Source organism: Rudaea sp., from assembly GCF_057139185.1.
The window spans coordinates 1-57671 of the sequence record NZ_DBNHDN010000028.1 but is presented as its reverse complement, the minus strand read 5'-3'; the positions used below and the strand labels follow the sequence as shown (position 1 = coordinate 57671).

Sequence of the window (57671 nt, the reverse complement as noted above, 5' to 3'; positions counted from 1 at the left end):
CTCGCCGCGAGCATGGTCTTGGAGTATTTCATCGGTGGCCCTCTCAATATGTGTTTTGGTCAGGAAGAATCGGCGTTTGCCGTGTCTCCAGTGTTTTACACTTATATACTTTTATAGTTATGCAAGCGTGCGTCCCGCACCGACTGCTGCTCCCGTGTTACGAGTTCTCCGTGAACTTTTCTCAGCTTCTTTTTCCTCCGTATTCGTGATCGAGAAACCAGTGCGCCGCGCCGGTCACGCCGAGTTGGCCGTGGTCGATCAGGTGTACCGGCACGCGCGCCAGCACCTCGTGCAGCGCGCCCTTGTCGCTGAGGCGCCGGGCGAAGCCGCTGGCGCGCAGCAGCGGTGCGATTCGCGGCAGCACGCCGCCCGCCAGATACACTCCGCCATAGGCGCCGAGCAACATGACCAGATCGCCGATCAGGCTGCCGAACCAGGCGCAGAAGAGTTCGACTGTTTCGATCGCGAGCGCGTCGCTGCGCGCAAGCGCCGCCGCGGTGACCTGCGCAGGCGATTCGAATTGCGCATGCATGGCGCGCAATTCGCCCAACGTGCGATAGAGCGCGAACAGGCCGGGGCCGGAAAAGACCTGCTCGTTCGGAACGTGGATGGAGCCGTGGCCGAGCCGGCGCACGATTTCGAACTCGAGATCCGTACGTGCCGCGAGTGCCGCGTGGCCTCCTTCGGTGGCGAGAATGCCGGGGCGCGCGCCGCCGGGGATCAACGCCGCGGCGCCGAGGCCGGTGCCCGGACCGACTACGAGCCGCGGCAGGGCGGGATTGATCGCGCCGCGCCCGGCGATCAGGGTCGAGTTGGTCACGCACTGGAAATGCGCGGCGTAGGCAACCGCGGTGAAATCGTTGACGAGGACGACGCGATCCAGGCCGAGTTCCTCGCGCAGGCGCGAAATCGAAACGCGCCAGGGCAGATTGGCGTTGATCAGGTCGTCGCCGCTGACCAGCCCGGCACAGGCGATGCAGGCGTGCGTGGCGATGCGGCCACCGACGCCATCGGCGAATTCGCGCAGGATGTCGTGCAGGTCCGTGTAGTCGGCGCAGTTGAACTTGCGATATTGCAGGATGTCGAGGTTCGCGCCGCTGGCGGAGTCCGCCGTCGGCTGGATCAGGCCGACGCGTGCGTGCGTTCCGCCCACGTCCGCGGCGATGAACGGCCCCGGCGCGGCAGGCGCCGCGGCTGTCTGCCGCGGCGACGGGTCGACGAATTGGGGACTCGCGCTTCGCATCGTGTGCAGCTTCCCCGCTTCTGGATCGAAACGTTCCGGATTGCACTTCCGGAATCCCTATGCCGGCGACACTCGCGGTCGCTCGGTCGTGGCGTAGTGTCCGGCATCATGACAACGTTGTCAACAATTCGTGGCAGAATTCCTCCCGCGGGTCGAAAGACGCAGATTCCGGCCAATTCATGCCGACGCGGGATAGGGGTGGTCGATGACAACGTTGATTGTGGGTGCGCCTTTTTCGATCCGGACCGCACTGTCGCCGCGGCGGACGCGCAGGCCGCAAGGGCGTGCCGCGCCGCCGCCGTCGTCGTGGCCCGGGCGAGGGCGCGGTGTCGCGGCCGGTGGGCGCGAAGTTCGACTGGCCGCACACTCGCTTTCGGGTGACAATAGCTGCGAGCTGCAACGCAGATGAGAGAGATGAAACCGGACACGACGACGCGCAGGCGCAGCGCCACGATCAAGGACGTCGCCAAGCGCGCGAAGGTGTCGCTGAAAACCGTGTCCCGCGTCGTCAACAGCGAACCCTCGGTGCTCGAGGCGACACGCAAGCGTGTCGAGCGCGCGATCGCCGAGCTCAACTACCAGCCCGACCTGTCCGCGCGCAGCCTGCGCAGCGCGAAGTCGTACACGATCGGCATGGTCTACGACAACCCGAACGCGTACTACGTGATCGCCATGCAGAACGGCGTGCTTTCGGTGTGTCGCGCGACCGGTTTCGATCTCAACATCCATCCCTGTGATTCGAATTCGCCGGGCCTGGCCGAGGAACTGTGCGAGCTCGTGCAGCGTTCGCGCCTGGCCGGCCTCGTGCTCGCGCCGCCGATGTCCGAGCGCATGGAGTTGATCGAGTTCCTCGCGGCGAACAAGATCAAGTTCGTGCGCATCATTTCCGCCGCGGCAGATCCGCGCGACGGTTTTCCCTGCGTCTTCGTCGACGATCGCGATGCGGCGTACGCGGTCACCGAGCATCTGATCCAGCTCGGCCACCAGCGCGTCGGTTTTCTCTGGGGCGGCAAGGCGCATCGTTCGAGTCCGGAACGCTATCAGGGTTACGAGGATGCGCTCAGGCACTACGGCATCACGCTCGACAAGGCGCTGATCGTCGAGGGCGACTACTCGTTCGACGACGGCTTCCGCGGCGCGCGCAAGCTGCTCGCGCTGAGGAATCCGCCGACTGCGATCTTCGGTTCCAACGACGAGATTGCCGCCGGCGTGCTCGCCGCGGCGAAGGCGGCGAACTTGAACGTGCCCTACGACCTGTCGATCGCCGGCTTCGAGGACAGTCCGTTCTCGCGCCAGTGCTGGCCGGCGCTGACCACGGCGGCGCAGGCCACCGGCGACATCGCGCGCCGTGCGACGGAACGGCTTATCGCCGAACTCAGGCACCACGGCCGCCATGCCGAGGACAGCGCCGAGAACGTCGGCTTCAGCCCGACGCTCGTGATCCGGGGATCGACCGGGCCGGTGAAACCGGGCGCCGCGCAGGGCAAGTAGTCGTCATCCACCTCGTTGCCGCGAACTCGCCGCAACCAGTATTGCCGCGGGGTTCGGCAAACGGGGTAGGCATCATGGGGCGAACGGCGGTTGTCGTTCTGGCGGGCGTTGCATCGGGATTGCGCGCGCTTGCTCGAAGTCGAACCTGGCCTACGAGGCGCAGGTGGTCACGTTCAATCAGCATCCTGCCGGCGGAGCGCTGAACTATTGCCGTTGCCGCCTTCGCGCGTGCTCGCATCGAACCTCGTCTCGATGAACGTCACGCCACGCGGATCCAATTTCAGTGGAAGCGTCGAAACCGAACATGGGTGGGCGCGGCTCGCGTTGGCAACCGGACAGCGCCTCACGCCATCGACCAACGGCAGGACACTGCTCGGCCAGCCGGTCACCGGATTCTGGGTCAATCAGCTCGTCAACGGCAACATGGGTGGTGCGCTCGCGAACTACACGGCGGCATATCGCCACAAATTGCACTTCCGTTGCGAAACCACGCCCAGCACGCCGTGCTCGTGACGACCCGGCCATGCCTCGTGCGGGGAGTCGTCGATCCCAATCCGCCCTTGGCGACTCGTCGATCCCGAGAGGCGAGGCTGTGCCGGGAGTGGTGCGAACACGCGATCACTCGGCTTTTTTTTTTTTTGAACTGGCATATCATCGCGTCAGTTCATGAAGATGGGGTGCGCGATGAAACCGATCGCAAGCGGGATTCTGTCGGCCGCGACACTCTGCCTGTCCGCACCATCCGCGCTGGCCATGTACCTCAACGCCGGCGGCAGCGGGCAGGTGCTGGTGTATCCGTATTACACGGTCAACGGCGGGTACAACAGCTTCGTCACCATCACCAACTCCACAAGCGGCGGCAAGGCGGTCAAGGTACGCCTGCTCGAAGGCTACGACGGTCGCGACGTGATGGACTTCAACCTCTATCTCTCGCCGCACGACTACTGGGCCGGCGTGATCGTGCCGACCGCGGGCGGCGCGGCGATTTTTTCCGGCGACAACAGCTGCACCGTGCCGGCGCTGCCGACCACGGCGGCGACGGCGTTGCCGTTCACCACGGCGAACTTCGACGGCACGGGCGAGCAAGGCAAGGACGGCGGCCCGACCGGCGTCGCGCGCACGCGCGAAGGCCATGTCGAAATCATCGAGATGGGTGCACTGACCGGGCCGAGCGATACCTTGAAGGCCATCACGCATGCCTTCGGTGTCCCGGCCAATTGCGCCAGCGTGGTGAGCGCCTGGGCCAACGGCGGCAAGTGGACGATCGATTCGACCCGGGACATCGGCGCGCCTTCGGGAGGTTTGTCCGGCAACGCGATGATTCTGGATGTGGCCAACGGTGTGGTGTTCTCCTACGCCGCGGACGCCATCGCGCAGTTCTACGTCAAGGGTGGTCTTGGCGAACACAGCCGGCCGGACGCGCTGACGCCGAATATTTCCAGCGCCACTTCCCATGTTGCCGACATCCATACCGACGACGCGCCGCTGTCGCTGACCTACACGCGTTCCATCGATGCCGTGTCGGCGTTGTTCATGGCCGACAACGTGCAGAACGAATACTGGACGTCACCGGGTATCGCCGGGAATTCCGAGTGGGTGCTGACCTATCCGACGAAACGGTTTTATGTCGATCCGTACTACGCCGTGGACGCGGTACAGCCGCCGTTCGATGCAAGGTTTTCCGCTGTCAACGGCGGCACGGCCTTCAGCCAGATGAAGGTCGACAGCTGGGACCGTGAAGAAAGGAGCCCGGTGATCTTCGCTCCCTTCGGGTCGCTGCAGTCAGTATTCGGGCTGTCATACGAAACGCAGGTGCTCGGCTTCAACCAGGCTCAGCCCGGCTCGGCGTTGCTCGCGTCCAAACTGGTTTCCGGCGACTTCGTCGCGGGTATCGACAATGGATGGTTCCAGATTGCATTGGGAACGCAGGCCGTGGCCGGGTCGAATCAGCAACTCGTCGCTGCGGCCAACGGCGACATTCTCGTCGGCCAACCCGTCACCGGGTTCTGGGCCTTCGGTTTTGCCAATGGCGACGTGAACGGGCAACACGTGCTCGCCAACTATTCCGCGCTGTATCGCCACAAGATGCACGTCGGGTGCAAGCGCGTGGACGGCGCGCCTTGCACGTAGTGATCCGCGGCGGTTCAGGTCGCGGCTTTCAGCGCCGCGGCAAGACGCGCGAGTTGTTCGATCTTGTTCCAGTCACCGGCCTGGAGCAGGTTGCTCGGCGACAGCCAGGTGCCGCCGACGCAGACGACATTCGGGCTGGCGAGGAAATCGGGCGCGGTGTTCTCGCGGATGCCGCCGGTCGGGCAGAAGGTGATGCCGGGCAACGGCGAAGCCCAGGCCTTGAGCAGGTTGACCCCGCCCGCAGGCACGGCCGGGAAGAATTTCTGGAAGCGGTAACCGCGCTCGAACAGTGCCATCGCTTCGCTCGCGGTCGCCGCGGCGGGCAGCCACGGCAGCAGGCTGGCGTCGGCGGCGTCGAGCAGGTTGCGCGTTGCGCCCGGCGACACGGCGAAACGTGCTCCGGCGCGTTCGGAAGCTTTCAAGTCGTTCGACGTCAGCACGGTGCCGGAGCCGACGACGGCGCCTTCGACTTCGCTCGCGATCGCGCGGATCGCATCGAGCGCCACCGGCGTGCGCAGCGTGATCTCGATCGCCGGAATACCGCCGGCGACGAGCGCCTTGGCGAGCGGCACGGCCGCGGCGAGATCTTCGATCACGACGACGGCGACAACGGGGGCGAGGCGCAGGGTCTTTTCGACCTCGGACTGTTTCTTTTCGATCGGGGTGGTCATGATGATTCCTGTTCGTCATTCCGACAGCGATGGTCGGGAACACATGCCGGGGTCACATCTCAAAAAACGCTGGCGCCCGCGTCGGACGGCCCGACGGTATCACGGAACAATGAAAACAATTCGCGGCCCAGACCGACGTGGTGCGCAGCGAGGTTGCTCGCGCTTGCTGGCGCGCGCGAGTTGAATTCGTTCGCGTCCACTTTCACTTCGAGCGTGCCCGCATTCGCATCGAGACGCACGATGTCGCCGTCGCGGATCTTCGCGATCGCGCCGCCCGCCGCTGCCTCGGGCGTGAGGTGGATCGCCGCGGGCACCTTGCCCGAGGCGCCGGACATGCGCCCGTCGGTGACGAGCGCGACCTTGAAGCCGCGGTCCTGCAGCACGCCCAGCGTCGGCGTCAGCTTGTGCAGCTCGGGCATGCCGTTCGCGTGCGGGCCCTGGAAGCGCACCACGGCAATGAAATCGCGATCGAGATCGCCGCGCTCGAACGCGGCTTTCACGTCGTCCTGTTCCTCGAACACGATCGCCGGTGCCTCGATCACGACGCGTTCCGGCGCGACCGCGGAAATCTTGATCACCGCGCGGCCGAGATTGCCATCGAGCGCCTTCAGGCCGCCGTCGGGACGGAAGGGATTCGAGGCGGGGCGCAACACCGTGTCATCGAGGCTTGCCGCGGCGACGGGCACATGAACCAACTTTTTCTCTGCATCGAGCAGCGCGTGCTTGCGATAGCCGTCGAGACCGGTGCCGTTCACGGTGTTGACATCGGCGTGGACGAGTCCCGCATCGAGCAGTTGCGCAATGAGAAAATTCAGGCCGCCGGCGGCATGCAACTGGTTCACGTCGGCCTTGCCGTTCGGGTACACGCGCGCGAGCAACGGCACGGCGCTCGCGATCGCGTCGAAGTCTTCGAGTGTGACGATGATGCCGGCGGCACGCGCGATCGCGACGATGTGCAGCAGCAGGTTGGTCGAACCGCCGGTCGCATGCAGGCCGGCAATGCCGTTGACCAGCGCGCGCTCGTCGACGATGCGGCCGAGCGGCATGTATTCGTCGCCTAGCGCGGTGATCGCGGCGGCGCGTTCGACCGCGGCGGCGGTCAGTGCTTCGCGCAGCGCCGAGTTCGGCGCAACGAAGCTCGCGCCCGGCAGATGCAGGCCCATCAGTTCCATCAGCATCTGGTTCGAGTTCGCCGTGCCGTAGAACGTGCAGGTGCCGGGCGCGTGGTACGAAGCGGCTTCGGCGTCGAGCAGTTCGTCGCGGCTGGCCTTGCCCTCGGCGTAGAGCTGGCGCACTTTCGATTTCTGATCGTTCGGAATGCCGCTCGGCATCGGCCCGGACGGCACGAAGATACCGGGCAGGTGGCCGAAGGTCAGTGCGCCGATCATCAGGCCGGGCACGATCTTGTCGCAGATGCCGAGGTACAGCGCCGCGTCGAACATGTCGTGCGACAGCGACACCGCCGTGGCGAGCGCGATCACGTCGCGCGAGAACAGACTCATCTCCATGCCGGGTTGGCCCTGGGTTACGCCGTCGCACATCGCCGGTACGCCGCCGGCGACCTGCGCGGTCGCGCCGACCGCGCGCGCGGTGCGGCGGATCAACTCGGGGTAGGTTTCGTAGGGCTGGTGCGCCGAAAGCATGTCGTTGTAGGCGCTGACGATGCCGATGTTCGCGCGTGCGTTGGCGCGGATCGTCGCCTTGTCGTCGCTGCCGCAGGCGGCGAAGCCGTGCGCGAGGTTGCCGCAGGACAGGCGCTTGCGATGCGGGCCGTGGCCGCGTGCGCGGCCGATCTTGTCGAGGTAGGCCTCGCGCGTGGCGCGGCTGCGCTCGGCGATGCGTGCGGTGACTTTTGCGATGGTGGGGTTCAATGACATGACTTCACGCCTTCGTTTTTAAATCGTGACCTTCTGACTCGTGAAATGGATGAAGAGCATTGGTCACGGATCACACGGTTGAACACGAATGGATCGAAGCAATCCAAATATTCCCGATCCGTGTTCATCGGTGCAATCCGTGGCAAAAAACTCATTTCCTGTTGCATTCACGGGCACCAATACACCTTTACTGGCGCGCGAGCGTTGCGCAGCACAGTGCTGACCGGATACGTGCTGGCGGCGTGGCGTGCGGCTTCGAGCACCTTGCGTTTGCGTTCGCCTTCGATGTGCAGATAGATCGCGCGGCTGCGCAGGATCGCGGGCAGGGTCAGCGTGATGCGCGGCTCGCCGGCGCCTTGCGCGCGCATCGGCAGGACGATGGCATCGCTGCGCGGATCGGTCGCCGCGGCAAGATGGTCGCCGCCGGGGAAGAACGAAGCGGTGTGGCCGTCGTCGCCCATGCCGAGCACGAGCGCGTCGAACGGTGGGCGCAGGGCGGCGAGGGCGGCGGCGATCGCGGGCGCTCCCTGTTCCGGGGTCGCCGCATCAGCGGTGTAAAGCGGCACGAAGCGCGCGACGGCGGCGCGCCCCTGCAACAGGTTCGCGTGCACGAGGCCGGCGTTGGAGCGTGCGTCGTCGGGCGCCACCCAGCGTTCGTCGACGAGGGTGACGACGACGCTGCTCCAGTCGATCGCTTGCTGCGAAAGCGCCTGGAAAAAACGCGGCGGCGTCTTGCCGCCCGACACCGCAAGCAGCGCCGTACCGTTCGCGGCGATGCCTTGCGCGAGATCACCGGCCACTGCCGCGGCAAGCGCTGCGGCGAGCTGCGCGCCGTCCGCGTAGCGCTGGCAGTCGAGCGCGTTCATGCGTCGTTCGTGTCCGCGTCGTGCCAGGTACGGCCGTCGCGTTCGATCAGCGCGATGGCGGCGCTCGGACCCCAGGTGCCCGCGGTGTACGGCTTGGGCGCCTCGGGGTTGGCCTTCCATGCGGCGAGGATCGGATCGACCCAGCTCCATGCAGCCTCGACTTCGTCGCGGCGCATGAACAACGTCAGATTTCCGCGCACGACGTCGAGCAGCAGGCGCTCGTAGGCGTCGGGCTGCGACACGCCGAATGCTTCGGCGAAGCTCATGTCCAGCGGCACTTCCTGCAGGCGCAGCCCGCCGGGGCCGGGCGACTTGATCATCAGCCACAGTTTCACGCCTTCGTCGGGCTGCAGGCGCAGCACGAGCCTGTTCGGGGCGACCGGGCCCGCGCTCGGGGCGAAGATGGAATGCGGGATCTGGCGGAACTGGATGACGATTTCAGACACGCGCGCGGGCAGGCGCTTGCCGGTGCGCAGGTAGAACGGCACGCCGGCCCAGCGCCAGTTGTCGACCTCGGCCTTGATCGCGACGAAGGTGTCGGTATTCGAGCTCGGCTTGCCGAGATCCTCGAGATAACCCGGCACCGCGCCGCCGTTGCTCGCGCCTGCGCGGTACTGGCCGCGCACGGTGCTGATGATCGCGTTGTTCTGGTCGATGGGTTTAAGCGAGCGCAGCACCTTGAGTTTCTCGTCGCGCACCGCGTCGGCATCGAGCGAGGCAGGCGGCTCCATCGCGACCATGCAGAGCAGCTGCAGCAGATGGTTCTGCACCATGTCGCGCAAGGCGCCGGCGTTGTCGTAGTAGGCGCCGCGTTTTTCCAGGCCGACCGTCTCGGCGACGGTAATCTGCACGTGGTCGATGCGGCGGGCGTTCCACAGCGGCTCGAACAGCACGTTGCCGAAACGCAATGCGAGCAGATTCTGCACCGTCTCCTTGCCGAGATAGTGGTCGATGCGGAACACGTGCCGTTCGTCGAACGCGCTGGCGACGTCGTTGTTGATCACGGTCGCGCTGGCCAGATCGCTGCCGATCGGTTTCTCGATCACGACGCGCGCATCGTCGCCGTTGAGGCCGTGCGCGCGCAGGCGGTTGCAGATCGCCACGAACAGACTCGGGCTCGTCGACAGATAGAACACGCGCACCCGACCGGCGCGTGATTTGAGGTCGGCTTCGAATTCGTTCCAGCCGGTGTCCTGGGTCGCGTCGAGGCCGAAGTAGTGCACCATCGCGAGAAAGCGCTCGACCGTCGCCGCCTCGGCGTTCTTCACGTGCTGTGCGATCGCCGCACGCACGCCTTCGCGATACGACGGATCGTCGCCGTGGGTGCGCGCGACGCCGACGATGCGGCTGTCGGGCGGAATCTGTCCGTCTGCATAACGACGGTACATCGCCGGCAGCAGCTTGCGCATGGCGAGGTCGCCGGTGCCGCCGAAGATCACCAGATCAAACAGGTCGACCACTTTCATTTCTGCCACGGGTGCGCTCCGGATGCTCGATTTCGAGAATTGTAATTTGCGCCGTAATGATACCACTTTCATACCACTGATTGGCAATACCCGCGGATGACTCCGTCTTTGTTCGTCATTCCGGCGGCTCTCGGCGGCCGACCTCGCCGGCATCCTTTGTACCTGATCGTCCGCCGCCGCATTGCAATAGGGACCCGAGACGGCCAAAAGCAGGTGTATCGTGCGCGCATGCGCGAAACATGCATCGGGCTGAGTGGCAAAAGTGGTATTTCATTGGTATGATGATGGCATGCAACCGACCCTGTACGGTGAATATCGCAAGCTCGACCGCGGCGGTGAGGCGCGACGCTCGCTCGCCTATCTGCGCCTGCGCCGCGCGATCCAGAATGCGATCGAGTTCGGCGCATTTCCGCCCGGGCATGCGCTGCCCAGTGAACGCGACCTGGCGAAGAAGCTCGCATTGTCGCGCGTCACCGTGCGCAAGGCGATCGGTGGGCTCGTCGAGGACGGCCTGCTGACCCAGCGTCACGGTGCGGGCACGTTCGTCGCCGAGCGCATCGTCAAGTCGTTCTCGCGCCTGACCGGATTCACCGACGATTTGCGCGCGCGCGGCCTCAAGCCGCGGGTGAAGTTTCTCGAACGCGGCGTCGGTGAAGTCACGCCCGAGGAGGCGATGGCGCTGAACCTGTCGCCGGGCGCCGACGTGATCCGCCTGCGTCGCCTGCGCTTTGCCGACGACAAGCCGCTCGCGGTCGAAGCCACGGTCGTGCCGGCCGCGGTCATCGCCGATCCGAATGCGATCAAGCTTTCGCTTTACGATGCGCTTGGACAGATCGGCTGCCGGCCGACGCGTGCGCTGCAGCGCCTGCGTGCCATCGCGCTCGGTGCGGACGATGCGGAACTGCTCGAATGCGACACCGGCAGTCCGGCATTGGCGATCGAGCGCCGCGCCTTTCTGGACGATGGCCGCGTGGTCGAGTTCACCACTTCGCTGTACCGCGGCGACGCCTACGACTTCGTCGCCGAACTGCATGGCGGATAGGCAGCTTCCGATTTCCCCCGCAACGAATTCCCGCTACCATGCCGGACTTGGATGACAACGATGTCAAGCACATGCTGAAGCCAAATCAGACCAAGATGCACCACGAAGCCGGCGAGGCCGCCGACGCGATCCGGCGCCAACTCGCCGCCAACGACGCCATCGTCGCCGCGCTGGTGGAAAGACTGAGGGCCGCGCCGCCACGATTCATCGTCACCTGCGCGCGCGGCAGCTCGGATCACGCGGCCACGTTCGGCAAATACGTGTTCGAAACGCAGATCGGCCTGATGACCGCGTCGGCCTCGCCGTCGATCAGCTCGATCTATCAGGCACGGCAGCAATTGGCCGGCGCGCTTTACATCGCGATCTCGCAGTCAGGCGGCAGCCCCGATCTCGTGCGTGCGGCGAGCGGTGCGCGCGAGGCCGGTGCGCATGTGGTCGCACTCGTCAACATCGAGGATTCGCCGCTGGCCAAGGTGGCCGACACGGTGGTGCCGTTGCGCGCGGGGCCGGAACTCAGCGTCGCTGCGACCAAAAGCTATCTTTGCGCGTTGTCCGCGCTCGTGCACGTCGCCGCGCGCTGGAACGGCGATGAGGCGTTGTTCGCGGCATTGCAGGCGACGCCCGCGGCGATGCGCGCGACCTGGGCGATGGATTGGTCGCCGCTGGTCGACGGGCTGGCCGGGGCGAACAATCTGTTCGTCGTCGGCCGCGGCCTCGGTCTGGGCGCGGCACAGGAAGCCGCGCTCAAGCTCAAGGAAACCTGCGGTCTGCATGCCGAGGCGTTCAGTTCGGCCGAGGTCAAGCACGGGCCGATGGCGCTGGTCGGTCGCGATTTCCCGGTGTTGTTCCTGACCCAGCAGGACGAGTCCTTCGCCGGCACGCGCGAGGTGGCCGACGAGTTCGCCGCGCGCGGCGCGAAGGTGTGGCTGACCTCGCCCGACGCTGCGCAGCCGCAGCGCTTGCCGGTCGCGGCCGCGCCGCATCCGGTCTGCGCGCCGCTGATTGCGGTGCAGGGCTTCTACAAGGCGGCGAATGCGCTTTCGATTGCGCGCGGGCACAATCCCGACATGCCGCCGCACTTGAACAAAGTCACGAGGACCGTCTGATGGCCACAACTGCACTGGTCAACGCCAGGGTGCTCGTCGAGGAAGGTTTCCGCGAAGGGTTGGCCGTGTTGCTCGAAGACGGGCGCATCGCCGACGTCGCCGAGGAGGCGCGCGTGCGCGCGCGTGCGCAACGCGTGCACGACCTGCAAGGCGCAAGCCTCGCTCCGGGCTTCATCGACACCCAGGTCAATGGCGGTGGCGGCGTGCTGTTCAACGACGACACCAGCGTCGAGGCGGTACGTCGCATCGCGCAGGCGCATCGCCGCTATGGCACGACCGGCATGTTGCCGACCCTGATCAGCGACGATGCCGAAGTCATGCGGCGCGCAATCGCCGCGGTCGATGCCGCGATCGAACAACGCGTGCCGGGCGTGCTCGGCATCCATCTCGAAGGCCCGTATCTGGCGCCGGCGCGCAAGGGCGTGCACGATCCGGGCAAGTTCCGCGTGCCCGCTGCGGACGAGATCGCGATGGCGGCCTCGCTGCGTCACGGCAGAACCTTGCTGACGCTGGCGCCGGACCGCGTTCCGGCCGAGACGATCCGTGCCTTCGTCGCGCGCGGCGTCGTCGTCGCCGCCGGCCACACGGCGGCAAGCTACGAGCAGACGCGCGCCGCGCTCGATCTTGGCGTGCGTGGCTTCACCCATCTCTACAACGCGATGACGCCGCTCAGCGGACGCGAGCCTGGCGTCGTCGGTGCTGCGCTCGACGATGCCGCGAGCTGGTGCGGCGTGATCGTCGACGGCCACCACGTGCATGCGGCTTCACTGCGCGTCGCGCTGGCGGCGAAGCCGCGCGGCAAGATCGTCCTCGTCACCGATGCGATGTCGCCGGTCGGCTCGGACAATCCCTCGTTCCGCATCAACGGTCAGATCGCGACCGCGCGCGACGGCTTGCTCACCGTGCCCGACGGCACGCTGGCCGGCTCCGTGCTCGACATGGCGCAGGCGGTACGCAACACCGTCGCCTGGCTCGATGTGCCGCTGGACGAGGCGCTGCGCATGGCGTCGACGTACCCCGCGGAATTCATCGGCCTCGGCGCCACGCACGGGCGCATCGCGCCGGGCTATGCGGCGGATCTGGTCGCGCTCGGCGATCGGGCGCAGGTTGTTGCAACCTGGATCGGCGGCGATCTCGAAGAACACCAGTGACGCAATCGCCCCGGCATGCGCCGGGCGCGGCGACCACGCCCGTGGCGCCTAGTGCGCGACCGGCATGGTGAACTGCGCGCCCTTGGCGATCGAGTCGGGCCAGCGCTGCATCACGCTCTTGTAGCGCGTGTAGAAGCGCACGCCTTCCTCGCCGTAGATGTGCGCGTCGCCGAACAGCGAACGCTTCCAGCCGCCGAACGAATGCCAGGCCATCGGCACGGGAATCGGCACGTTGATGCCGACCATGCCGCACTGGATCTGGCGCGCGAACGCGCGCGCCACGCCGCCGTCCGAGGTGTAGCAAGACACGCCGTTGCCGAATTCGTGCGCGTTGATCAGCTCGACCGCGCTGGCGAAATCCGGCACGCGCACGATGCCGAGCACCGGGCCGAAAATTTCCTCGCGATGGATCTTCATGCCGGGCTGGACGTGGTCGAACAGCGTACCGCCGAGGAAGAACCCGCTTTCGTGTCCGGCGACGACATGGCCGCGGCCGTCGACGACGAGCTTCGCGCCTTCGGCGACTCCAGCCTCGATATAACCGACGACTTTCTCGCGATGTGTCGCCGTGACCAGCGGGCCCATCTCGACGCCGGCATCGAGGCCGCTGCCGATCTTCAGCGCGTTGATGCGCGGCACGAGCCGCTCGATGAGCTTGTCTGCCACGTCGCCGACCGCGACCGCGACCGAGATCGCCATGCAACGTTCGCCGGCCGAGCCGTAGGCGGCGCCGATCAGCGCGTCGACCGCCTGATCAAGGTCAGCGTCCGGCATCACGATGAGATGGTTCTTCGCTCCGCCGAGTGCCTGCACGCGCTTGCCGCGCGCGGTGCCTTGCGTGTAGATGTATTCGGCGATCGGCGTCGAGCCGACGAAGGACAGCGCAGCCACATCCGCGTGTTCAATCAACGCATCGACCGCGGCCTTGTCGCCGTGCACGACGTTGAACACGCCGTCGGGCAGGCCGGCCTGCTTGAGCAATTTCGCGACCAGCAGTGACGGTGAGGGATCTCGCTCCGACGGTTTCAGCACGAACGTGTTGCCGCAGGCCAGCGCGATCGGAATCATCCACATCGGCACCATGAACGGAAAGTTGAACGGCGTGATCCCGGCGACGACGCCGAGCGGCTGGCGCAGGCTGTAATTGTCGATGCCGCCGCCGATCTGGTCGGTGAACTGGCCCTTGAGCAGATGCGGCGCGGCGCAGGCGAACTCGACGACTTCGATGCCGCGCGTGACCTCGCCCTTCGCATCGGAAAACACCTTGCCGTGTTCGCGCGTGATCAACCCGGCGAACTCGTCGGCATGCGCGTCGAGCAGCGCCTTGAACGCGAACAGGATGCGCGCGCGCTTGAGCGGCGCGGTTTCGCTCCAGGCGGGGAATGCGCGCCGCGCCGCGGCGACCGCGGTGCCGACTTCTTCCGTGTTCGCGAGCGCGACTTGGGCGGCGATGCTGCCCCGCGCGGGGTCGAACACGGGGGCGTGGCGACCGCTGGCACCCGCGACCTCGCGGCCGTCGATGTGATGGGCGATCTGGCGAACGGAAAGCTCGGGGGATTGGCGGTTCATGGGGCGCTTCGTGGATGTCCGAAAATGGCGTCTCCAATCCTACAACTTATCCGTGGCTGTCGCCGATTTCCGCGGCCGCTCCGGCGCGAACTTTGCATTCTTTGACACCCCCGCAGTGCCGGCGTAGCGTGTCGCGCACCGTTCGCGCAACGCGACGGCATTTTTTGGGGATTCGTCATGAAAGCAAGTTTGTTGCTAGCGGCAGCGTGCGCCTGCTTGTTCAGCGCACAAGCATTGGCCGACGACGCCCGTGCCTACAAGGAAGGCCCGGTAACGCAGGTTACCTACGTCAAGGTCAAGCCCGGACAGTTCGACAACTACATGAAATGGCTGGACGCCAACTACAAACCGCTCAACGAAGCATTGATGAAAGCCAAGGTCATCGTCAGTTTCAACGTGTACGGGCAGGATGCACGCGATCCTCACGATGCCGATCTGCTCCTTACTGTCACCTACGCCAACATGGCGGCGCTCGACAATCTCGACGAACGCACCGACCCGATCCTCGAGAAATTCCAGGGTGGCCGCGACAAGCAGAACCAGGGGTTCGCCGATCGCAGTTCGATGCGTGAAATCCTCGGCAGCAAGCTGATTCGCGAGCTCGTTCTCAAGTAGCATCGTCATCACGTCGACCGGCCCGGCGGCCGCCGGGCCGGTCGCGCCCGGCAGACAACAAGCGGTTGCTTCGCGAGCTTTGCTCTCGCAGCGGTTACCGGTATCGTGCCGGCATGATCGAAATCAAAACATTCAACGGCGCGCAGATCGCGTCCTGGCTCGATGCCGTGGCGGCCTTGCGCATCGCCGTGTTCCGCGACTGGCCCTACCTTTACGCCGGCGATCGCGACTACGAGAAACAGTATCTGGCGACCTACGCCAAATCGGCTGAAAGCCTGTTCGTGCTGGCGCTCGACGGCACGCGGGTGATCGGCGCTTCGACCGGAATTCCGCTCGCCGACGAAACCGCGGCATTCCAGAAACCGTTCCTCGACCGCGGCATCGCGCTCGGCGACGTGTTCTACTTCGGCGAATCGGTGCTGCTGCACGAATACCGCGGTTACCGCCTCGGTCATCGTTTCTTCGATGAGCGCGAAGGCTATGCGCGGCGCCTGGGGCGTTTCGCGCTCACCGCGTTCTGCGCGGTCGAGCGCAGCCCCGAGGATCCGCGCAAGCCGGACGGTTTCCGTGCGAACGATGCGTTCTGGAACAAGCGCGGCTACACGCGCCAGGACGACATGTTCTGCGCGATCCACTGGCAGGAAATCGGCGCGAGCGCGGCGACGCCGCATCGGTTGCGGTTCTGGTTGCGTCCGCTCAGTTGATGTCCGCCGCCGTCTTGCGCTTGTACTCGCACAAGCCGCGGATCACGCATTGCGGGCAATCGGGCTTGCGCGCCTTGCACACATAGCGGCCGTGCAGGATCAGCCAGTGATGCGCGTCGAGCTTGAATTCCTCGGGCACGGCTTTTTCCAGCTTGTCCTCGACCGCGCGCACGGTTTTCCCCGGCGCGAGCCCGGTGCGGTTGGCGACGCGGAAGATATGCGTGTCGACCGCGATCGTCGGCAGGCCGAACGCGGTATTGAGCACGACATTCGCGGTCTTGCGGCCGACGCCGGGCAGCGCTTGGAGTTCTTCGCGCGTGCGCGGCACCTCGCCGGCGTATCGTTCGACGAGGATGGCGCAGGTCGCGATCACGTTCTTCGCCTTGGCGTTGAACAGGCCGATCGTGGAAATGCAGCCGCGCAGCTTTTCCTCGCCGAGCGCGAGGATGGCCTGCGCGGTGCCGGCGATGGGGTACAGCTTGCGCGTGGCCTTGTTGACGCCGACGTCGGTGGCCTGTGCGGACAGGATCACCGAGACCAGCAACTGGAACGGCGACGCGTATTCGAGTTCGCTGCGCGGTTTCGGGTTGACCTCGCGCAGGCGGCGGAAGATTTCCGCGCGTTTTTCCGCATTCATGGATGGGGCATTTCCTTCTTCGCCCTGGCGCGCGCGATCGCTTCGAACACGGCGCTGCGCGTACCTGCATGCACCTCGGCCTTGCGCGCGGCGATCGCATGTTCGTGTTCGCCGCGCTCGCGCGCGAGCCGCGAATTGCGCGCATCGTAGCGTCGGCGATAGTGATCGGCACGCGCGTTGTGCGGGGCATCCGATTGCGCATCGTCGACGACCATCACGATGCAGTCGACGGGGCAGGCAGGAATGCACAACTCGCAGCCGTTGCATTCTTCGCGCAGCACGGTGTGCATCAGCTTGTTCGCGCCGACGATCGCATCGACCGGGCACACCTGGATGCACTTGGTGCAGCCGATGCAGGCCTGCTCGTCGATGACCGCGATCTCGGCCGGCTTGTCGATGCCGTTCGCCGGATTGAGCGGCTTCTCGCCGCGCCCGAGCAGGGCGGCAAGGTCGCGGATTCCTTGCGCGCCGCCGGGCGGGCACTGGTTGATGTCGGCGTCGCCCGCGGCAATCGCCTCGGCGTAGGCCAGGCAGGCAGGGTAGCCGCAGCGCGTGCACTGCGTCTGCGGCAGCAGGGCGTCGATGCGCGAGACGAGTTCTGACGTCACGGCGGCGGTTGCGGCTTGCGCTGCTTGTCCAGCCACACTTCCAGTCCCTGCGTGTTCAGTTCGATATCCATGGCCAGCAGTTCGTGCACCTGCGCGGCGTCGAACGTGCAGCCGTGCGCCTGCGCACGCGAGGTGTACAGCGCGGCGAGGTCGCCGGCAATGCGCGCGTGCCGGTCGGCGTCGCTCGCGTGCGCCGTCGCGATGGCGACCATCGCATCGATCTGCGTATGCAAATCCTGCGCGAGGCGTGGCACGTCGCCGACCCGGCTGTAATGGGTCAGGAACATCTGCTGCGGCTCGTGTTCGAGCATGCGCGCGATCGACGCCTTGAGCGCGTCCGGCTCGAACTGCACCGGCGTCGAGGTCGGCAGGATGAACGCGCCCTGCTCGGTATCGAACTCGCGGTACGACAAACCGAACGTGTCGCCGGTGAAGAACGCATGGCTGGCCGCATCCCGGATGCTGATGTGGTGGCGCGCGTGCCCCGGCGTGTCGAGGCAGCGCAGTTCGCGCCCGGCGAGATCGACGATATGGCCTTCGGGTGCTTCGACCACGCGCGCGGCGGGCACCGGCACCAGCGTGCCGTAGCTGCGCGCGATTTCCTCGGCGCCGTAGACCGCCGTTGCGCCGGCGATCAGTGCGGAGGGGTCGATCATGTGGCGCGCGCCACGCGGATGCACGACCAGCTTCGCGTTCGGCAGCGACTGCATCGCAAGGCCGGCGCCGCCGGCGTGGTCGAGATGCACATGAGTGAGGATTACCCAGTCGACCGCGTCGACGCCGAGGCCCCTGACGCGGAGCGCATCGAGCAAGCGCGCAATCGAATGGTTGCTGCCGACGTCGATGAACGCCGCGCGGCCGTTGTGGATGATCAAGTGGCTGGCGTCGAACTGCGGGCGGACGAAGCCGGTGTCGATCGCGCTGATGCCGTGGTCGAAATCGATCGTTTGCGCGCTCACTTCACCTGCGCTCCCGGGCGCGCGCCCTGATCGGCATCGAGCAGGAACAGGTCCGCATCGCCCGTGCCCGCGGACAGGATCATGCCTTCGGACACGCCGAAGCGCATCTTGCGCGGCGCGAGGTTGGCGATGAAGACGACGTTGCGGCCGACCAGGTTCGAAGGCTCGGCGTAGGCGGCGCGGATGCCCGAGAAGATCTGGCGCTTGCCGAGTTCGCCGGCATCGAGCTCGAAGCGCAGCAGCTTGTCCGAACCGTCGACGAAGGTGCAGGCGTGGACCTTGCCGATGCGCAGATCGAGCTTGGCGAAGTCGTCGATCGAGATGAAACCGCCGGATGCCGCCGCGGGATTGCCGCCCGCGGGTGCAGCCGCTGCCGCGGCCTTGACCGAGTTCTTCGTTGCTTGCGCCGCGGTTGCGGCGGCGCCGGACTGCAGCGACTCCTTCGACGCCTCGATCATCGCCTCGACCTTCTTCGCATCGATGCGCGCGGCGAGCACGGAGAATTCGTTGATGGCGATGCCGAGCAGGGGCTGGGTTGCCGCGTCGAAGCGTGTCGGCGTCTCGTGGAACAGCGCCAGTGCACGCGCGGCGGTGGCCGGCACGATCGGTGCGAGATGGACGCTGAGCAGGCGGAAGTAGTTCAGCGCGAGCGTGCACACCGCATGCAGGCGCTCGAACTTCGACTCGTCCTTGGCCAGGTTCCACGGCGCGTTCGCGGCGACGTAGGCGTTGGCGTCGTCGGCCACCGCCATGATGTCGCGCGTGGCTGCGGCGAACTCGCCCGCATCGAACAGCACGGCACAGTGCGCGAGCCGGCGTGCGGCGTCGGCATAGCGCGCCGCTTCGTCCGCCGGCAGCGTCGCGGCCAGTCTGCCGCCGAAATGCTTGTGCACGAACGCCGCCGTGCGGCTGGCGATGTTCACCCACTTGCCGACGAGATGCGAATTGACGCGCTCCTCGAACGCCTTGAGATCGAGATCGACGTCGACCGGCGCCGGCCCGAGGATCGTCGCGAAGTAGTAGCGCAGATGGTCGGCATCGAGACCCGCGTCGAGGTACGTGCGTGCCATGACGAAGGTGCCGCGCGACTTCGACATCTTCGCGCCGTTGACGGTGAGATAGCCGTTGACGTGCAGCGCGGTCGGCGTGCGCAGCTTCGCGCCGTGCAACATCGCCGGCCAGAACAGGCCATGGAAATTGACGATGTCCTTGCCAATGAAGTGATGCATCTCGGTCGCACTGTTCGGCGCGAGCCAGGCGTCGAAATCGGCACCGGTCTTCGCACACCAATTCTTGAAGCTGGCGAGATAGCCGACCGGGGCATCGAGCCAGACGTAGAAGAATTTGCCCGGCGCGCCGGGAATCGGGAAACCGAAGTAGGGCGCATCGCGCGAGATGTCCCAGTCGCGCACGCCGCCTTCGGCGTCGAGCCATTCCTTGAGCTTGGCCGCGACCGAGGAATGCACGACCGGCTTGCTGCCGGTCAGCTTGCCGGCGAGCCAGCCACGCAGCAGCGTGGTGAAATCGCCGACCTTGAAGAAGTAGTGCTCCGAGTCGCGCAGTTCCGGCGTCGCCCCCGAGACGACCGAATGCGGGTCGATCAGGTCGGTCGGCGCATACGTCGCGCCGCAATTCTCGCAATTGTCGCCGTACTGGTCGGGCGTGCCGCAGTTCGGGCAGGTGCCCTTGATGTAGCGGTCGGGCAGGAACATCTGCTTGACCGGATCGTAAAGCTGGCGGATCGCGCGCTTCTCGATGTGCTGCGCATCGCGCAGGCGCGTGTAGATCAGGCCCGCGAGTTCGCGGTTCTCGTCGGAATGCGTGGTGTAGTAGTTGTCGTAGACCACGCCGAAGTCGGCGAAGTCGCGCTCGTGCGAGGCCTGGATGCCCTGGATGAACTGCTCGGGCGCGAGGCCGGCTTTCTCGGCAGCGAGCATGATCGGCGTGCCGTGCGCGTCGTCCGCGCTGACGAACACGACCTTGTCGCCGGCCATGCGCCGCGCGCGCACCCAGATGTCGCACTGCAGATAGCCGAGCAGATGGCCGATATGCAGCGGGCCGTTCGCGTAGGGCAGGGCGTGGGTGACGAGGATTTCGCGCGAGGACATGGACGACGTTTCCGGAGAGATCGCCGCGGATTATCGCATGGCGGTTCCTGCAATCCCCAGAGGGTGGTACAAATCGCCGTGGCGATACGGTCGGACGCGAAGCGTTCGTGGAGCAACGATGACGGCACGACTCGAAACTGTGGTGGTGGGCTGCACGCGCGCGTTGGCCGCCGCAGGCATTGCTTTGCTCTTCGCCGCGCCGGCCATCGCGGCCTTGCCCACCGGCACGGACACATTTCGTTTCGGCAATCGCGATGCGAAAATCAGCGTCGAGGCCGGGGCCGCGTCGCCGCGCCTGCGCGCGCTGCATCCGGCGGCCGGGCGAGTGCTGGAAGGCGCCAGCGCAGCCGCATTGATCGATTCGGCGACGATCGACGGAAAGCCCGTGCGCTTGCATTGGCAGCTCGATCGCGAGGCCAGTCGCGTCGAGGAAAAATCCTTGTCGCTGGTCTATGTGGATCGCGGCTCGCAGCTGAAACTCGTCTGGGAGTGGCAAGCACGCGCGGCGCACGGTCCGCTCGAGCACACGACCCACATCGAGAATCGCGGCGGGCGCGAGGTCTGGATCCCGCTGCAGGACAGTTTCACGTTCCGCTGGAAAACCGACGTACAGGCGCTGCAGCAGCTTTGGGTCGACAAGGGTGCAGGTGAAGCGCCACCGGTCGGCACGCATCTCGTCGACGTCGCGGACGGTTACCACTGGCGCGGCGAGTCGAGCGCGTTCGCGCATCCGCGCAAGGACGAAGCGCGCGAAATAATCCCCTACTTTCTCGTGCGATCCAAAGGCGAGGCGGGCGACGGCTGGTATCTCGGCATTGAATTCAGCGGACGTACTGCGATGACGCTGAAACGTCGGGGCGACATGCTCGAAGGAGGCGCCGGATTGAATCCCGAGCCCGGCCCGTTTCGTACGCGGCTGGCGGCCGGCGGCGAGTTCGTCACGCCGACCGTGTTCCTTGGTGCGACGCGCGGCAGCATCGACGATGCGGGCAACGTGCTCAAGCGCTGGATTCGTGAGGCGATCAACGACTCGCGCACGCAGCGCGACCCGATCTATCCGTGGACGACGAACAACAGCTGGGGCAGCGCGATGGCGATCAGCGACGCGCAGGCGCGGCGCATGATCGACGATGCGGCCGGACTCGGTTTCGAGATGTTCCACCTCGATGCGGGCTGGTTCCGTGCGGTCGGCGACTGGCATCCCGATGCGAAGAAATTTCCGCACGGGCTCACGTCGGTGGCCGACTACGCGCACGCACGCGGCCTGAAGTTCGGTCTGTGGGTGGACTGGGCGCAGGCGGGAATCAGCAAAGAGAAGGGCGCGCTCGACGTCGCCGATCCGGCGATCCGCGACTGGCTCACGACCGATCCGCCGCCGGGCTGGAAGCCCGAGGAATTCAAGGGCCTGACCATCGACATCGGCGTGCCGGCGGCGAAGGCCTGGGTGGCGAAGGAAGTCGATCGCCTCGTGCGCGACTACCAGCTCGACATGCTCGAACACGACGGCTACGTCGTCGCCCAGGGTTGCGATCGCGTCGACCACGAGCACGCGACCTGCGACCCGAAACAGGTGAAAAAATATACGGATGATGGCTTCATCTGGATGGACGCCCCGAATTCGACCGACGTGAGCTACCACGCCGCACGCGCCTACTACGACATCCACGACGCGTTGCGGCAGGATCATCCCGGCCTGCTGCTCGAAGTCTGCAATGACGGCGGGCGCATGGTCGACTTCGGCAGCGCCGCGCACGCGGACTATTTCTCGATCGTCGATGCCTACGATCCGGTCTCGAATCGGCAGGCGTTCTACGATGCCAGCCACGTGCTGCCGCCGGCGATGCTCGAAACCTATGTGAAGGAGTGGCCGGCGAAGCGCATCGAGAATTTCCGCTACATGCTGCGCAGCGGGATGATGGGCTGGTTCACGCTGATGCTCGATACGACGACCTGGAGCAAGGAACGGCACGACGCGGCACGAGAGGAGATCGAATTGTACAAAGCGACTTTGCGTCCGCTGATCCGCGAAGCCGACCTGTATCACGTCGGTCCGCGCGCGGATGGCAACGGCTGGGACGGCATCGAGTACTTCGATGCGAAACGCGGCAAAGGCGTGCTGTATGCGTTCCACGGCAAGGACATGAGCGCGGGGACCCATACCTTTCCGCTGAGCGGCCTGAATGCTCGGCGCAACTATCGATTGAGTTTCCGCGATCGCAGTTCGGCGGATATCACGCGCAGCGGCCGCGAGTTGATGCAGGGTGGAGTGACCTTGAAGCTGGCTTTGCCGGAATCCTCGGAACTGGTGTTGATCGAGGCATTGTGACGACCATCCGCGTCGCGGACCAATCAACGGACTTCAGCGCGTCATGATCGGTGTGCGCGTCAATCGCGCCTTGCCGTCCACTCCCCGGTCCACGCGGATATCGTAGCGTTTGCCGCGGAACGCGACGTTCTTCAGTGTCATCGATCGCCACGTCGGCGGCAGCATGGGCGGATAGGCCGCGTTCAATCCGGATTCCTCGATCCGCAGCCCGGCAAACCCGAAAATCAGGTTCTGCAGAAAGCCGGCTGCAGCGGTGACGAAATAGCCGGTATTGTTCGTCGCGGTTTCCGTGCGCACGTCGAACGGTGACTTGACCACACCGCCGGTGAAATTCTTCTGCAGCCACGCGATGGCATGCGTTTCGTCGCCGACGGTTCCCGCAGCGATGGACAGCGGCGCAAGACCCATGCTGTTCGGATCGCGGCTCGACGCGAGGACAGGACCGATCGCCTCGTCGTAGTCGTTGCGCCGCACCTGCGGGCTCATCGGCAGGTCGAGCGCGGGCAGCGACAGCATCGGCAGCGAACTGCCGCCCCAGGTGTCGCGATCGTGCGGCACGCTTTCGTCGAAGTTGAGATGATGCTGCTTGGCCGTGTCGAACGGAACATGCAGTTTCGCCGCGACCTCGGCCCAGCGCGGATCGGCTTTTTCGCCGACGATGGCGGCGGCCTGCGCGGCGATGCGCAGCGCCTTCGCCGCCGCGACGTTGGTGTAAGTGTCGTTCGGCACGTCGTTGTAGTCCTCGTCGACCGAGGCGACGTGCAGGATGTCGTAACGCTGCTTGCCGGCATTCCAGGTCACGCGGCTCGTCCAGAACTCGGCAATGTCGCGGATCACCGGCCAGCCGTGCTGCTTCAGCCACGCGCGGTCCTGCGTGACGAGCCAGTATTGCCACTGCGCGATCGCGATATCGGCGTTGACATGGATTTCGCGCTCACCGAGCACGCCTGCAAAGCGCGGCGTCTGCTCGCTGCCATTTTCCGGATCGGCCTCCCATGGATACTTCGCGCCGGCAAAACCGGCCGCGCGCGCGCGCGCCTGCGCGGCCGCGAGCGTACGTGCGCGAAACATGACGAGCGACCCGGCGCGTTCCGGATGGAGCAGGAGCAGCGCCGGAAACACCCACGAATCCGAATCCCAGAAGATGTGGCCCGCGTAGCCCGGCGTCAGCGCGCAGGCGCCGACCGCCCAGGCGGTGTTTGCGGTCGACGACGAAAGCAGGTAGTACAGGTCCGCATGCACCGCGCGCTGTGCCTGCTTATCACCGTCGATGACGATGTCGGACTTCCACAGGTTCGCCCATGCGGCGCGATGTGCCGCGAGCAGCTTGTCGAAGCCGTCTGCGCGCGCGGCCGAGGCCAGCGCGAGGTTGGACTTCGCGTCGCCGCCCCAGCCTTCGCGCGACATTGCCACATACTTGACGAAAGTATAGGTTTTGCCTTTTTCCACTTTGACCGACAGGTTCAGCGCAAGCCGGTACGGGCTCTTGTAGACAAGGGCGCTCATTGCCGTCATGCCTTTGGGCAGCTCGATCGCCGCGGCCTGCGCCATCGCGAGTCCTTGCTCGGCCTTGCCGTCGAGCCACAGGGCCAGCGCTTTCGCATCGCCGTCGTGGGGGCCGACATGGACGTCGCCGTGGTACCAGAGCGGCGCGCGGTCCGGCGTCGCCGGCGGAATCGCGACGAGCTTCATCTGGTGTGCGGCAACGGCTTCCTGCATTTCGTCGCCACTCAACTTCGCCAGCGGCAGGCGCGGCTGATACGCGGCCCACAGGTCGAGCACGAATGACAGCTCCACGGCGCCGTCGAAGTCCGGGGTGAGCGAGAGTTGCGTCGCGGCGAGATGAGGCGAGGCCTGGCTCGCGAAGGTGGTCACCTTGACCGTCGTGGCCTTGCCGGCGTCGATGTAGCGGTAGTTCGTGGTCAGCGTCGCCGTGTGCAGGTCGAGCGTCTGGCTGTAGTCCTGGAAGTTGGCCGGCTTGAGATCGACCTGGTTCATCCAGAAATGGCCGGCGGCGGACCGACCGGTCGAATAGTCGATCTGCGTCCAGCCCGGGATCGCCGCAGGCCGCGAGATGTCGTCCTGCGCGTAGTCCATCAGGCCGACCATGTACGCAAGATTGCCTTCGGTGCCGCGCGGGCCGGTCAGCGTCGAAACGTAGCCGTTGGCAAGGTAGCCGGGAAAGTAGCTGCCGAAATCCTTCGAAGTGGCGGTCAGCGTGAAGCCCGCATCGGAGGCGAAGGCGGCGTCGCTTGCGCAGACGAGCAACGCGATGAGATGCAGAGGCTTCACGGCCATTCCTCGAGTCGCAGGTCGGTCAAAAGGCTTGCGATGGTGTGCATCGCTCGCACAATATGGCGCCTGTTCACGGCGCGGCGGAGCGGGGCATGGCGAGCAATTTCAAATTCACGATGCAGATGCCCGGCGGTTTTTCCCAACCCGCTTTCGGCGGCTCGGGCGAAGCGCAGGCGCCTGCCGCGCTGCGGCCCTACGATCTGTTCGTGACGCGCATCTGGCAGGCGCGCCTGCCGTTCGCGGCAACGCAACTGGCCGCGTGGGTCGATGAAGTGCAGGCGCTGCGCGCGGCGAGTCCCAGGCCGGCCGGCCGCACGAATCGCCAGGGTTGGAACAGCGAGGACATGAGCCTGCTCGAACGCCCGACCTTCGCGCCGTTGCGGCAGGCGGTCCGCACCGGCTGCGCCGCGGCGCTGCGCGAGATGGGGCAGGGCGAAAGTGCCTTCCGCCTGCAGGCGTGGGTCAATATGCACGATCGCGGCGGCTTCAATTTTCTGCATGTACACGAAGGCGCGTTGCTTTCGGGCAGCTTCTATCTCAAGGTGCCGCCCGGCTCGGGCAAGTTCGTTTTCCGCGACCCGCGTCCCGGCGTGGTGCACGGCTACGTGAAGGGTGCAGTCGCGAACGGCTACAGCGACATCCATCTGACGCCCGAAGACGGCCTGCTCGTGCTGTTTCCCTGCTGGATGGAGCACTACGTCGAGCCGCACGACGCCGACGAACCGCGCATCGCGATCGCGTTCAATGCGCTCGAAGGCGAGCGCTGAGACTGCCGACTTGCCGGAGGATTTCTGCGTGCGCGCGGCGGGCATCATTGCTCCGGCACGACATCGAAGGCCACGGTGAGTCGTGTCTTCGCGCTCGCGAACGGCACCGTGCCGTGCCAGAAATACGAAGGGAACAGCACGAGCATGCCGACCTCGGGACGTACGACATGCTCCGCCTGCAGCGCAGGTGTGGTGATCAGGCTCGGCTGGCCGAAAGTCAGGCAGCCCGCGTGCTCGCCCGCGTTGGCATCGACCTCGGGCAGTTCGATGTAGCAGGCCGACGAGATCCAGCCGCGCGGATGCACATGGTTCGTGTGGAAGCCCGCAGAGCGCAGGCGTACCGACCAGCTGCCATTGAAGCGATAGCCGCCACTGCTGCGCCGGCGCAGCGGTTCGGGCCCGTGAAGGATATGTTCGAGGTAACTTCGGATCGGCGCATCGAAGGTGGCGAACAGTGCGCGGATCGCAGGATCATCGCTGCGTGACAGATCGGCCGTGGTCTCGGTGCCGTGGCGCAGCGACTGGAACAGCAGCGGATGGCCGTGCGGGTTGTGCAGGCGCGCAAGGCTGCGTTCGAGATCGGCGAAGAAGCTGGCAAGGTTGGGCCACGCTGCAGGTGCGGTCAGGCGTTGCGGCAGCACCCATCGTGCATAGTCGCAATACTCGGCATGGCGCGGATCGCCGAGCAGGCGCCAGGCCACGGTTTGCAGCGCGATGAAGTATTGATCGTCCGCCGCCGCGGCGCGCAATGCTTCGCAATGCGGCAGCGCGGCGCGGGCGTCGCCGGTGCCGAGCAACGCGGCGGCGAGCAGGCTGCGTGCCGGGGTGCTGGCCGGCATGGCGCGCAGGGCGCGCTCGGCCAGCGGCAGGGCAAGTGCTGGATCGAACTCGAGCGCGGCCAGGCCGCAGCGCACGAGCAACGCTGGCGGTGCCTGCGCCTGCATCGCGCGTGGCGCAAGGCAGGCGTAGGCGCCGCGCGCATCGCCTGCGCCCTGCAATATGGCTGCTTTCGTGCCGCACAAGGCTGCGTCGCCGGGGAAGCGGCGCAATGCTTCGTCGAGCGCGGCGGTCGCCTGCGCCACCTCGCCGCTGCGCATCCAGACGAGGCGGGCGAGATGGTCGTGCGCCTCACTGCGCTGCGGATCGATGCGCAAACAATCGCGCAGCGCGGTTTCGGCGGGGCCGAATTCACCCAGCGCGATCAGGCTGCGCGCCTGAATCTGGTACAGCGTGGCGTTGCGATGGCCACCAGCCAGCATGCGCGCGGCGAGCGGCGCGACCTCCGCGGGCAGGTCGGCGGCGTCGAGCGCGATCGCCAGCGCCTGACCCGCGTCGGGATCGCCGGACCGCGCCTGCGCGATGCGGCGATAGTTCGCGACGACTTCGTCGAGGCGGCCGAGCGCTGCCGCCGCGGCGACGAACTGGGCGAGGAGGTCGGCGTCGGCCTGCGCGTCGGCGCACAGCGGCGCGGTCAGCGCAAAAGCCTCGCCCGCGCGCCGCGATGCGTTGTAGTGGCGTGCGAGCACGAGTGCGGCGCGCGGCAGGCGCCGGGCCGCGCGTTGCAGCAACGGCTCTGCTTCGGCTTCGCGTGCCGCGGCCAGCAGGAGCTCGCCGAGTGCAGCCAGGGTCGGCGTCCAGTTCGGATCGAGTCCGAGTGCCTTGCGTAGCCACTGCTCCGCGCCGTCGACATCGCCCAACGCCTGCTTGGTCGCGGCGTACAGGCGCAGGGCTTCGACGAAGTCGGGTTGTGCTTCGACGAGCACGGCCAGTTGCTCGTGCGCAGCGCGGAAATCGCCCGCGCGCAGCAGCGCGTCGATGGTGCGGACTGCTTCCGGGGGCGGGCGGGCGGTTGCGGACATCGGGCGATGATCACGCCCGGATCATTTTGCGGCAAGTCTTACCGCGATCGGCCCGTTTACGCCGGCACGGTCGGTTTCGCGCTTGAAGAAGTACAGAGCGATCAGCACCAGGGTCATCGGCACCAGCGAAAAATAGAACGCATGGATGCCGTCGAACGCGGAAAACACGATCGCGGTGATGCGCGATCCGAGAGTGCCGCCGAGCGCGGAGAAGATGACGATGAGGCCGGTCATCGCCGCATGCGAAGGTTTGGGCAGCGAGGACAACGCGACCGAGTTGATCACCGGGTAGATCGGTGCCATCAGCAGCCCGATCAGGGGAATCAGGTACGCCGCGATCGGCGCATTGAGCCAGCCGACATCGGGCCGCTCGACCACGCCGCGCGCGAGGGGCAGCACGAGCACGACGAGCACGCCCATGCCGATGACGCAGACATTGAGCAAGGTGTACCACGGCACGCGACGCAGCACCTGCCCGGCGGCGAGGCGGCCGAGCGCGGTGGTGCCGGCGAGGATGGTCGCGACCTGGATGCTCATCGCATGCGGCAGCTTGAGGATCTCGTTGTTGAACGTCGGCAGCCAGGTGCCGAAGCTCTGCTCGATCAGCACGTAGAGGAACGCCGAAATGAGGAACACGTAGACCAGCGGGCGCAGGAACAGACGCAGCATCTCGGCGAGCGAGCCCTTGATGCTGTTCGTGCGTTCGTTGTGCGCGGCGGATTCGTCCAACGTCGAGGTGGCAAGCAGGACGATGACCAGCGCGCAGATTGCGGCCAACAGCCAGTAGACGTTGAACCACACTGGATTGGCCGGGTTCGCGTCATCGATGAACGCACTGAACAGCCAGCCGCAGATCAGCACGCCGATCATGAACTGCGCCTCGATCGTGTTGGTCAGGCGCGAGTGTTCCGCGGGATCGCGCGTGAGCAGGCCGATCGACGAATACACCGAGACTTTCGCCAGGGCGAAACCGACGCCGGCGCACAGGAACAGCAATTCGGTGGTATGGAAAGTCGGATACAGGCGCATGACGACGCAGGCAGCGCCGACGATGGCGAGCGCGATCATCATCGCGCGCTTGTAGCCAAGCAGCGGCAGAAACGAGGCCACGAGCAGCGAGGTGACCGCAATCGGCAGATCCTTGAACAGTTCGAGGTTGCTCGCCTGCGGTTTGCCGATGCCGAACGTCGCGATGGATTGCAGGATCACCGTGCCGACACTGTTGAGCAGGATCGCGAAGATCACGTAGATCAACGCGAGGGCGAGGATCATGCGGAAACGGTTCGTCATGGGACGGCGGTTTGCTGGTGGGGGCGATCGAAAGTTGTCGCGCGGGCGGGAATGATCGTCGGCGCAGGGCGCGCGATCAAGGATGATCGCACAACGACGAAAAAAGACGGTCCGGATTGCGTTGGAGGATCAATCCGGACCGCTCGTCGGAGAGGACGAACAAACGCTAACTGCTCAGAACTGGTACTTCGCCTGCAAGTTGATCTCGCGGCCTTCGATCGAACGCGCCAGCAGGATGCCGCCCGGGCCGTTGGCAACGCCGGCGACGCGCGCATTGCCTTCGGTCAGGCCGATCTCGTTGGTCAGGTTGGTGCCCTGCAGACGGAACTGCCAGTTCTTGCCGTAGTTGGCGACAATGCCGAAGTCCCAGGTGTCGTATTTGCCGAGCGGCTGTTGCCCGGTCTGATCCTGGTAGCGCTGGCCGACATGGGTATAGGTGACGAACGGCATGATGTTGAAGTCGTCGTTGATCACGAACTTGTAGCTCGGCGTGATGAAATAACGCAGCTTCGGCTGACGCTGCAGCGGCTGGCCGTTGAAGCTGACCTGGAACGGCTTGTTGTTGATGTCGGTCAGCGTGGCATAGCCGTTCTGGTGCGAGTAGTGGCCATCCTGGTACGCCACGAGCGTGTCGACCTTGAAGTTCTCGAACGGGGTGAACACACCGTGGAAGTTCACGCCCTTGGTGTCCGCGCCGTAGATCGCCGTGCATTGCGCCTTGCCGCTGGTCGCGGTGGGCGTGCCCGAGCAGTCGAGCGGCACGTTGTTGTTGTCGGTGGCGCCGTAGGTCAGGCCGGTGAACTGGCGGTGGTAGCCGACGATATCGAGGTAGGCCCAGTCGGACTGGTACTTGAAGCCGTACTCGAAGTTGCGGATCTTCTGCATCGGCGAGAAATCGCCGTTCGAGCCGCGGATGCCATTGTCGAAGTCGTTGAAGTGGCCGCCGCTGGACACGCGCAGATAGGCGGACATGTTGTCGGCGATCTCGTAGTTCAGGCCTGCGGTGAACGACGGATGGGTCTTGTCGTAGTGCAGCGTCGTGTACGTGCCGTCGCAGATCTGCGCAGCATTGTCGTACAGCGTGTACTGATTGCCGTCCAGATTGACGTTCTTCTGATTGCAAGTGCGCTGGTTGACGCTGATGTTTTCCACGCGGCTACCCACATCCAGCAGCCAGCGATCCCACAGGCGCCAGGAGTCGGCCAGGTAGAACGCCTTGTTGTTGCCGGTGCCGTGCTCGACGATGTTGTAGCTGTAGCCGGGGCCGGAATTGTAGTAGATGCCCTGCGGGTTGGTCAGATAGTACGTGTTGCCGCCCTGCTGGTAGCTCAGCGGAATCGGTTGCGCGTTCGGCGTGTTGGTCATCAGCATCGGGTTGCCGAGCGACCAGTTGTCGTCGTCCGTGTAGTGGGCGAGGTACACGCCGGCGGTCAGCGTGTTGCCATCGAAAATTTCCTTGCTGACGCGGAAGTCGTTGTTGAGGTTGCGCAGGTCCTTCTGGATGAACCACCAGCCCTGCGTGATGATGCTTTGGCTTAGAGGGAAACCGCTGGTATTGACGTTGGTGCTCAGCGGCAGATTGAACGTGTTGCCGTCGGTAATCGAGCCGGTGCTGTCGCAGAAGCCCGACGCCGCGGCCCCCGACCAGTTGCAGCCATAGACGAAATCGCCCAGTGGCTTGGGGTTCGGCCCCGAGAACAGCGCATTGGTATTTAGATTGCCGCCGCTCCATACGAACTTGTCGGAAATCTGCCAGCCGTTCCACTCGGTGTCGAAGTTGCCGCCGAAGAAATTCATGTTGGCGCCACGGCCGTTGGCGAGATTGGCGCTTTCGTAGCCGCCGGCGGGATTGATCAGCTGCACATTCTGGATGGCGCGGCTGCCGTAGGTGTCGGTCAGTACGTCGAAGCCCGGGTATTTCGAGAAGTTTCCGTGTGCATCCTCGATCAGGGGTGTCGGCACCATGAACTGGTTCTTGTCCTGCAGGGTGCGTGCCCACAGCATGATCGAGCCGTTGTCGAGGTCGTGGGTCAGGGTGCCGGTCAACTGGTAGCCGTCGTCCGATTTGAATTGCGGGCTGCGCACGCCGTCGGACTGGCGCCAGAAGCCGCCGATGCTGCCGTACCAGCCTTCGGCGAGCTTGCCGCCGAAGAAGCCGTCGACCCGGTACATGCCCTCGTCGCCGTAGGTCACGGCGATCGAGCCGGAAGGTTCCGATGTGCCCTGCTTGAGGATGAAGTTTGCGGTCGCGCCCATCTGGCCCGCGCCGTACAACACGCCGGGGCCTGTCTGGATGATTTCCACGCGGTCCACGGTATCGTCGAGACGCACGAGCGAACTCGAATCCATGAACGACAGCGAGGACATGCCGTACAGCGGCGTGCCTTGCACCATCATGGTGAAGAACGGCGCGTCGCCGCCGCCCGGGAAGCCGGCGATTTCGATATTTGCGCCCGTCTGGCCGCCCGAGGATTCCGGCCAGATTCCGGGCGAGATCTTGAGCAGGTCGGCCGTGCTCTTCGGGTTGGCCTGCTTGATCTGCTCGGCATTGGCCGAGGTGATGATGAAACTCGCATCGAGCTTCTTCACGCCGCCGGCCGTCGCGGTGCCGGTGACGACGATACCTTCGAGGGACTGGGTATCCTTGGCTGCGGCGTTGGCGGCGTTCTTGCCTTGGTCGGGCGACGCGGCCTGTGGATCCGCCGCCGCTGCTGCGGGTGCGGCGTCGGCGGCCACGACCATGGGGCTGAGCGCGGCGAGAATGGCCGTGGTCAGGGTGAGCCTGAGGGTGTTCGGGCGGTGCGTTTTAGGGTGGCGTGTGCTTGTCTGTTTCATGGGTTCTCCCTCCAAGGTATGTACATGTAGTTGTTGTCGTCGACGATCCGTGTACTGCATGCGGAACCGCGACGGTCAGGTCTTTGCAGCTACAGCGTCTACAGGCTTTTTGTTCACAACGAACTTCCCTAGATCGAAATGAGTGAGGTCGGGCAACACCGCGTCGGCCGCACGCAACGCTTGCGCGTCACCGATGCCGAGCGCGGCCATGCCGGCGGCCTTGATCGCGGCCACGCCGGCCTGCGCGTCCTCGATGCCGAGGCAGTCGGCCGGCGCGACGCCGAGCGCCTGCGCGGCGCGCAGGAAGATTTCCGGGTCCGGCTTGGCGCGTGCGATCGTGGCCGAGTCGACGATGTGGTCGAACAGTCCGGCCACGCCCATGCGTTCGATGAGTTCGCGCGCGCTGCGGCTCGCCGAGGCGAGCGCGATCTTCAAACCCGCGGCGCGCGCGGCCAGCAGCGCGGCGCGTGCGCCCGGCAGCAGGTCCTGCGCCGAGAACGTCGCGATCGCGGCGCGGTAGTAGCCGTTTTTGCGTTCGGCCAGTTCCTGTTTCTGCGCGAAAGTATACTTTTTCGCCGCGTCGCCGAGCACGATGTCGAGCGAGGTCATGCGATCGACGCCCTTGAGCTTCTCGCCGATCGCATCGTTCCACGCCAGGCAGAGTTCGCCGGCGAGGCGCTTCCATGCCGCGTGGTGCAGATGCGCGGTGTCGGCAAGCACGCCGTCGAGATCGAAGATCAGTGCCTTGAACGGGCCGGGAATCGGAGCGGCAAACTCCTTCTGCGCCAACGGTTTTGTCGCCAGGAGAACAGGTTGCGCCGCGGGCGAAGGCTTGAAAGCCTGCGTGCGCGCTTGGGCGGGGCCGAGTTTCACGCGTTCCGCGCCGTGGACGATATCGAGCGGAGCACCGTCGGTCAGCGCGTAGGTCGCGCCGTTCGCGTCGACGGAAACCGTCAACTTGCGCCCCTGCCAGACCAGACCGAAGCGATAGCCGCGCCAGCCCGGCGGCAGGGCCGGAGCGAAATGCAGCACGCCGGCGCGCACGCGCAGGCCGCCGAAACCCCAGGCCAGACCGAGCCAGCTGCCGGCCATCGCCGCCATGTGCGCACCGTGGCTGGTGTTGCCGTGCAGATCGTCGAGGTCGATGCGCAGGTTCTCGTGGAAATACGCCTGCGCCTTGTCGAGAAGACCCAGATCGGCGGCAAGGATGGCGAACGTCGACGGCGACAGGGTCGAGTCGTGCGCGGTGATCGCTTCGTAGTAGTCGAAGCTGCGCCGCTTGACCGCGGCATCGATGTGCGCGGAGTCGGCAAGGACGAAGGCGAGCAGCGCGTCCGCCTGTTTGCACACCTGGTAGCGGTACAGATTCAGCGGATGGTTGTGCATCAGCAGCGGGAATTTTTCCGCCGGCGTTCCGGCGATGTCCCAGCGCGGCTTGTCGAGGAAAGCATCGTCCTGGGCGACGATGCCGAGCGCCTCGTCATAGGGCAGGTACATCGCTTGCGCGGCGCGCGACCACGCATCGATTTCGGATTCGTCCAGCGCGAGTTTGCGCGACAGCGCGGCGTAGACATCCGGTGATTCGGCGGCGAGCTGGCGCACCACCGCGGTGGCGAAGCGCAAATGCTCCTGCGCCATGCGGTTGGTGTAGTAGTTGTTGTCGACCAGCGCGGTGTATTCGTCCGGGCCGGTCACCGCGCAGATGCAGAATGCGCCGCCGCGGCGCGGGTTGAAGAAGCCGATCTCGAGCCAGATGCGGGCGGTTTCGATCAGCATCTCCGCGCCCATTTCGGCAAGGAACGCCGTATCGCCCGTCGCCTCGACGTAGAGGCGCACTGCAAGCGCGATCGCCGCGTTGATGTGGTATTGGGCCGAACCGGAAGGATAGTGCGCCGAGCACTCGTCGCCGGCGATCGTGCGCCACGGATACAGCGCGCCGCGCGCCTGGCCCATCTCGCGGGCGTGGATGCGCGCGCGTTCGAGCGTGCGGTAGCGCCAAACCAGACTCGGCTTCATCAGTCGCGGTGCGGTGAACGCCAGCACCGGCAGGACGAAGGTTTCCGAATCCCAGAACACGTGGCCTTCGTAGCCTTCGCCGGTCAGACCCTTGGCCGCGATGCCGCCGCGGCCGTCGCGGTTCGCCGCCTGGAACAGGTGGAACAGATTGAAGGCGAGGGCCTGCTCGTCGCCGTTGCCGGCGACGGAGTCGATCGCGGCGGCATCGATCGCGATCGCCGCGTCGTTCCAGAACGCGGCCAATTCGGCCGCCTGCGCGCGCGCGAGCGCATCGAAACCCTGCGCCATCGCCGCATCGAGTGTACTTTGCGCGGATTTATACAATGCTGCATCGGTTTCGCTGCCGCCGGGCTGGGTCCACGCATAGGCGGCGTATTTCTCGATCGCTATCTCGCTGCCGGGCGCGAGCCGCGCGGTGTAGCGCTGGCGCGCGCTGCCGGCATCGGTGGCGCCGCCGGAAAACGCGGCGCCGGTGACGCGTTGGCGTTGCACGCAGGCGACGCCGATCGCGCTGGCGCGTGTGTGCTGCGCGAGGCGTGCCTCGTGCGCATCGGCCGAGGTGTCGGCGATCTGCAAGGCGAGCCCGGCGCCCGTGCCGAAGCGCGGATCGTCGCCTTGCGCTGCGGCGGCGACGTTGCCGAGGATCGAGGATTCGATCGTGACCGCGCCCGTATAGTCGATCGAGCGCAGGGTCCAGTGGATGCAGAGCAAGCCCGGATGCGCGAACGGCACGATGCGCCGCGCCTGCACTTCCAACGTCGCGCCGCTGGCCGTGCGGAACGCGAGGCGACGCGACAACATGCCGGTGCGCAGGTCGAGCGTGCGCTCGAACGCGAGCACCTCGCCGTGCGCGGGATCGGCGGGTGCCTCGTCGATGAGAATGCGGATCGCGGTCGCGTCGGCTACCGGCACGCGCGTATCGGTCGTACGCGCGAAGCCGTGGTGGCGCTCGTGATAGTGGATCGCGTTGCGCTCCCAGACCCCGGCGATGAACGTGCCCTGGGTCGGGCTGGAAGACTCCTCGAATCCGCCGCGCACACCGAGCGCGCCGTCGGCAAGCGCGAACAGGGTTTCGTCCCGCGCCGCCTGTGCCGGCAGCCACTGCGCCTGCGCGATGCGCCATGCGCCCGCAGCGGGCAACGCGGCACCGCCGGCGGTTTGCCCCGGCGGAAGCGCAGGCCTGTGCGTGGCGGACTGGTGCTGTGGCATCCGATCTCCCTGGTGCGCCCGGCCGGTACGCTGCTGCGTGTCTGTCGCCGGACGGCTACTGGAGGCGCACGCTAGCATCGAATGTTACCGATATCAAGATACCGATACCTGTTGCTGCGGATGCACATGCGGCGCCCGTCACGCAATAGACGGCGCGACAGCGAAACGCGACACTAGGAATCCGGATTCGGCAACGCCGATCGCACGATTCGATTCACCGCATGCACAAATCCCGACGCAACGACAAAGCCGCCGCCGCGCCCGCGGGCGCGCTGACGATGGCCGATCTCGCCCGGCTGGCGGGGGTATCGAAGATCACCGTTTCGCGCGCGCTCAGCGAAAACGGCATCGTCGCCGCGGGCACGCGCGACAAGGTGCGTGCGCTCGCCGCCGAGCACGGCTACAAGCTCAACGTCAGCGCGCGCAACCTGCGCCTGCGGCAGAGCCACACGATCGCGGTGATCGTCGAGATGAAGCCGAGCGTCAACCGGCCGATGTCGGATCCGTATCCGCTCGAGCTGCTCGGCGGCATCGCCCAGGAATTGGCGACGGCCAACTACAGCGTACTGCTGACCACCACCCGCCAGGGCGCGCTGGCCCCGGCGGTGCAGGCCGCCGATGCGGTGATCCTGCTCGGCCAGGGCGCCAGGCAGCAGGCCGTGCATCTGTTCGACCGCCTGCGCTTGCCCATGGTGGTCTGGGGCGCGCCGGGGGCAGACGACGCGCATGTCGTCGTCGGCAGCGACAATCGTCAGGGGGGAGCAAGCGCGGCCGAACGCTTCGTCTCACTCGGCCGCCATCATCCGGTTTTTCTCGGCGACACCGACCACGCCGAAATGGCCGAGCGCCACGCCGGCTTCGTCACCCATCTGAAGGCGTACGGCATTGCGCCGCTGGTCGTCAACCACAAGGCGTTCACCGCCGAGTCCGGATTCGATGCGGTGCGCGTGCTGCTGCGCAGGAAGACGCACTTCGACGCCGTGTTCGCGATCAACGACCTGCTCGCAATGGGCGCCGTGCGCGCGCTGATCGAGGCCGGTCTGCGCGTGCCCGAGGACGTGACCGTGATCGGCTACGATGACATTCCCCTGGGAGCAGCCTTTATCCCGCCACTGACTTCGGTGCACCAGAACTGGCATGAGGGCGGCGTGCTGCTCGCGCGCAAGGCGCTGGCATTGTTTCGCGGCGAGAAGGTGGCGTCCGAGACGCTGCCGAGCCGGCTGGTCGTGCGCGCGACCTGAACGGCGGAAAATCCACACCCCCTTTTGATCACGGAGATTCCATGCCCGGCTTGCTTCCCGACGTAGATCCCGACGGCCTGCTCGAATTCTCGGTCGTCTACACCGATCGCGCGCTCAACCACATGTCCCGACGCTTCGTCGGCGCGATGCAGGATATCCTCGGCATGCTCAAGTCGGTCTACGCCGCGCACAGCGCGGTCATCGTGCCCGGCAGCGGCAGCTTCGGCATGGAAGCGGTCGCCCGCCAGTTCGGCAATCGCGAAAAAGTGCTGATCGTGCGCAACGGCTGGTTCAGCTATCGCTGGAGCCAGATTTTCGACGCCGGGGGCTTTGGCCGCAGCGCGATCGTCTGTCCGGCGCGCCCATCGTCCGACGCCGCGCAGGCGCCATGGGCGCCATGCCCCGCGGCCGAGGTCGCCGCCGCGATACGCGCGGAAAAGCCCGGGCTGGTTTTCGCGCCGCATGTGGAAACCGCCAGCGGCATCCTCCTCCCGGACGACTATCTGCAAACCGTATCCGCCGCCGCGCGTGAAGTCGGCGCCTTGTTCGTGCTCGACTGCATCGCCTCGGGTGCCGCCTGGGTCGACATGCGGGCCACCGGCGTCGACGTGCTGATCAGCGCGCCGCAAAAGGGCTGGAGCAGCACCCCCTGCTGCGCGATGGTGATGCTCGGCGAACGCGCGCGCGCGGCGATCGAAAACTCCACGAGCAACAGCTTCGCCTGCGATCTGAAGAAATGGATGCAGATCGCCGAGGGCTACGAGACGGGTCGGCATGCCTATCATGCGACCCTGCCGACCGATGGCCTCGTACGCCTGCGCGATGCGATGCGCGAAACGCTCGACTGGGGCCTCGCGCCCGCGCGCGTCGCGCAGTTCGAGCTCGGCGCGAAGGCGCGCGCCCTGCTCGCGGCGCGCGGTTTTCCGAGTGTTGCGGCGACCGGGTTCGAGGCGCCCGGCGTCGTCGTCAGCTACACCACCGACCCGGGCATCCAGAATGCGAAGAAGTTCATCGAAGCCGGCGTGCAGACCGCCGCGGGCGTGCCGCTGCAATGCGCTGAGCGCGCCGACTTCATGAGTTTCCGCATCGGCCTGTTCGGCCTCGACAAGCTGCGCCACGTCGATCGAACCGTGGGACACCTTGCTGCCGCGCTGGATCGGATAGCCGCCGCGTAGGTCGCTACACCACCCGCTGGCATCGGACGCAGGCCGGCGAGGTTTTGCCGCGACGGAGTGAGGGCTTGTCGCGCCGATCTTGCCGCCGCGTCTTCGGGTGTTGCCGACGATTCGCAGTGCCGCTCAGGGCGAAACGCGCTCCCACACCTGGGTGCGGCCGAGCAGCGAGAAGCCCTTGAAGCCGCGCACCTGCAGGGTCTTGCCGTCGGCGGCGGGCGTGAGTTTGCAGCCGTAGGTCTTGCCGTTCTTCGGGTCGAGGATGGTGCCGCCGTCCCAGACATCGCCGTCCTTCTTCATGCCCCAGATGATGGTCATGCCGATGACGGGCTGATTCTTGCGCTCGCCTTCGCACTCGTCGCAGACCGGATTCGGGCCTTTGTCCGATTGCAGGATTTCCCTGACCTTGCCGGTCACTTCGCCGTTGACTTCGCTGATCTCGACGATCGACTTCGGCTTGCCGGTCGCATCGTCGATGGTGCGCCACATGCCGACCGGGGACGCATCGAGGGCGAATGCCGCTTCGGCATGGAACGCGGCGACCGCGGTGGCGAGGAGGAAAATGTATGGACGCATGGCGACTCCCTTGGTTGATGTTTGGCCCCGGTCACGGCGCGGCCGATCGATACGGTCGCGCACGGTTGGTTACAATGGGCGATCCTATCCAGTTTTCGCGGGTTGTCCATGACGCATAGCATCAAGGAATCGGCCGAACGCCTGGTCGGCGCCATCGCAGATCCCCACACCGGCAAGACGCTGGCCGAGAGCGGGGCGCTGAAGGGCATCGGCGCCGACGGCGACAAGGTCGCGATCGACATCGTGCTCGGTTATCCGGCCGCGCGGTGGGAAGCCGGCCTTGCGCAGCAGGTGCGCGAGGCACTCAAGGCGAATCCGGCGATTGCATCGGTCGCGGTCAGCATTGCTTCGCGCGTGCATGCACACAAGGTGCAGAATGAACTGACGCCGCTGCCGAACGTGAAGAACATCCTCGCGGTGGCCTCCGGAAAAGGCGGAGTCGGCAAGTCGACGACCGCGGCCAACCTTGCGCTCGCGCTCGCCGCCGAAGGCGCCAAGGTCGGCCTGCTCGACGCGGACATCTACGGCCCGAGCATCCCGCGCATGATGGGCGTGTCGGGCAAGCCCGATTCCAAGGACGGCAAGACGATCGAGGCCAAGATGGCGCACGGCGTGGCGACGATGTCGATCGGCTTTCTGATCGAAGAAGACACGCCGATGATCTGGCGCGGGCCGATGGTGACCCAGGCGCTGACGCAACTGCTCAATGACACCAACTGGGTCGACCTCGACTACCTCGTCATCGACCTGCCGCCCGGCACGGGCGACATCCAGTTGACCCTGTGCCAGAAGGTGCCGGTGTCCGGCGCGCTGATCGTGACCACGCCGCAGGACATCGCGACGCTCGATGCAAGGAAGGCGTTGAAGATGTTCGAGAAGGTCAACGTGCCGGTGCTCGGCATCGTCGAAAACATGGCCCTGCACACCTGCACGAACTGCGGCCATACCGAGCACATCTTCGGCGCCGGCGGCGGTGCGGCGATGGCGCAGCAGTATGGCGTGCCGCTGCTCGGCTCGCTGCCGCTCGACATCCGCATCCGCGAGCAGGCCGACGGCGGCGCGCCGACGGTCGCCGCCGATCCGGACGGCGCGCTCGCGCAGGCCTACGCCGAGATCGCGCGCCGGACCGCGGCGCAGCTCAGCCTGCGCGCGCGCAGCAAGGCGATGAGTTTTCCGAAGATCGTCGTGCAGAACACGTGAGGGTGAAGAAGGTCCTCTGCCTCTCCGGCAGCTTGCGGCGTACGTCGGCGAATACGGCGGCGCTGCTTGCGGCGCAGCGGCTGGCGCCGGCGGGGCTGGATTTGGAGCTGTATCGCGGCATGGCGGAACTGCCCGCGTTCAATCCCGACACGGAGGCGCTTGCGTTGCCGGAGCCGGTTGCGCGATTGCGTGCTCGGGTCGCGACGGCGGACGCCTTGCTGATCGCCTGCCCGGAATATGCCCACGGTGTGCCGGGGGCGTTCAAGAACCTGCTCGACTGGCTCGTCGGCGGAGTCGAGTTCCCGCACAAGCCCGTGCTGACGCTGAATATCTCGGTGCGCGGATCCCACCACGCGCAGGATGCGCTGCTCGAAGTCCTGCGCACCATGTCCGCTTGCCTGCTCTCGCCCGAACCGTTGATCGTGGCGTTGCCCGCTTCCGGCTGCAGCGTGGCGGACGTGCTCGCCGATCCGCGTCGATGCGCCGAAATCGAGGCGGCGTTGAGCCTTCTCTCGCCAGCCGGATAGGCGCAGGCGCTACACAGCCGCTTCCAGGCTCAGCTCGCTGGTGCGGTCGAACACATGCACGCGAACCGGATCGAGCGCGAGTGTCACGCGTTCGCCGGCGCGCAGGCGCAGGTGGCCCTCGATGCGCGCGACGACACGCTCCTCGCCGATGCCGACTCCGAGTATCGTTTCCGCACCGAGCGGCTCGACGACTTCGGCGACGCCGCCGAGACGGCAGTGCGCGGAGGGCGTGCCCGCGTCGGCGAGGCTGAGCGATTCCGGGCGGATGCCGAGCCAGACTTCCTGCGCATCGGCGAGGCGCAGCGCTGTGCGCCGCGTGTCCGGCAGCTGCATGCGGAATCCCGGGCCGACAAACGCGCCGCCGCTCCATTGCGTGGCGAGGAAACTCATCGCCGGCGAGCCGATGAAGCCGCCGACGAATTTGTTGACCGGCCGCTCGTAGAGATCGATCGGTGTCGCCACTTGCTGGACCTCGCCGTCGCGCATGACCACGATGCGGTCGCCCATGGTCATCGCCTCGACCTGATCGTGGGTGACATAGACCGTGGTCACGCCCAGACGCCGGTGCAGGCGCGAGATCGACGCGCGCATCTCCGCGCGCAGCTTCGCATCGAGGTTGGACAGCGGCTCGTCCATCAGGAACACCTTCGGTTCGCGCACGAGCGCGCGGCCTAGCGCGACGCGCTGGCGCTCGCCACCGGAAAGTGCGGCGGGCTTGCGCGCGAGCAACGGTTCGAGCTGCAGCAGCCGTGCCGCTTCCTCGACCCGGCGCGTGATTTCGGCCGCCGGTTTGCCGGCCATGCGCAGGGCAAAGGCCATGTTCTCGCGCGCCGTCATGTGCGGGTAGAGCGCGTAGTTCTGGAACACCATGGCGATGTCGCGCTCATTTGGCGCGAGGTCGTTGGCCGGCCGGCCGCCGATTTCGAGCGTGCCGGAGGAAATCGTCTCGAGCCCGGCGATCATGCGCAGCATGGTCGACTTGCCGCAGCCGGAAGGGCCGACGAGGGCGACGAATTCGCCATCGTCCACGCGCAGGCAAAAATCGCGGACCGCAACCCGTCCGTCGGCGTAACGCTTGCTGATGTTGCGCAGATTGACGGCGGCCACGTCGCGATTCCGGGCAAGGCGAGTGAACGGCAGGGTACGACAGCGGGCGGGCTTCGACCAAGCCCTACAGTCCGGGCGCGGCAACGCGTATGATGACATCCCTTTCGTCGAGCCGAAGCCGGAGCGTTGGTGAGCATAAAATCCGATCGTTGGATCCGCCGCATGGCGGAAAAGCACGGCATGATCGAGCCGTTCGAAGCGGGGCAGGTGCGTGTCAATGCGTCGGGCGGCAAGCTGATTTCCTACGGCACCTCGAGCTACGGTTACGACGTGCGCTGCGCCGACGAATTCAAGGTGTTCACCAACATCAACTCGACCATCGTCGACCCCAAGCATTTCGACTCGCGCAGTTTCGTTGACGTCAAGGCGCCCGAATGCATCATTCCGCCGAACTCGTTCGCGTTGGCGCGCACGGTGGAGTACTTCCGCATTCCGCGCAGCGTGCTGACCGTGTGCCTGGGCAAGAGCACCTATGCGCGCTGCGGGATCATCGTCAACGTAACCCCGCTCGAACCGGAGTGGGAAGGCCACGTGACCCTCGAATTCTCCAATACCACGCCGCTGCCGGCGCGCATCTACGCCAACGAAGGCGTGGCGCAGATGCTGTTCTTCGAATCGGACGAGGTTTGTGAGGTAAGCTATGCCGATCGCGGCGGCAAGTATCAGGGTCAGCGCGGGGTCACCTTGCCGCAGGCATGATGCGGACAGGCTGGAGTCATTTTCGGCCGTCACGATCACGATCGATCCAACGAATCCGAGGCACGCAAGGCACATGCACAACATCATTTCCGCTCGTGGTCTGAAGCTCGTGGCGCTCGCGTTGTTGCTGGCCGCGCTCGCCGCCTGCGGACGCGACAACATCAAGGAAGGCACTTCCGAGCCGACCATATCGCCGACCCAGTACGACCTCGTCGTGCGCGCCGACAAGGACGGCCAGTTCGATCTCGACGGCGCCACGCTCGACGTGCAGACGCTGCGTGACCACATCCGCTACCGCAACGACACCGGCTCGCCGGTGCGCACGATCCTGCTCAAGCGCGGCGAGAAGCAGAAGGTCACCAATGCGCAGGTCGCCGGCCTCGCCGGCATCGCGCGCGACCTCAAGGCCGAGGCCTACGTGCTCGACAACGACGATCGGCTCAAGGTCATCCAGATTGCCGATGACGGCAAGAAGTAGTCACAGCGTTCAACCGGAGGAAGCATCATGCGTCGTACGATCACCATTCTCGCCGCGGCACTCTGCCTGGCCTTCGCAGGCACCAGCCTTGCGCGCGACATCGAAGACGGCAAGCTCATCATCAAGATCACCAAGGACGGCAAGTACCAGGTCGGCGATGCGCTGACGGTAGACAAGGTCGGCATGTACGGCGCCGTCGGCAGCTTCTACCAGGACGGCAAGGACAAGAACAAGCCACTCCAGGGCATCCTCGTGAAGAAGGCCGAGAAGGCCAACGACGAACAGCGGCACATGATCTACGTCACCGGCAAGCGCATGTCGCTGCCGGTCTATCTCGACGTGGACGGCAAGGAGCAGGTCTACACCGAGCCGGAGCCCGCACCGGCGCCGGCAGCGGCAGCGCCGGCCGCGGCGCCAGCAGCGGATGCGCAGGCCGCGCCTGCGGCGGCCCCGGCACCCGCGCCGGAATCCGATCCGAACAAGCACTGACCGCTTCGATCACGTGTTTCGAACGGCGCCCATCGTGGCGCCGTTCGTTTTTGCGTGCGCGACTGGCGCCGGACACGTCGTTCGCAACGCCGCCTCAGCGACGCGGATCGTGACGGCATTCGTTGTGCAGCGAAACGATTCGCCTGCGGGCGGAAGGTTTCAGTGCTTGAATCGAAAATGCCCTAATGCGTGGCGCCTTCGGCATAGTGCAGGTCATCGCCCGTGATCAGCGCGGTTTCCACGCACAGGCGCAGCGCCGCGATCATCGTTGCCAGCGGCAGGCTGGCCGCGCCGGGAAATTTCCGTGCCTGTTCGGGCAGGTACGGCACGTGCACGAAGCCGCCGCGCACGCGCCTGCGCGAGCGCGCGAGACGGTGCATCAGCCCGTAGAAAACCTGGTTGCAGACGAAACTGCCGGCGGTTTGCGACAGTTCCGCCGGGATGTGCGCGGCACGCAGCGCGGCGAGCATGGATTTGACCGGCAGCGTGGTGAAATGCGCGGCGGCGCCCGCGGCGGCGATGCGCACGTCGACCGGCTGATCGCCGGCATTGTCGGGGATGCGCGCGTCGATCAGGTTGATCGCGACGCGTTCCAGCGCAATGCCGCTGCGTCCGCCGGCTTGACCCAGCGCGATGACCAGAACGGGCCGGTGCTTGCGCAACAGCGCATCGAGCGCGGGCAGCGAGCGCGCGAACTCGGTCGGCAGTTCCGCGCCGACGATGCGATGGCCGGTGACGAGTTCGCCATCGAGTGCGCGCGCGATCTCGAACGAAGGGTTGACGGCCTCGCCGCCGAACGGATCGAATCCGGTCACCAGCACGGTCGGCGGTTTCTTTTGCGCGTGCTTCATCGGAATACCAACACCGCCATAAGAACCACGTTGACGACGAGCAGCGCGAGTGCGGTCGGCCACTGCGCGCGGATCACCGCGTACTGGTCGCGCAGTTCGAGCAGCACGGCGGGCACGATGTTGAAATTCGCCGCCATCGGCGTCAGCAGCGTGCCGCAGTAGCCGGTGAGCATGCCGAGCGAGCCGAGCACCGCGGGTGCGGCGCCGTGCCTGTGCACGAGCAGCGGCAGGCCGATCCCGGCCATCATCACCGGGAACGCGGCAAAGGCATTGCCCATGATCATCGTGAACAGCACCATGCCGAGCGCGAACGCGAGCAGACAGGCGATGCGGCTGTCGATCGGGACGAATGCCGACACGATCGAGGCAACGACATCGCCGACGCCGGTCGCCGCAAACACGCTGCCGAGCGTGGCCAGCACCATCGGCAGCAGCGCGAGGCTGCCGAGGATGTCGAGCAGGCGGCGCCCTTCGGCAAGGCCTTCAGTGGTGCGTGCGCCGGTCGTGCGCAGGCCGACGCCGAGCGCCACAACGCATGCCGTGCCGAGCGCGATCAGCGTCGTCTGCGTGCCATCGAGCAGCGTCATGCCGCGCCGGGCGAGGGAGGGAGCGGCCAGCACCAACGCAAGCGTAACGAACGGAATCGCCAGCGCTGGTACGAACAGCAGATTGCCCAGGCGCGCCGCCGCGGCCAGGCTCAGCGCACGATCTTCCGTGTGCGCCAGCGGTTTGCCCGCCGCCGCGAGTACGCCAAGCGCGATGACGCCGAGGCCCATCAGTTGCGCCGGCCAGCGCACATGCGCCTGGCTTGCCTGCTGAATCTGATCGCCGAACAGGAATGCGCAGCCGACGATGGCCCACAGCGCCGCCGCTGACCAGTGGCGTTCGCGCAGGTTGTACGCGGCAGCAACGAACAGGAATGCGCCGAGCAGCCAGTAGACATGGGTGAGGTGGATCACGCGAGGTCGCCCTTGCCGGTGGGCGTCGCGTTCGGATAGCGACGCGCCAGCGAGCGTTGCGTCCATGCAATGCGCAAGGCCTGCAACACGAACGCGCAGATCGCGGTCGGCAAAGCCCACAGCGCGATGTGCAAGGGTTCGAGCTCGATGCCGTTGCGCGCGTAGAAACCCTGGATCAGCAGCACCGCGCCGAAGGCGAGGAACACGTCTTCGCCGAAGAAGCGTCCGACATTGTCGGTCGCGGCGGCGAGCGCGCGCACTTCCTCGCGCGCGGCGTCGTCGAGTGGCGTGCCGCGCTCGGCCGCGGCCTCGCTCATCGGCGCGACCAGCGGGCGCACGGTCTGCGCATGCCCGGCAAGATCGATCATGCCGAGCATCGACAACACCTGGCGACCGGCGAGGTAGCTCACGAGCAGGCGCGTCAGCGACAGTTTGTGGAAACGCCCGATCCACGCCTGCGCGTGATCGCGCAGGCCGTAGCGTTCGAGCAGTCCGATGACCGGCAAGGTCAGCACGAACAGCAGCAGCGCGCGGTTGCTGACGAAGGCATCGCCGAGCAGGACGAGCAGGTCGCCGATGCTCATGCCCGCGCCGAGCGCGCTGGCGACACCCGCGGCGATCACGACCAGCACCGGGTTGCGCTTGAGCGCGAAGCCGACAACGACGACGGCGATGCCGATCAATGGCCAATAGTTCACGTTCTCCTCCTTCGTGTTTTCCGCAGGCCATTGCCGCGGGCAATCGCGCGTCGGGACGGTGGCAGCGAGTGTCCGCGCGCCTACGCGGCGATGCGGCCGATGCCGACGCCCGCCTTGTGCAATGCTTCGTTCAACCGGTGTGCGAATGCTGCCGCGTCGGGCCGGTCGCCATGCACGCAGAGGGTGTCTGCGCGAATGTCGACGAGTTTGCCGTCGCGGGTTCGTGCCCTGCCTTGCGTGGCGATCTGGATCGCCTGCGCGACTGCGGCGTCGACCTCGTGGATCACGGCGCCGTCCTCGTGCCGCGGTGTCAGCAGTCCGTCGGCACGGTAGCGGCGATCGGCGAACGCTTCGTGGGCGACGACGAGGCCGAGCTGCGCGCCGGCGTGCGGCAAGGCGCTGCCGGCCAGACCGACGAGGATCAATCGCGGATCGAGGTCGCGCACGGCGTGGGCGATCGCGTCGGCGAGCCGGGCATCCTTCGCCGCCATGTTGTACAGCGCGCCATGGGGCTTGACGTGATGCAGGCGCTGGCCTTGCGCGTGGGCGAAGGCGGCGAGCGCGCCGATCTGGTACAGCGTCGCCGCGTGCGCCTCGGCCGGCGAGAGGGCCATCTCGCGCCGGCCGAAACCCTGCAGGTCGGGCAGGGACACGTGCGCGCCGATCGCGACGCCGTGTTCGGCGGCGAGGATGACCGTGCGCTGGATCGTCATGAAATCGCCGGCGTGGAAGCCGCAGGCGATGTTGACCGAACTGACCCACGGCATCACGCCGGCGTCGTCGCCCATCTTCCAGACACCGAAGGATTCGCCCATGTCGCAGTTGAGGTCGATGACCATAGGATCAGAATCGGTTTGCTATGGATGGCGCGGACGGACGCGGATAAAAAAAAAACAGCGGGACAGGCTCCATTTTGGTTTCTTCATTTGCTCTACCAGGCCTCGCGCAAACGCCAACGCAGATGATGCTCCAAGGTCGCCAGCGCGCGTTCGCGTTCAAGATAGCGCATTTGCGCATCGGCGAGATCGGTTTGTACGAAGCGCACGGCGTCGCCGGGGCGGCGTTGCGCAAGATGGGGCAGGTCGACCGCAACGATCTGCGCGATGCGCGGATAGCCGCCGCTGGTCGGCGCTTCGGCAGTCAGTGCGATCGGCACGCCACCGGGCGGCAGTTGCACGGTACCGGGCACGACTCCCGCGGAAATCATTTCGATTGGCGCGGTCAGCCGCAGCGACGCACCTTCGAGGCGACAGCCGACGCGGTTGGAGTCGACGCCGACCCGAAATGTCGCGCCGAACAGAGCGCGTTGCGACGCGGAATCGAGATGGGCGAAATGGCTGCCGGCGAGCGCGCGGATCGGCCGCGCCGCGGTGGCATCGAACCACGCTGCGGCATCGAGCGACCAACGCGACGCGACGACATGCCGTTGCCCGGCCACGCCGGCGCATGGGTGCGTCGCGCATGCCCGCCACAGTTCGCTGCACAACGGATGTGTCGCCTCGGCGCAGTGCAGTTCATCGCCGGCGGCCAGCGGGCGTTGCAAGGGACCGAGCGCGGCGTTGACATCGGTGCTGCTGCTGCCGAGCACGGCGCGCAGATCGATGCCTGCGGCCACCGCCAGGTACGCGCGCGTGCCGCAGCGCATGCCGCCTAGGTTGAGTTCGCTGCCGGCACGCAGCAGCACGGGCCGCCAGTGCGGCACATGCTCATCGTTGCAGCGCGCGTCGACATCCGCGCCGGTGATGGCGATGAGCGCGTCGTGCGCGAAACGCAGGCGCGGGCCGCGCAGGGTGATTTCCAGCGCGGCGGCATCGCGCGCGTTGCCGACCAGCAGATTGGCCAGTTGCAACGACACTTCGTCCATCGCGCCCGCGCCACCGACACCGAGGGCGCCGAAGCCGTGGCGCGCGCCGCCTTGCACCGTGGTCAGCAAGCCCGGGGAAAGCACGGTGATGCGCGCCCGATCGTGTCGGGCACGCTGGCCGGTGGTGATCGAAGCTGGCGTTTTGTTTTCGGGGGCGGACGCCGGAATCTGCCGAAAGCGCACGCGCTGGCCGGGTGCGAGCAACGCCGGCGGCGCGCGCGCGGCGTCGAACAGCTCCAGCGGCGTGCGACCGATGATCTGCCAGCCGCCCGGCAACTCGCGCGGATAGATGCCGGTTTGCGCGCCGCCGATCGCGACCGAGCCCGCCGGTACGCGCGTGCGCGGATTGGCGCGACGCGGCGTGTGCAAGGCGGGATCGAGCCCGAGCAAGTACGGATAGCCCGGCGCGAAGCCGAGCATGGCGACGCGATATTCCGCGGCGGTGTGGCATTCGATCACCGCTTCGCGCGACATTCCGGCGTGCGCGGCCACCGCGTCGAGATCCGGGCCGGAGTCGCCGCCGTAGATCACGGGGATTTCCAGTGCGCGCTCGTCGTGCGTCGTGGTGGAAATTTGCTTGGAGGGACGCGACTCGGCGTGCGTGGCTTCGCCCGTCCATCGTGGCGCTTCGCCTTCACCCGAACCCGCTCCATCGGCGGAAACGAGGGACTGGACGATGGCATCCACTGCCGCGACAAGCCGTGCGCAGGGCGTGTCGACATCGCTCGCATCGGCCCACGCGCGCGGGTCGTAGCGCAGGCACACGCTGGCATAGGCCGGGGCGATGTCGAGGACGCCGGGTAGCCCGGCGCGCGTGACGGCGTGCGCGATCGCCAGCGCGCGTGCGTTGACCGCAATATCGATCGTGTCGCCGCATTGGATGAGCAGCGCGCGCTCGCCGAGCGGCTCGACCCGCGCCTCGCTCATCCCTGCGATGCGGCGTGCAGCAGGGCGAGCAGTTCGGCCTTTCGCCGGGTCAGGGCGCCGGCCCCGTAGGGCACGCGCGCGCCGACGCCCCAGACCGGTCCGGGCCAGGCGGCATCATCGACATGGCGTGCGATGACGTGCACATGCAGTTGCGCCACCATGTTGCCGAGCGAGGCGATGTTGAGCTTGTCGGGCCGAACCAGCGCGCGCAGGGCGTGCGAGCACAGTTCGACCTCGTCGAGCAGCTGGTGCTGCTGCGCATGCGGCAGGTCGATCCAGTCGCGCATGCCGGCGCGCATCGGCACGAGGATGAGCCAGGCGAAGCGTGCATCGTCCATGAGCAGCACGCGCGAAAGTCCGAGGGTGCCGACGAAATGCGTGTCCGCCGCGAGCTGGGGATGCAGTTCGAATGCCGTTTCGTTCATCCGCCGTCTCCGAGGTGGCGAGCGAAGAACGCGAGTGTGCGTTGCAGCGCGAGTGCGGCACTGGCCGCATCGTAGCTCGCCGCGGTCGCATCGCGATTGAAGGCGTGGTCGGCCGGGTAGGTGTAGATCTCGAGCTCGCGCTGTTCGCGCGGCACCGCATCGGCGAAATGCAGTTCGGCGCGGTGGCGGGCGACCGCTTCTGCTGGAATCGATTTGTCGCGGTCGCCGAAGTGGAAGATCGCTGGCGCGCGCAAAGGCTCGTGCAGGAAGTTCACGTTGCGCGCACCGTAGTAACTGACTGCGGGCAGGCCGAGGCGCATCGCTGCGAGCATCGCGACCGTGCCGCCCCAGCAATAACCGACCACTCCGATTTTTCCCGCCGAGGCGATCGATGCCGCGGCGCTGGCGACGTCCTCGACCACGCGCTCGAACGGGGTCTGCGCCACGAGCGCGCGCGCGCGGGTCCAGCTCGCCGGATCGTATTCGAGTTCGACGCGATGCTCGACGTGATCGAAGAACGCCGGAGCGATCGCGACGTAGCCGCACGCGGCGAAGCGGTCGGCGAGGTCGCGCATGTGCGCATTTACACCGAAGATTTCCTGGGCGATGACGAGGCCACCGCGCGGCTTGCCCGCGGGCCTTGCAACGTAGGCGCTGATGCATTGCGTGCGCGTGGTGCCGATCTGGATCGTGTCGCCCATGGCCGTCTTCCGAAGTACCGGCAGTCAGCGTAAATCCGTGGCCGGCGAAGTCAAGCGGACCGGAATCCGCCCACCCGGTTGCGCCCGGCCTGCTTCGCCGCGTAGAGCGCGCGGTCGGCGGCATCGATGAGCAGGTCGACCTGATTGACCGTCGGCATCTGGCGCAACATCGCCGCGCCAACGCTGATCGTTGCCGGCGGGTCGACGCCGGCCATGTTTTCGGCCACGGCATGGCGGATGCGTTCGGCGATCCGCCGGCTCTCCGTCTCGTCTCGATCGACGAATGCGACCATGAACTCCTCGCCGCCGAAACGTCCGAACAGGCAGTCGGCTTCGAGTGCGCCGCGGATGAAGTGCACCGCTTCGACCAGCACGCGGTCGCCGGCCAGGTGGCCGTAGCGATCGTTGACCAGCTTGAAGTTGTCGAAATCGATCAACAGCAGGGTCAGGTCCCGTTGCATCCTGCGGCAGTCGGCAAGCAGCCTGTCGAGTTCGCCAAGCATGTAGGAGCGGCTGTGCGCGCCGGTCAGCGGGTCGATAATCGTGGCCTGGTAGAGCGAACGTGCTTGCGATTCGAGTTTCTGATTCACATCGCTCAATGCCGTGCGCTGCCGGTCGACTTCCTGGTTGCGCCCGGCCAGGGCGAGATTGAGCCGGCGCAACCGTACCAGAAGGATGGCGAAGACAGCCAGGGTCGCGATCAATGCCGCGATCGCCGCCATGCCGTACCAGCGCTCGTTCCTGCCCCGCTCGATGCGCTCGGCCTGCAGCTCGTTGGTGCGCGTCGCGAGTTCGAGCTGTTGCCGGCTCTGCTCGCGCACCTGGCGGATCTCGATTGCGGCGAGCAAACGGGATGAGCGGACACCAATCAGCTCGTCGCGCAATCGCGCATGCCGATGGGTGAATTCGTGCGCCGTCGCCGGGTCGTTCTCCGCTTCGGCGAGGTGGTCGCGCAGGTCGTAGGCCTGGGCGAGATACGGACGCAATCCCGCGGCGTTGAGGCGCGGCGACACTTCATCGAGCAGGACATGGGCATGGGTCAGATCGCCGTGGGCGACGGCGATTTCGGCGAGCGCCAGTTCGCTGCGGGCGACCAGTTCGCGCTGGTCGATCTCGCGCCCGATCGCGAGCGCCGCGTTGAAATGCGGGGTGGCGTCGTTCGGCCGGCGCAGGCCGAGCAGGGCGCGCCCCACCTCGAGGTGCTCGAAGCCGATCGAAGGCCGGTTTGCGAGCGCCTCGCTGATCGCCAGCGCTTCGCTCGCCGCGGTCAACGCGGCGGCGTAGTCGCTTTTGTCATTGAGAAATCCGGCGTAGGCGCCTTGCACCGACGCGTAGTAGCCGGGCTGTGCATAGCGTGTCGCCGCCTCGACCGCGTTGACAAAATAGCGTTGCGTCGTCAGCGTGTCGTCGAGTTCGCGGTAGAGCAGGGCGACGTTTCGATAGGCGACATCGAGACGCGTGTCGATGCGCTCGCGGATTTCCAGCGCCTGCAGGAAGTAGTCGAGACAGCGCGCGAAATCGCCTTGATCGCGCGCGATCGTGCCGAGGTTGGTCAGCGCGGTGGCTTCGCCGGCCGCGTCGCCGAGCCTGCGGCGCAAGGCCAAGGCCACGGACTGGTGCGCGAGCGCGGCGTCGAGATCGCCGCGGCGCCGGTCGAACACGCCCTGGTATTCCTCGGCGGCGGCGGCGAGTCCGTCGCTCGCGCTTGTTCGGGCGAGCTGCATCAACTCGTCGGTCAAGGCATGGCCGTTGGCGTAGTCGCCCTTCGCGAGTACGGTCTGGATGCGTGCGATCAGGCCGATGCCGTGGATTTGGTCGTCTCCGGCGACCCGTGCGTCGTCGTCCATCGCCTGCCAGTACCGATCCGCGAGAACGTCGTCCGAAAACGCGGCGTAGAGCAAGGCGAGCGCATGCTCGGCATCGATGCGCGCGCGCAGACCGCCGAGCTGCCAGGCGATGCGCGGCAACAGGTGCAGGGCGGTATCGGCCTGCGCGCACAACCGTGTCGCCGTGGCCACGGCCCGGGCACGCACGGGTACGTCGTCGGCACGAGCGGGGGCGACGAGGCAGATCAGGGTGGCGAGTGCGAATGCGGTACAACGCGTGGCTGTGTTGCGCAAGGCCCGTTCCGGGTTGGCGAGCCGTGTCCGAATTGAATCCATTCGCGATTGCCCTGAGCCTGTGCAGGAGCGTATGCCACCGAACGCACGGAGAGGGCTCCTGCAGCCAATCCGGCCGGGTCGTCCCGGGCACCGCATGCCCACCGGGGCGAAATGTCGTCTGAAGTATAATTCCCGAGTTTCAGAATGTGATCAAGTTCATGCCTTCGAATACACAGAAAGTCGGTTTCGTCAGTTTGGGCTGCCCCAAGGCATTGGTCGATTCCGAGCGCATCCTCACCCAGCTGCGCGTGGAGGGCTACGAGATCGTGCCGAGTTACGACGCGGCGGACGTGGTCGTGGTCAACACCTGCGGCTTCATCGACGCCGCCGTGCGGGAATCGCTGGACGCGATCGGCGAGGCACTGGAAGAGAACGGCAAGGTCATCGTCACCGGTTGCCTGGGCAAGCGCGCCGAGGTGATCCGCGAGGCGCATCCCGACGTGCTCGCGATCAGCGGGCCGCAGGACTACGCCAGCGTGATGAACGCGGTGCACGCGCAGCTCCCGCCGAAGCACGATCCGCACCTCGACCTGCTGCCGGCCAGACGCAAGCGCGGCGCGACGAACGACGACGTCGGCGTGAAGCTGACGCCGAAGCACTACGCCTACCTGAAGATTTCCGAAGGCTGCAACCATAGATGCACCTTCTGCATCATCCCCTCGATGCGCGGCGATCTGGTCTCGCGCCCGGTCGACGAAGTGCTCCTCGAGGCCGAACGGCTCGTGAAGAACGGCGTGCGTGAGCTTCTCGTGATTTCGCAGGACACCAGCGCCTACGGGGTGGATCTCAAATACGCCGAACGCGAGTGGAAAAATGGGAAAGTGCGCACGCGCATGACCGAATTGTGCGCTGCGCTCGGCGAGCTCGGCGCCTGGGTGCGCCTGCACTACGTCTACCCGTATCCGCACGTGGACGAAGTGATCGAACTGATGACGGAACGGAAAATCCTGCCGTACCTCGATATTCCGTTCCAGCATTCCAGCGCGCGCATCCTCAAGCTGATGAAGCGCCCGGCGGCGAGCGCGAAGACGCTGGAGCGCGTACTGGCGTGGCGCAAGGCGTGTCCGCAGATCACCTTGCGCAGCACGTTCATCGTCGGCTTTCCCGGCGAGACCGAGGCCGAGTTCGAGGAACTGCTCGATTTCCTCGATGCCGCCCAGCTCGATCGCGTCGGCGCGTTCGCCTACTCGCCGGTCGACGGCGCCAAAGCCAACGCATTGCCCGGCGCGGTGCGCGAGGAGGTAAAGCAGGAGCGTCTCGAGCGCTTCATGGCCCGGCAGGCGCAAATCAGCGCGGCACGCTTGCAGCGCAAGATCGGCACGACGCTGAAGGCGCTGGTCGACCATGTCGGCAAGGACGGCGCGGTCGCACGCACTGCGGCCGATGCGCCCGAGATCGACGGCCTGCTGCATGTCCTGGATGGGCACAAGCTCAAGCCGGGGCAGTTCGTCGACGTTCTCGTCGAGGCGGCGGACGAGCACGATTTGAGCGGCCGCCTGGCGGCTTGACGGCGTCGTGCGTTTCGTTGCTCCGGCGCGCGCGGCGGTCGACGCGACCGTGTTCGACCGGCCGCCGTTGATGTTCTGGGAAGAATTCGGCGCGCTGCTGCGCTCGCCGTCGTGGCCCGCGGTCGCAGAGATCGACGCATTGCGTGGAAAACTGCACAATGTCCAAAAGAATACTTTGCCGCATTTCATCGAGCAAAGCGCCGAACTGCTGCGCGACGGCCTGCATTACGAGGAGCGCATCGGTACGCGCGGCGAAATCGCGACCCGGCCCGGGAACTGGCACGACCTGCTCAATGCGCTGATCTGGCTGCGCTATCCTACGATCAAGCAGGCGCTCAACGCGCGCCAGTTGGCCGGGATCGTGGCGGTCGGCCCGCGCCAGCGCACGCGCGCGCAGTGTGCGCTGACCCATTTCGACGAAGCCGGCGTGATCGTGCAGATCGACGACCCCGCGCTGCTCGCGTCGTGGAACGCGCACGACTGGCATGGCCTGTTCTGGCGCGAGCGGGCCGCGTGGAGCGACGGCCGCATCCGCGTCGACGTGTTCGGCCACGCACTGCTCGAGCATGCGCTGCAGCCAGCGCAACTGCTGGTCGGCAAAGCCATCGCGATCGCGCCGTGCGCGGACATGCCGGAGCGCCTGGCGCTCGCGATCGATGCCGGCAAGCTGCTCAACGATCCGCTGGAGCTGCGCCCGCTGCCGCTGTCCGGCATTCCGGGATGGCACGCCGGCAACGAAGATGAATCGTTTTATGCGGTCACCCCCTGTTTTCGTGCCTGTCGCGCCGGGCGATCCTATCCGCCAGCCATGCGCTGCGGTTGAACGCGCGATATCATGGTCGCGCCTCGCACGCGGATGCCCGCATGAGTTCGTACACCGACCATTTCGGCGAACCGGACAGTCCGCGCAAATTTGCGATGCTGCTCGGCGCAGCGCGCGCCTTGCCGGCGTCCGAACGGGAAAGCTTTCTCGTCGGGCGGTGTGCCGACCGCTCCGACTTGCTCGCGCGTTTGCGTGACGCACTGCAAGAGGATGAGCCGACGCGGTCGAGCGGCCTGTCAGCGCCCGATCCACCGTTTGCGGGCGTGCAGGCGTGGATCGCCGGCGAGGACGATGGCCGCGACGCAGGCATGCGCCGATTCGGCCCGTATCGCCTGCTTCTGCTGATCGCTCGCGGCGGCATGGGCGAGGTGCACCTGGCCGAACGCAGCGATGGCGAATTCGAGCAACTCGTCGCACTGAAGCTGGTGTCGTTGCCGACGCCGGGCCTGATCCGGCGATTTCGTCAGGAGCGGCAAATTCTCGCACGCCTGCAGCACCCCAACATCGCGCGCCTGCTCGATGGCGGAGTTGGCGAGGCCAATATCCCGTTCTACGTGATGGAGTACGTCGACGGCGTGCCGATCACCGATTACGTGGTGGAGAACCGGCTCGATGTTGCTGCGACGCTCGCGTTGTTCGCGCAGGTCTGCGACGCGGTGCAGTACGCGCATCGCAACCTCGTCGTGCACCGCGACATCAAGCCGTCGAATATCCTGGTCGATGACGACGGCATCCCCAAACTGCTCGATTTCGGCATTGCCAAAGTGCTCGAAGGGAGCAGCGGCGGCAACGCGACCGGTGCGGGCCTGCAATTTTTCACTCCGAACTACGCGGCGCCGGAGCAACTCCTCGGCGGCAACGTCACCACCGCCACCGACGTTTACGCGCTCGGCGTCGTTCTCTATGAATTGCTCACCGGTTGCAATCCGTACCGATTGCGCCGCAACGAGTCGCTGGAGCAAGCCATCCTGCACACCGAGCCGATGACCGCGAGTTCGTTGGCGGAACGGGCGGGGCCCGGCTCCGCCAGGCAGCGCAGGATGCGCGGCAGATCGTTGCGCGGCGATCTCGACCACGTGTTGCAAACCGCCATGGCCAAGGAACCCGAGCGCCGCTACGCGTCGGCTGAAGCGCTGAAGGCCGACCTCTGCAGCCATCTCGAAGGCCGGCCGGTCAAGGCGCGTGGCACCGGTACCGCATATCGTCTGCGCAAATTCCTGCAGCGTCACCGGATCGGCGTGGCTCTGGCTGCGACCGTCACGATCGCGCTCGTGGTGGCCACCGCGTTCAGCCTGTGGCAGGCCGGCATCGCCCGCCGGCAGGCAGCTCGCGCCGCGACTGAAGCGGCTACGGCCAGTGCGGTGCAGGAATTCATGATCCATGCGTTCACCCAGGCCGAGCCATGGCGCAATGGCGGCCATCCACCCAATGTTCTGGACCTTGCGGAGTCCGCGCTCGATCGTATCGACGTCGAACTGCAAGGCCAGCCCCCGGCCAAGGTCAAGATGTACCGTACGCTTGGGCGCTTGTTCCGCGTGGCCGGTGATGTGCGCGATTCCGCCAAGGCGGGGCAGAAGGCAGTGGCCGAGCTGGAAAAGATGCCTTCCGCGGCCCCCGCCGATCTGCACGATGCGCGCATGGAATGGTTCTTCAGCCTGATTTCCACCGGCGACTACGCCACGGCGCGGCGGGTGCTGGAGAATGCCTCCGCCGTTGTGCCGGGAGACGAAGCACGCCGCATAGCGATCGAGGATGCGCGCGCACTGCTCGCGCGCTCCGCCGGCGATCTGCTCGACTACGATCGTCTGGAGCAAGCGATACCCGCGCGCACCGCCGCGTTTTACGGCGAAGTTTCTGTGCGCACGGCGCAGGCGCGTTGGCACGCGTTCGAGGCGGCACTGCTGGTCGGGCACTACGCCGCGGCGCAGACCGCGCTCGAACATGTCTACGCGATCAACGTTGCGATGATGCCGGTGACCGCCCCGCTGCGCACGGAAATCCTTGCCGACCAGCTCGTCGTCGCTGCGAAACGCGGCAGGCCCGAAGCGGCCGTGAGTCTTGCCGAGCGTCTCGTCGCGCGTACGCGGCGCCTGTTCGGCGTCAGCGGCGATCTTGCCGACAGCCTGACCAAGCTCGGCAAGGTGCAGCGCGAGGCGCGCCAGGCCCACGCCGCGATCGCCACGCTGGCGCAGGCCGATGCCCTGCTCGCCGACCCCAGATTCGGCAACGCATTCCGGCGCGCTGCGAATGCCGCGGAGCTGGGCCGTGCCTATCTTGATGCGAAACAGCCCAAGGCGGCGCTGCCGGTATTTGCCGAGGCGCTGAAGGCCTACGTCGGCGCGGACGATCCGCGCGGCTTGGCCTTGCGTGCGGGCATGGCGCGCGCGGCCTGGTTGCGCGGCGATGCGAGCGCTGCCGCGCTGTTGCGCGACGCCGTCGAAAGTGCGCGAAAACACCAGCTCGCGGAGTTGCCGGAAATTCTGTCCTGGCTGGCCGAAGCCGAGCATGGCGACGCCAGCGAAACGCTCTGGCGCGAAGTACTCGCCACCCTGGAAACGCAGGGCCGGCCGTTGAGTTCGCTTGCGTTTGACAGCCATCGTGCGCTGGCGCGTCTGCTCGGTGCGCGGGCGAGCGCCGGGGACGCCGAAGCGCAATGGCGTCTCGCACTGGCGCAATCGATCACGCTGTACGGAGAAGGGAGCGCGATCGTTGCGGAAACACTGAAGGAGGCGGCGCAGGCGAATCGTGTCGAGGCCGCTACGCTGCTGCAGCGAGCGCTCGCCGATGTGGCGGCCACCGAACGGCCGGCGCAGCGGTTGATCGATCGCGTGCGCGAAGATCTCGCCGCGATCGAGGCCACACCGCCTCATGCCCCGGGCTGATTCGTCGCGAGCGGGCGCGTCCTGTCCGCGCAGACGCTATCCCGTGTAACTGATTTCGGTCACGACGAAACGTTTGCTGCCCGACGGCAGCGGCGCCTCGAATTCGTCGCTGACGCGCTTCTTCAGCGCCGCGCGCGCGAGCGGAGAGTCGATGCTGATCCAGCCTTTCGGTGCGTCGGTCTCGTCCGGGCCAACGATGCGCAGGCGTTGCGTGCCACCGTCCTCGTCCTCGATCGCGAACCAGGCGCCGAAGAAGACCGCGCCGCGGTCGGTGGACGGGGCGTCGGCAACCTTCAGTGCAGGCAGGCGTTTGGAAAGGTAGCGCACGCGCCGGTCGATCTCACCGAGCTGCTTCTTGCGATAGGTATATTCGGCGTTCTCCGAGCGATCGCCTTCGGCGGCGGCGGCGGCGAGCGCCTTGACCACTTCCGGCCGGCGCAGGCGCCAGAGTTCGTCGAGTTCGGCCTTGAGCCGCGCTTGTCCGTCCGCGGTGATGATCGCGGTCGAGGCCGCCTGCGGCGGGCGCCAGCGGCTCATGGGCGCGCCGTGGCCGATGCTGTGGCGCGCGCGTCAACGGCTGTTGCGGTCGTGGCTATTTCCATACGTATACGACCAATCGGCAATCCGCGGATGAAAAGATCGGACCACGAAGAACACGAAGCATGAAAAACATCGATCTGGAGCCTTTCTCCGCGTGCTTCGCGATCCAGGCTCTTGTGCTTTCGGCAACGGATCGGACAAGCACGGTCATTTCTTCAGTAGCGAGCCAAGCACGCCGCGCACGAGCACGGTACCGAGGCGGCCGCCGCCGCTGCGGATTGCCGACTTGGCCATGGTCTCGATCATGCCCTGACGACGCCCCGTGCCGAACATCGCATCGCTGATCGCCTTGCCCCAGCCGGACATCACGCCGGGTTGCGCGTCGCCTTTCGCGGCGTCGCCGTTGCCTGCCGGCTGCGCTGCCGGATTGCCGGCGCGCCGGGTGAGGATCTCGAATGCTGATTCGCGATCGACCGTGGTGTCGTACTTGCCGCCGACCGGCGAGCGCGAACGGATCGTCGCGCGTTCGGCATCGCTGATCGTGCCGATGCGGCAGGCCGGCGGCACGATCAGCGCGCGCTCGACCGGCAGCGGCACGCCGCCTTCCTGCAAGGTGGAAACGAGCGCTTCGCCGACGCCGAGTTGACCGATGACCTGGGTGATGTCGCCGAGCGCCGGATTCGGCGCGAACGTCTGCGCGGCGGCGGTGACTGCTTTCTGGTCGCGCGGCGTGAACGCGCGCAGCGCGTGCTGCACGCGGTTGCCGAGCTGGCCGAGGACGACGTCGGGAATGTCGAGCGGGTTCTGCGTGCAATAGTAGATGCCGACGCCTTTCGAACGGATCAGGCGCGTCACCTGCTCGATCTTCTCGAGCAGCGGCTTGGGCGCATCCAAGAAAAGCAGATGCGCCTCGTCGAAAAAGAACAGCAGCTTCGGCTTCTCCATATCGCCGACTTCCGGAAGCTGCTCCCACAATTCGGAGAGCAGCCACAGCAGCACGGT

Annotated in this window: 48 protein-coding genes (1 of these 48 running past the window's edge); 20 read left to right on the top strand and 28 right to left on the bottom strand. The window is 66.4% G+C overall.

The window, feature by feature from the left end; genetic code table 11:
• On the bottom strand, positions 1–32 hold the start of the coding sequence (locus AC16HO_RS09725) for a TonB-dependent receptor (RefSeq protein WP_395642342.1). Its footprint begins 2734 nt before the window's first position; 32 of the gene's 2766 nt are visible here — the first part of the coding sequence; the start codon lies at positions 30–32; its stop codon lies beyond the left edge, outside the window.
• Positions 33–181: 149 nt separating this feature from the next.
• Positions 182–1243, bottom strand: coding sequence for a glucokinase (locus AC16HO_RS09720; RefSeq protein ID WP_395642341.1), 1062 nt, complete (start codon positions 1241–1243; stop codon positions 182–184).
• Positions 1244–1657: 414 nt separating this feature from the next.
• On the opposite strand from AC16HO_RS09720, the gene AC16HO_RS09715 reads away from it, so the two are divergent.
• The 3 genes from AC16HO_RS09715 (at position 1658) to AC16HO_RS09705 (ending at position 4864) form a co-directional block, all read left to right on the top strand.
• Complete coding sequence (locus AC16HO_RS09715) at positions 1658–2734, top strand: LacI family DNA-binding transcriptional regulator (RefSeq protein ID WP_395642635.1); 1077 nt, start codon at positions 1658–1660, stop codon at positions 2732–2734.
• A gap of 228 nt (positions 2735–2962) precedes the next feature.
• Positions 2963–3247: a hypothetical protein gene (locus AC16HO_RS09710; protein ID WP_395642340.1), complete on the top strand. Its 285-nt coding sequence runs from the start codon at positions 2963–2965 to the stop codon at positions 3245–3247.
• A gap of 171 nt (positions 3248–3418) precedes the next feature.
• Positions 3419–4864: a hypothetical protein gene (locus tag AC16HO_RS09705; RefSeq protein WP_395642339.1), complete on the top strand. Its 1446-nt coding sequence runs from the start codon at positions 3419–3421 to the stop codon at positions 4862–4864.
• Between the two features lie 14 nt (positions 4865–4878).
• On the opposite strand, the gene eda is transcribed toward AC16HO_RS09705, so the two are convergent.
• From eda to zwf, 4 genes are all read right to left on the bottom strand, one after another.
• Positions 4879–5535 carry a bifunctional 4-hydroxy-2-oxoglutarate aldolase/2-dehydro-3-deoxy-phosphogluconate aldolase gene (gene eda, locus AC16HO_RS09700; protein WP_395642338.1) on the bottom strand — a complete coding sequence of 219 codons (657 nt, stop codon included), beginning with the start codon at positions 5533–5535 and terminating at the stop codon, positions 4879–4881.
• A 59-nt stretch (positions 5536–5594) separates the two neighbouring features.
• Positions 5595–7412, bottom strand: coding sequence for a phosphogluconate dehydratase (gene edd / locus AC16HO_RS09695; protein WP_484335400.1), 1818 nt, complete (start codon positions 7410–7412; stop codon positions 5595–5597).
• A 167-nt stretch (positions 7413–7579) separates the two neighbouring features.
• A complete protein-coding gene (gene pgl, locus AC16HO_RS09690; protein ID WP_395642337.1) occupies positions 7580–8278 on the bottom strand; it encodes a 6-phosphogluconolactonase in 699 nt (232 codons plus the stop codon).
• Positions 8275–9744, bottom strand: coding sequence for a glucose-6-phosphate dehydrogenase (gene zwf / locus AC16HO_RS09685; protein ID WP_395642633.1), 1470 nt, complete (start codon positions 9742–9744; stop codon positions 8275–8277). The genes pgl and zwf overlap by 4 nt, the downstream gene beginning before the upstream one ends.
• A gap of 289 nt (positions 9745–10033) precedes the next feature.
• On the opposite strand from zwf, the gene AC16HO_RS09680 reads away from it, so the two are divergent.
• The 3 genes from AC16HO_RS09680 to nagA all read left to right on the top strand — a co-directional run bounded on the left by AC16HO_RS09680 (position 10034) and on the right by nagA (position 13043).
• Positions 10034–10786, top strand: coding sequence for a GntR family transcriptional regulator (locus AC16HO_RS09680; protein ID WP_395642336.1), 753 nt, complete (start codon positions 10034–10036; stop codon positions 10784–10786).
• Between the two features lie 71 nt (positions 10787–10857).
• Positions 10858–11892: an SIS domain-containing protein gene (locus AC16HO_RS09675; protein WP_395642335.1), complete on the top strand. Its 1035-nt coding sequence runs from the start codon at positions 10858–10860 to the stop codon at positions 11890–11892.
• Positions 11892–13043: an N-acetylglucosamine-6-phosphate deacetylase gene (gene nagA / locus AC16HO_RS09670; protein WP_395642334.1), complete on the top strand. Its 1152-nt coding sequence runs from the start codon at positions 11892–11894 to the stop codon at positions 13041–13043. The genes AC16HO_RS09675 and nagA overlap by 1 nt, the downstream gene beginning before the upstream one ends.
• A 48-nt stretch (positions 13044–13091) precedes the next feature.
• Here the strand turns inward: nagA and AC16HO_RS09665 are convergent, their stop codons facing one another.
• Positions 13092–14612 carry a CoA-acylating methylmalonate-semialdehyde dehydrogenase gene (locus tag AC16HO_RS09665; protein WP_395642333.1) on the bottom strand — a complete coding sequence of 507 codons (1521 nt, stop codon included), beginning with the start codon at positions 14610–14612 and terminating at the stop codon, positions 13092–13094.
• Positions 14613–14789: 177 nt separating this feature from the next.
• On the opposite strand from AC16HO_RS09665, the gene AC16HO_RS09660 reads away from it, so the two are divergent.
• On the top strand, positions 14790–15227 hold the full coding sequence (locus AC16HO_RS09660) for a hypothetical protein (protein ID WP_395642332.1): 438 nt from the start codon (positions 14790–14792) through the stop codon (positions 15225–15227).
• A 113-nt stretch (positions 15228–15340) separates the two neighbouring features.
• A complete protein-coding gene (locus AC16HO_RS09655; protein ID WP_395642331.1) occupies positions 15341–15931 on the top strand; it encodes a GNAT family N-acetyltransferase in 591 nt (196 codons plus the stop codon).
• Here the strand turns inward: AC16HO_RS09655 and nth are convergent.
• From nth to metG, 4 genes are read right to left on the bottom strand one after another with little or no spacing between them, the layout of a single operon-like run.
• Complete coding sequence (gene nth, locus AC16HO_RS09650) at positions 15924–16568, bottom strand: endonuclease III (protein WP_395642330.1); 645 nt, start codon at positions 16566–16568, stop codon at positions 15924–15926. The genes AC16HO_RS09655 and nth overlap by 8 nt on opposite strands.
• Positions 16565–17176 carry an RnfABCDGE type electron transport complex subunit B gene (locus AC16HO_RS09645; RefSeq protein ID WP_395642329.1) on the bottom strand — a complete coding sequence of 204 codons (612 nt, stop codon included), beginning with the start codon at positions 17174–17176 and terminating at the stop codon, positions 16565–16567. The genes nth and AC16HO_RS09645 overlap by 4 nt, the downstream gene beginning before the upstream one ends.
• Positions 17173–18135, bottom strand: a complete 963-nt coding sequence (locus tag AC16HO_RS09640) for an MBL fold metallo-hydrolase (RefSeq protein WP_395642328.1) — start codon at positions 18133–18135, stop codon at positions 17173–17175. The genes AC16HO_RS09645 and AC16HO_RS09640 overlap by 4 nt, the downstream gene beginning before the upstream one ends.
• Complete coding sequence (gene metG, locus AC16HO_RS09635) at positions 18132–20243, bottom strand: methionine--tRNA ligase (protein ID WP_395642327.1); 2112 nt, start codon at positions 20241–20243, stop codon at positions 18132–18134. The genes AC16HO_RS09640 and metG overlap by 4 nt, the downstream gene beginning before the upstream one ends.
• A 118-nt stretch (positions 20244–20361) precedes the next feature.
• Between metG and AC16HO_RS09630 the strand changes: the two genes are divergently transcribed.
• A complete protein-coding gene (locus AC16HO_RS09630) occupies positions 20362–22569 on the top strand; it encodes an alpha-galactosidase (protein ID WP_395642326.1) in 2208 nt (735 codons plus the stop codon).
• 33 nt (positions 22570–22602) lie between these two features.
• On the opposite strand, the gene AC16HO_RS09625 is transcribed toward AC16HO_RS09630, so the two are convergent.
• Positions 22603–24867: a glycoside hydrolase family 65 protein gene (locus AC16HO_RS09625; protein WP_395642325.1), complete on the bottom strand. Its 2265-nt coding sequence runs from the start codon at positions 24865–24867 to the stop codon at positions 22603–22605.
• An 89-nt stretch (positions 24868–24956) separates the two neighbouring features.
• Between AC16HO_RS09625 and AC16HO_RS09620 the strand changes: the two genes are divergently transcribed.
• The gene (locus AC16HO_RS09620; RefSeq protein WP_395642324.1) at positions 24957–25631 is read left to right on the top strand and encodes a TIGR02466 family protein; all 675 of its coding nucleotides are present in this window, start codon (positions 24957–24959) and stop codon (positions 25629–25631) included.
• Positions 25632–25675: 44 nt separating this feature from the next.
• On the opposite strand, the gene AC16HO_RS09615 is transcribed toward AC16HO_RS09620, so the two are convergent.
• From AC16HO_RS09615 to pgmB, 4 genes are all read right to left on the bottom strand, one after another.
• On the bottom strand, positions 25676–27490 hold the full coding sequence (locus AC16HO_RS09615) for a putative 2OG-Fe(II) oxygenase (protein WP_395642323.1): 1815 nt from the start codon (positions 27488–27490) through the stop codon (positions 25676–25678).
• A gap of 21 nt (positions 27491–27511) precedes the next feature.
• A complete protein-coding gene (locus AC16HO_RS09610; protein ID WP_395642632.1) occupies positions 27512–28762 on the bottom strand; it encodes an MFS transporter in 1251 nt (416 codons plus the stop codon).
• A 192-nt stretch (positions 28763–28954) separates the two neighbouring features.
• Positions 28955–31615, bottom strand: coding sequence for a TonB-dependent receptor (locus tag AC16HO_RS09605; RefSeq protein ID WP_395642322.1), 2661 nt, complete (start codon positions 31613–31615; stop codon positions 28955–28957).
• Between the two features lie 75 nt (positions 31616–31690).
• A complete protein-coding gene (gene pgmB / locus AC16HO_RS09600) occupies positions 31691–34840 on the bottom strand; it encodes a beta-phosphoglucomutase (RefSeq protein WP_395642321.1) in 3150 nt (1049 codons plus the stop codon).
• Between the two features lie 221 nt (positions 34841–35061).
• Here pgmB and AC16HO_RS09595 point away from each other — a divergent pair, with 221 nt between their 5' ends.
• Together AC16HO_RS09595 and AC16HO_RS09590 are read left to right on the top strand one after the other, a co-directional pair.
• The gene (locus AC16HO_RS09595) at positions 35062–36081 is read left to right on the top strand and encodes a LacI family DNA-binding transcriptional regulator (RefSeq protein WP_395642320.1); all 1020 of its coding nucleotides are present in this window, start codon (positions 35062–35064) and stop codon (positions 36079–36081) included.
• A 41-nt stretch (positions 36082–36122) separates the two neighbouring features.
• The gene (locus AC16HO_RS09590; RefSeq protein ID WP_395642319.1) at positions 36123–37256 is read left to right on the top strand and encodes a pyridoxal-phosphate-dependent aminotransferase family protein; all 1134 of its coding nucleotides are present in this window, start codon (positions 36123–36125) and stop codon (positions 37254–37256) included.
• A gap of 123 nt (positions 37257–37379) precedes the next feature.
• On the opposite strand, the gene AC16HO_RS09585 is transcribed toward AC16HO_RS09590, so the two are convergent.
• On the bottom strand, positions 37380–37829 hold the full coding sequence (locus AC16HO_RS09585) for a DUF2147 domain-containing protein (RefSeq protein WP_395642318.1): 450 nt from the start codon (positions 37827–37829) through the stop codon (positions 37380–37382).
• A 108-nt stretch (positions 37830–37937) separates the two neighbouring features.
• Here AC16HO_RS09585 and apbC point away from each other — a divergent pair, with 108 nt between their 5' ends.
• Both apbC and AC16HO_RS09575 read left to right on the top strand, forming a co-directional pair.
• A complete protein-coding gene (apbC, locus tag AC16HO_RS09580; protein ID WP_395642317.1) occupies positions 37938–39029 on the top strand; it encodes an iron-sulfur cluster carrier protein ApbC in 1092 nt (363 codons plus the stop codon).
• Complete coding sequence (locus AC16HO_RS09575; RefSeq protein WP_395642316.1) at positions 39026–39556, top strand: NADPH-dependent FMN reductase; 531 nt, start codon at positions 39026–39028, stop codon at positions 39554–39556. The genes apbC and AC16HO_RS09575 overlap by 4 nt, the downstream gene beginning before the upstream one ends.
• 9 nt (positions 39557–39565) lie before the next feature.
• On the opposite strand, the gene AC16HO_RS09570 is transcribed toward AC16HO_RS09575, so the two are convergent.
• Complete coding sequence (locus AC16HO_RS09570) at positions 39566–40663, bottom strand: ABC transporter ATP-binding protein (protein ID WP_395642315.1); 1098 nt, start codon at positions 40661–40663, stop codon at positions 39566–39568.
• A gap of 129 nt (positions 40664–40792) precedes the next feature.
• On the opposite strand from AC16HO_RS09570, the gene dcd reads away from it, so the two are divergent.
• From dcd to AC16HO_RS09555, 3 genes are all read left to right on the top strand, one after another.
• The gene (gene dcd / locus AC16HO_RS09565; protein ID WP_395642314.1) at positions 40793–41362 is read left to right on the top strand and encodes a dCTP deaminase; all 570 of its coding nucleotides are present in this window, start codon (positions 40793–40795) and stop codon (positions 41360–41362) included.
• A 73-nt stretch (positions 41363–41435) separates the two neighbouring features.
• A complete protein-coding gene (locus AC16HO_RS09560) occupies positions 41436–41840 on the top strand; it encodes a hypothetical protein (protein WP_395642313.1) in 405 nt (134 codons plus the stop codon).
• 27 nt (positions 41841–41867) lie between these two features.
• Complete coding sequence (locus AC16HO_RS09555) at positions 41868–42329, top strand: hypothetical protein (protein ID WP_395642312.1); 462 nt, start codon at positions 41868–41870, stop codon at positions 42327–42329.
• 182 nt (positions 42330–42511) lie between these two features.
• Here AC16HO_RS09555 and pcp read toward each other — a convergent pair whose 3' ends face one another.
• The 8 genes from pcp to AC16HO_RS09515 all read right to left on the bottom strand — a co-directional run bounded on the left by pcp (position 42512) and on the right by AC16HO_RS09515 (position 50874).
• Positions 42512–43180, bottom strand: coding sequence for a pyroglutamyl-peptidase I (gene pcp, locus AC16HO_RS09550; RefSeq protein ID WP_395642311.1), 669 nt, complete (start codon positions 43178–43180; stop codon positions 42512–42514).
• Positions 43177–44139, bottom strand: coding sequence for a 5-oxoproline transporter, DUF979 family subunit (locus AC16HO_RS09545; protein WP_395642310.1), 963 nt, complete (start codon positions 44137–44139; stop codon positions 43177–43179). The genes pcp and AC16HO_RS09545 overlap by 4 nt, the downstream gene beginning before the upstream one ends.
• Positions 44136–44837 (bottom strand): DUF969 domain-containing protein, encoded by a 702-nt coding sequence (locus AC16HO_RS09540; RefSeq protein ID WP_395642309.1) that lies wholly within the window; start codon positions 44835–44837, stop codon positions 44136–44138. Before AC16HO_RS09540 ends, AC16HO_RS09545 begins: the two co-directional genes overlap by 4 nt.
• An 80-nt stretch (positions 44838–44917) precedes the next feature.
• On the bottom strand, positions 44918–45676 hold the full coding sequence (locus AC16HO_RS09535; protein WP_395642308.1) for a LamB/YcsF family protein: 759 nt from the start codon (positions 45674–45676) through the stop codon (positions 44918–44920).
• Between the two features lie 92 nt (positions 45677–45768).
• Positions 45769–47628, bottom strand: a complete 1860-nt coding sequence (pxpB, locus tag AC16HO_RS09530; protein ID WP_395642307.1) for a 5-oxoprolinase subunit PxpB — start codon at positions 47626–47628, stop codon at positions 45769–45771.
• On the bottom strand, positions 47625–48053 hold the full coding sequence (locus AC16HO_RS09525; protein WP_395642306.1) for an HIT domain-containing protein: 429 nt from the start codon (positions 48051–48053) through the stop codon (positions 47625–47627). The genes pxpB and AC16HO_RS09525 overlap by 4 nt, the downstream gene beginning before the upstream one ends.
• Positions 48050–48754: a dienelactone hydrolase family protein gene (locus AC16HO_RS09520; RefSeq protein WP_395642305.1), complete on the bottom strand. Its 705-nt coding sequence runs from the start codon at positions 48752–48754 to the stop codon at positions 48050–48052. The genes AC16HO_RS09525 and AC16HO_RS09520 overlap by 4 nt, the downstream gene beginning before the upstream one ends.
• 50 nt (positions 48755–48804) lie before the next feature.
• Complete coding sequence (locus tag AC16HO_RS09515; protein ID WP_395642304.1) at positions 48805–50874, bottom strand: diguanylate cyclase; 2070 nt, start codon at positions 50872–50874, stop codon at positions 48805–48807.
• Positions 50875–51074: 200 nt separating this feature from the next.
• Here AC16HO_RS09515 and rimO point away from each other — a divergent pair, with 200 nt between their 5' ends.
• Genes rimO through AC16HO_RS09500 form a run of 3 tightly spaced genes read left to right on the top strand, consistent with a single transcriptional unit; the run spans position 51075 to position 56129 of the window.
• Positions 51075–52424, top strand: coding sequence for a 30S ribosomal protein S12 methylthiotransferase RimO (rimO, locus tag AC16HO_RS09510; protein ID WP_395642303.1), 1350 nt, complete (start codon positions 51075–51077; stop codon positions 52422–52424).
• Positions 52425–52431: 7 nt separating this feature from the next.
• Positions 52432–53247: a DUF3025 domain-containing protein gene (locus AC16HO_RS09505; RefSeq protein ID WP_395642302.1), complete on the top strand. Its 816-nt coding sequence runs from the start codon at positions 52432–52434 to the stop codon at positions 53245–53247.
• 41 nt (positions 53248–53288) lie between these two features.
• A complete protein-coding gene (locus AC16HO_RS09500; protein WP_395642301.1) occupies positions 53289–56129 on the top strand; it encodes a serine/threonine-protein kinase in 2841 nt (946 codons plus the stop codon).
• Between the two features lie 36 nt (positions 56130–56165).
• On the opposite strand, the gene greB is transcribed toward AC16HO_RS09500, so the two are convergent.
• On the bottom strand, positions 56166–56666 hold the full coding sequence (greB, locus tag AC16HO_RS09495) for a transcription elongation factor GreB (RefSeq protein ID WP_395642300.1): 501 nt from the start codon (positions 56664–56666) through the stop codon (positions 56166–56168).
• A 210-nt stretch (positions 56667–56876) separates the two neighbouring features.
• The coding region (locus AC16HO_RS09490) for a helicase HerA-like domain-containing protein (protein ID WP_484335399.1) at positions 56877–57671 on the bottom strand (795 nt) is incomplete at its 5' end.

Coding starts and splice junctions, on each gene's coding strand:
- nth (WP_395642330.1), bottom strand. CDS start 16,568: ATGAATGCGGAAAAACGCGCGGAAATCTTCCGCCGCCTGCGCGAGGTC.
- AC16HO_RS09720 (WP_395642341.1), bottom strand. CDS start 1,243: ATGCGAAGCGCGAGTCCCCAATTCGTCGACCCGTCGCCGCGGCAGACA.
- pgmB (WP_395642321.1), bottom strand. CDS start 34,840: ATGCCACAGCACCAGTCCGCCACGCACAGGCCTGCGCTTCCGCCGGGG.
- AC16HO_RS09585 (WP_395642318.1), bottom strand. CDS start 37,829: ATGCGTCCATACATTTTCCTCCTCGCCACCGCGGTCGCCGCGTTCCAT.
- edd (WP_484335400.1), bottom strand. CDS start 7,412: ATGTCATTGAACCCCACCATCGCAAAAGTCACCGCACGCATCGCCGAG.
- AC16HO_RS09590 (WP_395642319.1), top strand. CDS start 36,123: ATGCCCGGCTTGCTTCCCGACGTAGATCCCGACGGCCTGCTCGAATTC.
- AC16HO_RS09555 (WP_395642312.1), top strand. CDS start 41,868: ATGCGTCGTACGATCACCATTCTCGCCGCGGCACTCTGCCTGGCCTTC.
- AC16HO_RS09705 (WP_395642339.1), top strand. CDS start 3,419: ATGAAACCGATCGCAAGCGGGATTCTGTCGGCCGCGACACTCTGCCTG.
- pxpB (WP_395642307.1), bottom strand. CDS start 47,628: ATGAGCGAGGCGCGGGTCGAGCCGCTCGGCGAGCGCGCGCTGCTCATC.
- AC16HO_RS09655 (WP_395642331.1), top strand. CDS start 15,341: ATGATCGAAATCAAAACATTCAACGGCGCGCAGATCGCGTCCTGGCTC.
- metG (WP_395642327.1), bottom strand. CDS start 20,243: ATGTCCTCGCGCGAAATCCTCGTCACCCACGCCCTGCCCTACGCGAAC.
- AC16HO_RS09615 (WP_395642323.1), bottom strand. CDS start 27,490: ATGTCCGCAACCGCCCGCCCGCCCCCGGAAGCAGTCCGCACCATCGAC.
- pgl (WP_395642337.1), bottom strand. CDS start 8,278: ATGAACGCGCTCGACTGCCAGCGCTACGCGGACGGCGCGCAGCTCGCC.
- AC16HO_RS09715 (WP_395642635.1), top strand. CDS start 1,658: ATGAAACCGGACACGACGACGCGCAGGCGCAGCGCCACGATCAAGGAC.
- AC16HO_RS09630 (WP_395642326.1), top strand. CDS start 20,362: ATGACGGCACGACTCGAAACTGTGGTGGTGGGCTGCACGCGCGCGTTG.
- zwf (WP_395642633.1), bottom strand. CDS start 9,744: ATGAAAGTGGTCGACCTGTTTGATCTGGTGATCTTCGGCGGCACCGGC.
- greB (WP_395642300.1), bottom strand. CDS start 56,666: ATGAGCCGCTGGCGCCCGCCGCAGGCGGCCTCGACCGCGATCATCACC.
- AC16HO_RS09625 (WP_395642325.1), bottom strand. CDS start 24,867: ATGGCCGTGAAGCCTCTGCATCTCATCGCGTTGCTCGTCTGCGCAAGC.
- AC16HO_RS09610 (WP_395642632.1), bottom strand. CDS start 28,762: ATGATCCTCGCCCTCGCGTTGATCTACGTGATCTTCGCGATCCTGCTC.
- AC16HO_RS09660 (WP_395642332.1), top strand. CDS start 14,790: ATGAAAGCAAGTTTGTTGCTAGCGGCAGCGTGCGCCTGCTTGTTCAGC.
- eda (WP_395642338.1), bottom strand. CDS start 5,535: ATGACCACCCCGATCGAAAAGAAACAGTCCGAGGTCGAAAAGACCCTG.
- apbC (WP_395642317.1), top strand. CDS start 37,938: ATGACGCATAGCATCAAGGAATCGGCCGAACGCCTGGTCGGCGCCATC.
- AC16HO_RS09535 (WP_395642308.1), bottom strand. CDS start 45,676: ATGGTCATCGACCTCAACTGCGACATGGGCGAATCCTTCGGTGTCTGG.
- AC16HO_RS09520 (WP_395642305.1), bottom strand. CDS start 48,754: ATGGGCGACACGATCCAGATCGGCACCACGCGCACGCAATGCATCAGC.
- AC16HO_RS09605 (WP_395642322.1), bottom strand. CDS start 31,615: ATGAAACAGACAAGCACACGCCACCCTAAAACGCACCGCCCGAACACC.
- AC16HO_RS09500 (WP_395642301.1), top strand. CDS start 53,289: ATGAGTTCGTACACCGACCATTTCGGCGAACCGGACAGTCCGCGCAAA.
- AC16HO_RS09620 (WP_395642324.1), top strand. CDS start 24,957: ATGGCGAGCAATTTCAAATTCACGATGCAGATGCCCGGCGGTTTTTCC.
- AC16HO_RS09525 (WP_395642306.1), bottom strand. CDS start 48,053: ATGAACGAAACGGCATTCGAACTGCATCCCCAGCTCGCGGCGGACACG.
- AC16HO_RS09595 (WP_395642320.1), top strand. CDS start 35,062: ATGCACAAATCCCGACGCAACGACAAAGCCGCCGCCGCGCCCGCGGGC.
- rimO (WP_395642303.1), top strand. CDS start 51,075: ATGCCTTCGAATACACAGAAAGTCGGTTTCGTCAGTTTGGGCTGCCCC.
- nagA (WP_395642334.1), top strand. CDS start 11,892: ATGGCCACAACTGCACTGGTCAACGCCAGGGTGCTCGTCGAGGAAGGT.
- pcp (WP_395642311.1), bottom strand. CDS start 43,180: ATGAAGCACGCGCAAAAGAAACCGCCGACCGTGCTGGTGACCGGATTC.
- AC16HO_RS09680 (WP_395642336.1), top strand. CDS start 10,034: ATGCAACCGACCCTGTACGGTGAATATCGCAAGCTCGACCGCGGCGGT.
- AC16HO_RS09665 (WP_395642333.1), bottom strand. CDS start 14,612: ATGAACCGCCAATCCCCCGAGCTTTCCGTTCGCCAGATCGCCCATCAC.
- AC16HO_RS09560 (WP_395642313.1), top strand. CDS start 41,436: ATGCACAACATCATTTCCGCTCGTGGTCTGAAGCTCGTGGCGCTCGCG.
- AC16HO_RS09675 (WP_395642335.1), top strand. CDS start 10,858: ATGCTGAAGCCAAATCAGACCAAGATGCACCACGAAGCCGGCGAGGCC.